Annotated in this window: 44 protein-coding genes and 8 pseudogenes (1 of these 52 running past the window's edge); 29 read left to right on the top strand and 23 right to left on the bottom strand. The window is 58.3% G+C overall.

The features are described 5' to 3' along the window. From YUO_RS0133695 to YUO_RS48190, 6 genes and pseudogenes are all read left to right on the top strand, one after another. Positions 1-22, top strand: the 3' end of a protein-coding gene (locus YUO_RS0133695; RefSeq protein ID WP_051379779.1) for a LacI family DNA-binding transcriptional regulator. It extends 1,055 nt beyond the left edge of the window; the window shows 22 of its 1,077 coding nt (coding positions 1,056-1,077); its start codon lies off the left edge, out of view; its stop codon occupies positions 20-22. Positions 23-110: 88 nt separating this feature from the next. Beyond that, the gene (locus YUO_RS0133690) at positions 111-893 is read left to right on the top strand and encodes an enoyl-CoA hydratase-related protein (RefSeq protein WP_156908882.1); all 783 of its coding nucleotides are present in this window, start codon (positions 111-113) and stop codon (positions 891-893) included. Positions 894-2,067: 1,174 nt separating this feature from the next. Next, on the top strand, positions 2,068-3,654 hold the full coding sequence (locus YUO_RS0133685) for an amidophosphoribosyltransferase (protein ID WP_235782918.1): 1,587 nt from the start codon (positions 2,068-2,070) through the stop codon (positions 3,652-3,654). A 7-nt stretch (positions 3,655-3,661) separates the two neighbouring features. Beyond that, complete coding sequence (locus YUO_RS0133680; protein WP_028351174.1) at positions 3,662-4,342, top strand: HAD family hydrolase; 681 nt, start codon at positions 3,662-3,664, stop codon at positions 4,340-4,342. A 195-nt stretch (positions 4,343-4,537) separates the two neighbouring features. After that, a complete protein-coding gene (locus YUO_RS49125; RefSeq protein ID WP_083754827.1) occupies positions 4,538-4,732 on the top strand; it encodes an NAD(P)-binding domain-containing protein in 195 nt (64 codons plus the stop codon). 42 nt (positions 4,733-4,774) lie between these two features. Further along, positions 4,775-5,009 (top strand): annotated as a pseudogene (locus YUO_RS48190) (glutamine amidotransferase-related protein); the annotation flags it as partial. Positions 5,010-5,236: 227 nt separating this feature from the next. Here the strand turns inward: YUO_RS48190 and YUO_RS0133675 are convergent. The 6 genes from YUO_RS0133675 to ald form a co-directional block, all read right to left on the bottom strand. Then, positions 5,237-5,791, bottom strand: coding sequence for a 3'-5' exonuclease (locus YUO_RS0133675; protein ID WP_028351173.1), 555 nt, complete (start codon positions 5,789-5,791; stop codon positions 5,237-5,239). After that, on the bottom strand, positions 5,788-6,954 hold the full coding sequence (locus YUO_RS0133670) for a hypothetical protein (RefSeq protein ID WP_028351172.1): 1,167 nt from the start codon (positions 6,952-6,954) through the stop codon (positions 5,788-5,790). The genes YUO_RS0133675 and YUO_RS0133670 overlap by 4 nt, the downstream gene beginning before the upstream one ends. Beyond that, entirely contained in the window at positions 6,954-7,850 is an 897-nt protein-coding gene (locus YUO_RS0133665) for an AAA family ATPase (protein WP_028351171.1), read from the bottom strand. Before YUO_RS0133665 ends, YUO_RS0133670 begins: the two co-directional genes overlap by 1 nt. Beyond that, positions 7,847-8,347, bottom strand: a complete 501-nt coding sequence (locus tag YUO_RS0133660) for an HORMA-1 domain-containing protein (RefSeq protein ID WP_028351170.1) — start codon at positions 8,345-8,347, stop codon at positions 7,847-7,849. The genes YUO_RS0133665 and YUO_RS0133660 overlap by 4 nt, the downstream gene beginning before the upstream one ends. Then, complete coding sequence (locus YUO_RS0133655; RefSeq protein WP_028351169.1) at positions 8,344-9,294, bottom strand: CBASS oligonucleotide cyclase; 951 nt, start codon at positions 9,292-9,294, stop codon at positions 8,344-8,346. The genes YUO_RS0133660 and YUO_RS0133655 overlap by 4 nt, the downstream gene beginning before the upstream one ends. Before the next feature lie 317 nt (positions 9,295-9,611). Further along, positions 9,612-10,724 carry an alanine dehydrogenase gene (gene ald / locus YUO_RS0133650; protein WP_028351168.1) on the bottom strand — a complete coding sequence of 371 codons (1,113 nt, stop codon included), beginning with the start codon at positions 10,722-10,724 and terminating at the stop codon, positions 9,612-9,614. An 810-nt stretch (positions 10,725-11,534) separates the two neighbouring features. On the opposite strand from ald, the gene YUO_RS47380 reads away from it, so the two are divergent. From YUO_RS47380 to YUO_RS0133625, 7 genes and pseudogenes are all read left to right on the top strand, one after another. Beyond that, complete coding sequence (locus tag YUO_RS47380) at positions 11,535-11,795, top strand: hypothetical protein (protein ID WP_198028145.1); 261 nt, start codon at positions 11,535-11,537, stop codon at positions 11,793-11,795. Then, positions 11,695-12,060 (top strand): GNAT family N-acetyltransferase, encoded by a 366-nt coding sequence (locus YUO_RS49120; protein ID WP_198028142.1) that lies wholly within the window; start codon positions 11,695-11,697, stop codon positions 12,058-12,060. The genes YUO_RS47380 and YUO_RS49120 overlap by 101 nt, the downstream gene beginning before the upstream one ends. A 316-nt stretch (positions 12,061-12,376) precedes the next feature. After that, a protein-coding gene (locus YUO_RS0133640; RefSeq protein ID WP_156908881.1) for an IS3 family transposase occupies positions 12,377-13,572 on the top strand; the annotation gives its coding sequence in 2 pieces (ribosomal slippage) (positions 12,377-12,626 and positions 12,626-13,572; 1,197 coding nt in all). Positions 13,573-14,472: 900 nt separating this feature from the next. Then, positions 14,473-14,991 carry a putative pterin-binding protein gene (locus YUO_RS0133635; RefSeq protein WP_051379778.1) on the top strand — a complete coding sequence of 173 codons (519 nt, stop codon included), beginning with the start codon at positions 14,473-14,475 and terminating at the stop codon, positions 14,989-14,991. A gap of 24 nt (positions 14,992-15,015) precedes the next feature. Beyond that, positions 15,016-16,386: pseudogene (locus YUO_RS48765) on the top strand (PAS-domain containing protein); the annotation flags it as partial. A 37-nt stretch (positions 16,387-16,423) separates the two neighbouring features. Next, positions 16,424-17,446: a putative bifunctional diguanylate cyclase/phosphodiesterase gene (locus YUO_RS45440; RefSeq protein ID WP_283806435.1), complete on the top strand. Its 1,023-nt coding sequence runs from the start codon at positions 16,424-16,426 to the stop codon at positions 17,444-17,446. Between the two features lie 170 nt (positions 17,447-17,616). Further along, positions 17,617-17,955, top strand: a complete 339-nt coding sequence (locus YUO_RS0133625; protein WP_156908879.1) for a hypothetical protein — start codon at positions 17,617-17,619, stop codon at positions 17,953-17,955. A 281-nt stretch (positions 17,956-18,236) separates the two neighbouring features. Here YUO_RS0133625 and YUO_RS0133620 read toward each other — a convergent pair whose 3' ends face one another. Together YUO_RS0133620 and folE are read right to left on the bottom strand one after the other, a co-directional pair. After that, positions 18,237-18,755: a 6-pyruvoyl trahydropterin synthase family protein gene (locus YUO_RS0133620; protein WP_083754826.1), complete on the bottom strand. Its 519-nt coding sequence runs from the start codon at positions 18,753-18,755 to the stop codon at positions 18,237-18,239. Between the two features lie 26 nt (positions 18,756-18,781). Continuing rightward, positions 18,782-19,600 (bottom strand): GTP cyclohydrolase I, encoded by an 819-nt coding sequence (gene folE / locus YUO_RS0133615; protein WP_083754825.1) that lies wholly within the window; start codon positions 19,598-19,600, stop codon positions 18,782-18,784. 640 nt (positions 19,601-20,240) lie between these two features. On the opposite strand from folE, the gene YUO_RS0133610 reads away from it, so the two are divergent. The 5 genes and pseudogenes from YUO_RS0133610 to YUO_RS48175 form a co-directional block, all read left to right on the top strand. Beyond that, positions 20,241-21,359 carry a branched-chain amino acid ABC transporter substrate-binding protein gene (locus YUO_RS0133610; RefSeq protein ID WP_028351161.1) on the top strand — a complete coding sequence of 373 codons (1,119 nt, stop codon included), beginning with the start codon at positions 20,241-20,243 and terminating at the stop codon, positions 21,357-21,359. 600 nt (positions 21,360-21,959) lie between these two features. Next, positions 21,960-22,544: a hypothetical protein gene (locus YUO_RS0133605; protein ID WP_028351160.1), complete on the top strand. Its 585-nt coding sequence runs from the start codon at positions 21,960-21,962 to the stop codon at positions 22,542-22,544. A 4-nt stretch (positions 22,545-22,548) separates the two neighbouring features. Continuing rightward, positions 22,549-23,751, top strand: coding sequence for a ThiF family adenylyltransferase (locus YUO_RS44100; protein WP_051379774.1), 1,203 nt, complete (start codon positions 22,549-22,551; stop codon positions 23,749-23,751). Positions 23,752-23,802: 51 nt separating this feature from the next. Next, a pseudogene (locus YUO_RS48760) lies at positions 23,803-24,111 on the top strand (Mov34/MPN/PAD-1 family protein); the annotation flags it as partial. Between the two features lie 276 nt (positions 24,112-24,387). Then, positions 24,388-24,676: pseudogene (locus YUO_RS48175) on the top strand (SOS response-associated peptidase); the annotation flags it as partial. A 36-nt stretch (positions 24,677-24,712) separates the two neighbouring features. Here the strand turns inward: YUO_RS48175 and YUO_RS48555 are convergent. Then, positions 24,713-27,019, bottom strand: a complete 2,307-nt coding sequence (locus YUO_RS48555) for a glycoside hydrolase family 113 (protein ID WP_028351158.1) — start codon at positions 27,017-27,019, stop codon at positions 24,713-24,715. Positions 27,020-28,201: 1,182 nt separating this feature from the next. Beyond that, positions 28,202-28,531, bottom strand: coding sequence for a hypothetical protein (locus tag YUO_RS0133580; protein WP_028351157.1), 330 nt, complete (start codon positions 28,529-28,531; stop codon positions 28,202-28,204). 131 nt (positions 28,532-28,662) lie between these two features. Here YUO_RS0133580 and YUO_RS0133575 point away from each other — a divergent pair, with 131 nt between their 5' ends. Continuing rightward, positions 28,663-29,100, top strand: a complete 438-nt coding sequence (locus tag YUO_RS0133575) for a MarR family winged helix-turn-helix transcriptional regulator (protein WP_312002359.1) — start codon at positions 28,663-28,665, stop codon at positions 29,098-29,100. Between the two features lie 1,261 nt (positions 29,101-30,361). Here the strand turns inward: YUO_RS0133575 and YUO_RS0133565 are convergent. From YUO_RS0133565 to YUO_RS42555, 4 genes and pseudogenes are all read right to left on the bottom strand, one after another. After that, positions 30,362-31,192 (bottom strand): Crp/Fnr family transcriptional regulator, encoded by an 831-nt coding sequence (locus YUO_RS0133565; RefSeq protein WP_028351155.1) that lies wholly within the window; start codon positions 31,190-31,192, stop codon positions 30,362-30,364. A gap of 839 nt (positions 31,193-32,031) precedes the next feature. Further along, positions 32,032-32,975, bottom strand: a pseudogene (locus YUO_RS45430) (IS630 family transposase). A 415-nt stretch (positions 32,976-33,390) separates the two neighbouring features. Next, a pseudogene (locus YUO_RS42560) lies at positions 33,391-34,570 on the bottom strand (IS91 family transposase). A 6-nt stretch (positions 34,571-34,576) separates the two neighbouring features. Beyond that, positions 34,577-35,438, bottom strand: a pseudogene (locus YUO_RS42555) (site-specific integrase). Between the two features lie 647 nt (positions 35,439-36,085). Here YUO_RS42555 and YUO_RS45425 point away from each other — a divergent pair. Together YUO_RS45425 and YUO_RS0133535 are read left to right on the top strand one after the other, a co-directional pair. Beyond that, positions 36,086-36,538 (top strand): acyl-CoA dehydrogenase family protein, encoded by a 453-nt coding sequence (locus tag YUO_RS45425; RefSeq protein WP_083754823.1) that lies wholly within the window; start codon positions 36,086-36,088, stop codon positions 36,536-36,538. Positions 36,539-37,713: 1,175 nt separating this feature from the next. Beyond that, positions 37,714-38,190, top strand: a complete 477-nt coding sequence (locus YUO_RS0133535) for an Lrp/AsnC family transcriptional regulator (protein WP_028351153.1) — start codon at positions 37,714-37,716, stop codon at positions 38,188-38,190. Positions 38,191-38,435: 245 nt separating this feature from the next. On the opposite strand, the gene YUO_RS49115 is transcribed toward YUO_RS0133535, so the two are convergent. The 3 genes from YUO_RS49115 to YUO_RS0133520 form a co-directional block, all read right to left on the bottom strand. Then, positions 38,436-38,606 (bottom strand): helix-turn-helix domain-containing protein, encoded by a 171-nt coding sequence (locus tag YUO_RS49115; RefSeq protein ID WP_083754822.1) that lies wholly within the window; start codon positions 38,604-38,606, stop codon positions 38,436-38,438. 512 nt (positions 38,607-39,118) lie between these two features. After that, the gene (locus YUO_RS45415; RefSeq protein WP_083754821.1) at positions 39,119-39,910 is read right to left on the bottom strand and encodes a 4'-phosphopantetheinyl transferase family protein; all 792 of its coding nucleotides are present in this window, start codon (positions 39,908-39,910) and stop codon (positions 39,119-39,121) included. 356 nt (positions 39,911-40,266) lie between these two features. Beyond that, positions 40,267-40,512 carry a hypothetical protein gene (locus YUO_RS0133520; protein WP_028351152.1) on the bottom strand — a complete coding sequence of 82 codons (246 nt, stop codon included), beginning with the start codon at positions 40,510-40,512 and terminating at the stop codon, positions 40,267-40,269. A gap of 890 nt (positions 40,513-41,402) precedes the next feature. On the opposite strand from YUO_RS0133520, the gene YUO_RS48160 reads away from it, so the two are divergent. Continuing rightward, positions 41,403-41,816 carry an antitoxin MazE-like protein gene (locus tag YUO_RS48160; protein WP_083754820.1) on the top strand — a complete coding sequence of 138 codons (414 nt, stop codon included), beginning with the start codon at positions 41,403-41,405 and terminating at the stop codon, positions 41,814-41,816. 352 nt (positions 41,817-42,168) lie between these two features. Here YUO_RS48160 and YUO_RS0133515 read toward each other — a convergent pair whose 3' ends face one another. Further along, positions 42,169-42,825 carry an FkbM family methyltransferase gene (locus tag YUO_RS0133515; protein ID WP_028351151.1) on the bottom strand — a complete coding sequence of 219 codons (657 nt, stop codon included), beginning with the start codon at positions 42,823-42,825 and terminating at the stop codon, positions 42,169-42,171. Positions 42,826-43,291: 466 nt separating this feature from the next. On the opposite strand from YUO_RS0133515, the gene gmd reads away from it, so the two are divergent. The 3 genes and pseudogenes from gmd (at position 43,292) to YUO_RS42540 (ending at position 46,438) form a co-directional block, all read left to right on the top strand. After that, positions 43,292-44,377, top strand: coding sequence for a GDP-mannose 4,6-dehydratase (gene gmd / locus YUO_RS0133510; protein WP_028351150.1), 1,086 nt, complete (start codon positions 43,292-43,294; stop codon positions 44,375-44,377). After that, the gene (gene fcl / locus YUO_RS0133505) at positions 44,358-45,311 is read left to right on the top strand and encodes a GDP-L-fucose synthase (RefSeq protein WP_028351149.1); all 954 of its coding nucleotides are present in this window, start codon (positions 44,358-44,360) and stop codon (positions 45,309-45,311) included. The genes gmd and fcl overlap by 20 nt, the downstream gene beginning before the upstream one ends. Before the next feature lie 147 nt (positions 45,312-45,458). After that, positions 45,459-46,438 (top strand): annotated as a pseudogene (locus YUO_RS42540) (tripartite tricarboxylate transporter substrate binding protein). A gap of 640 nt (positions 46,439-47,078) precedes the next feature. On the opposite strand, the gene YUO_RS0133490 reads toward YUO_RS42540, so the two are convergent. The 5 genes from YUO_RS0133490 to YUO_RS0133470 form a co-directional block, all read right to left on the bottom strand. Next, positions 47,079-48,443 carry a type II toxin-antitoxin system HipA family toxin gene (locus tag YUO_RS0133490; RefSeq protein ID WP_028351147.1) on the bottom strand — a complete coding sequence of 455 codons (1,365 nt, stop codon included), beginning with the start codon at positions 48,441-48,443 and terminating at the stop codon, positions 47,079-47,081. After that, the gene (locus YUO_RS42535; RefSeq protein WP_035728200.1) at positions 48,440-48,718 is read right to left on the bottom strand and encodes a helix-turn-helix transcriptional regulator; all 279 of its coding nucleotides are present in this window, start codon (positions 48,716-48,718) and stop codon (positions 48,440-48,442) included. Before YUO_RS42535 ends, YUO_RS0133490 begins: the two co-directional genes overlap by 4 nt. Positions 48,719-49,115: 397 nt before the next feature. Beyond that, the gene (locus YUO_RS42530; protein WP_063830339.1) at positions 49,116-50,429 is read right to left on the bottom strand and encodes an LLM class flavin-dependent oxidoreductase; all 1,314 of its coding nucleotides are present in this window, start codon (positions 50,427-50,429) and stop codon (positions 49,116-49,118) included. A gap of 711 nt (positions 50,430-51,140) precedes the next feature. Beyond that, positions 51,141-51,494, bottom strand: coding sequence for a hypothetical protein (locus YUO_RS0133475; protein ID WP_028351146.1), 354 nt, complete (start codon positions 51,492-51,494; stop codon positions 51,141-51,143). Beyond that, positions 51,491-52,072: a hypothetical protein gene (locus YUO_RS0133470; protein WP_028351145.1), complete on the bottom strand. Its 582-nt coding sequence runs from the start codon at positions 52,070-52,072 to the stop codon at positions 51,491-51,493. Before YUO_RS0133470 ends, YUO_RS0133475 begins: the two co-directional genes overlap by 4 nt. 775 nt (positions 52,073-52,847) lie before the next feature. Between YUO_RS0133470 and YUO_RS0133465 the strand changes: the two genes are divergently transcribed. The 4 genes from YUO_RS0133465 to YUO_RS0133450 all read left to right on the top strand — a co-directional run bounded on the left by YUO_RS0133465 (position 52,848) and on the right by YUO_RS0133450 (position 57,488). Continuing rightward, positions 52,848-53,597, top strand: a complete 750-nt coding sequence (locus tag YUO_RS0133465) for a P-loop NTPase family protein (protein WP_028351144.1) — start codon at positions 52,848-52,850, stop codon at positions 53,595-53,597. 61 nt (positions 53,598-53,658) lie between these two features. Next, the gene (locus tag YUO_RS0133460) at positions 53,659-54,330 is read left to right on the top strand and encodes a hypothetical protein (protein ID WP_028351143.1); all 672 of its coding nucleotides are present in this window, start codon (positions 53,659-53,661) and stop codon (positions 54,328-54,330) included. Positions 54,331-54,819: 489 nt separating this feature from the next. Next, positions 54,820-57,054, top strand: coding sequence for a hypothetical protein (locus YUO_RS47365; protein WP_235782916.1), 2,235 nt, complete (start codon positions 54,820-54,822; stop codon positions 57,052-57,054). Between the two features lie 146 nt (positions 57,055-57,200). Beyond that, on the top strand, positions 57,201-57,488 hold the full coding sequence (locus tag YUO_RS0133450; protein WP_028351141.1) for a DUF3363 domain-containing protein: 288 nt from the start codon (positions 57,201-57,203) through the stop codon (positions 57,486-57,488). Positions 57,489-57,671: the final 183 nt, after the last annotated feature.

The following is a 57,671-nucleotide window of genomic DNA, read 5'->3' as shown; positions in this document are numbered from 1 at the left end:
CCTGCCGAGGCGGCCACGATGACGGCTCGCAAACTGGCACGCAGGACGGCTGTTCGCGAAAACGGTTTCAGTGTATATGACGCCGATCCGAAACTTGCAAAGGTGCTACGTTGAACGCCGAGCCTGACCTCATTCTTTGCTCATCTCCTTTGCCCCATGTGGTTCTCTTGGCGTTGAATAGGGCGTCCAAACGAAACGCGCTGAGCAATGATTTGATCGCGGAGCTCGGGGCCTGCTTTCGCAAGGCCGCACTCGATGATGACGTCCGTTGCGTCGTCCTTACTGGCAGCGATGCATCCTTTTCCGCCGGCGCCGATATCAAGGAAATGCGGCAACGAGGGTTCGAAGCCATCGACAATTACGCGCGACGTTCTGCATGGCGGGACGTTGCCAATTTCCCTAAGCCACTTGTTGCCGCGGTTGAGGGGATTTGTTTTGGCGGCGGTCACGAGCTCGCGCTGCTGGCCGACATCGTGATCGCCGGTGAAGGCGCCAGATTCGGGCAACCGGAGATCAATATTGGGATATTGCCAGGCGATGGAGCAACCCAGCGATTGACGCGCGTGGCCGGCAAATCGCTTGCGATGCTCATGATCCTGACCGGAGAACCTATCCCTGCGCGCGCAGCCCTTCAGGCTGGGATTGTTGCCGAGGTCACGGCAGACGGCAAGGCGCAGAGCCGCGCCCTCGAAATTGCCGAAATTATTGCGCACAAGCCGCCGCGTTCCGCGGAACTGGCTAAAGCGGCTGTACTCGCCGCCTACCAAACGCCGCTTGATGTCGGTCTAGAGTTTGAACGACAATCCATCAGAAACGCATTCACGACGTCTGATCAGCAAGAGGGAATGAACGCCTTTTTTGAGAAGCGGTCGCCGAGCTATCGGGGGACTTAGAAGACACTAGATCATCCAAGCTCTACGCCGGCGGAAGCAACAATTGGACTCTCGTATTTCGAAATCGTGCTCCGGAGAACTTGCATCAACTCGCCGAACCACCGCGGAATGTCGTTGTACACCTCAAAGCCGGCGAATGACCGCGGAGGACATCCCACTTCGCTCGGCCAGCTGACCGACCAGTTCAGAATGCCCCCGGACGGCCCGCAGTTGCGTGCTGATGATCCCTGATGGACCATTGTGCCGGCCAGGAAGTTTGCCTTTGTGAACATCCCTCCGAATTCCCAGCATTCCCGAACGCTACCGCTCAGATTCCTGAGCGGCGCCGCCCTGCACCGGTACCGGCGGTAAGGGCCGTCTGGCTGTCGCAACCGATGTTCAAGGACGGCAGGCCCGCTCCGCCCCGACCGCATATTCTATGAGAGCTGTATCACGGTCTTCTTAGTGGAGTGATCCATGCATTCTTCTACAAAAGACTATTGTTCTTCGGGTAGAGACGCGGGTTTTGTACCAAGACACTCGGTTAATACCGACTCCTCAGTGTGGCGGTTGCGACATCGCGGTCGATGCCGAGCACCTCAACGGCACCATTTATCTGCAGCTCGCCTGCTCCTACCCCTACGATCCCATTGCTTCGAAACCGGAGCGGATGTTGCGCCCACCGGAAAGCGTTAGGTCGACCCAGCAACCCATCGTGGGATAAGCCGCGGAGCTTTCATGGTCAGGTGCATGTCCTTCTGATCGCGTGATCCGCACTCACGCGGACCGCATACGGTGCACCGGGCCGATGATCTTGTAACCAATCACCGCGACATCGCGGGCGATCGTGGACGATTTTCGCCTTGCTGCCGCTGCCGCTTCCGGACGTTCAATTCGTGACACCTATTTGGCAAAGCGTGTCGCGCCTCAGCTAACGTGTCGTAGATCCAACAGTTCGGACCGCGGCCGAATGATCAAAACGCTCGCATTCCAAAACTCGCAGCGAATATGCCCGCACGAGCACGCCGCCTAAGACACTGGCACGAGCCTTGCTAAAACGCGAGCAGAACGGCTTCCGTCGCGCGGCGCCGGCGGAATACATCTGCCTTAGGGATCGGACTCGGGACGCGGAGTCTTGGTTGAACCACGACACACGCAGTGTCGAATGAATTGTCGTCTTTGAGGGATAAATAGCATGTCCGGTGTGGCTGGCGCCTTTCTGTTGCCTTCAAGTCACTCCCAGCACACGCTTTATGATCGGCTCAAGCATATGGTTCCGAAACTTGGACTTCGTGGGCAGGCGGGTTTCGGTCTTGCCGCCTACATGCATGGAAAGCGCGTTCAATATATAAGGTCGTCTCAGTCGCCAAGCGAATTAGTAAACTTTGACTATAATGAACAGTATGCGAATTTCAGGCCTCACGCAGCGATTGCACACATTAGTAGTCCGTCTAGGAGGGAACAGCACGAGAGCGACGTGCAGCCTGTTAACAACGATAAAGCCGGTTTCCGCCATTTGGCTATTTCGCTAGACGGGGCCTTGGTCAACGCTGATGAACTTAGAGAAGAGTTGCTCGCCCAAGGGCATCGCTTTGACAGCGATACGGATGCCGAGCTCTTGCTCAAACTGATTGAGCGCACTTGTGAAAGTGATTATTGGCGACATGGTCTGCCGGTGAATCACGAAAGACTGTTTCGGGAGATCGATAACCGTATCGATGGCGCCGTCAGCGCACTCTTGTTGGATGGTGAAGGGAATCTCATTGCTTTTCGCAACCGATATGGTCTGCGACCCCTAGAATTCATGCAAACAGATGACGGCTTTTTGCTTTTTGCTTCGGAAAACTGTGCTTTTGTCGGACTCCAAGGCAAGGCAGAAGAAATTTTACCAGGCCACATCAAGTACGTGAACGGAAAAACGGGAGTATGTCTTGATCGCTCTCTGTGCGATGCTGGACATAACACCAGGCTGTGCGCCTATGAAACGCTTTACCTGGGAAGCCCAAACACGTCGAAACGCCAATCTCATCTCGAAACCCGTTACAATATCGGGGTTGCTCTTGGTAAAATTATTGCGCCAAGACTGGCAGCAGAAGTGGGGTCCGCCCATGTTATAGTTTCTTCTATGCCGCGAACCGGAGGGCCATATGCTGATGGTCTGTTTGCATCACTGGCCGAAAGCGGCGCCATCGTCCAACGTCACGAACTCATCGCAACACAGTTTTCTCAGCGGACGCTTATAGGTATCGTTGGCGAGCGCAAATCTCTTATTACCCAAAAATATCGTGTCGCAGAGAAAGACGTTACCGACAGCACCATAATCATGGCCGATGAAGCCCTCATTCGCGGCGATACAAGTCGGGCTGTCACGAATATGCTCCTTGCCGCCGGGGCCAAGGCTGTACATTGGGCAATCGGTTCACCGCCTATAGTGGCCCCAAATTACTACGGCATGGGTATCGATACCATGGATGAGTTGGCGTTCTGGCAAACGTGGAAGACCCTCCCACCCCAACAGCGCAAGCAAAGCCTGCGTTTTCATAACATCGAACCGCAAATGCTCAGGGTCATCGAAAGCACAATTGCCGCATCCATCAATGCTGCGGCTATCACCTATCTACCCTTCCAAGTTCTCGTATCCTTACTTCCGCAGGGGCATGATGGAATAGATTTGTCGCCGTTTACGTTTGAGATGCCAACCCCAGCGGGGCAAAAGCGCGCGAATAAGAATTTGAACAAGTTAATCGCCGATCTTCCCTTCCCGGAGTCGGCCGTTGCCTGAGGTTATCATGAAACCCACTCTAGTATTTGATTGGAACGGCACGCTGCTCGACGACGCCGATGCGTTGCTGAAAACGATCAATGCCATTCTAGGGCGCTTCGGTCGCCCTGATATCGATATGCCAACTTTTCGGGAACAGTGCGAGCTCCCGCTTTCTGTCCTTTACCGCAGTGTCGGAATGTCGGAGGGTGAAGCCGCAATCGTGGATAGCGATGGCAGCGCCATTTTTCACGACACCTACGAACCGCTGGCGAGCAAGGCCGATCTACGCAAAGGCGCGCGCTGCATTCTAGAAGCGGCACGTCAACAGGCGGTCTCAACGATCGTTCTCAGCAGCTATATAGTCGACCCTCTTCGTTCCCAAATCCGCAGGCTTGGACTCGACGATTGCGTCAACGAGGTTCTAGCCTTCGAAAGCCGCGCCACTCAATTCAAAAGCATGAGCAAAGGCGAACGGCTTCGCCTGTATATGCAAGCAAATAATCTGAAGCCCGACTCAACCTTTATCGTCGGCGACATGCCGGTTGAAACGGACATTGCACGCGACCTCGGGCTTATCAGCATATCGATTACCGGCGGATTTGTTTCCGAGTCGCGTTTGCGGGCTGCACAGCCGGATTACATCATTCATGACCATCATGAGCTGCTGCCAATTTTGCAAAGGCACGGCTTTTTTCGAAACGCATAGGACGATGACTGAAACTCCGCTAACAACCGCCCTCCTACGGCGGCGGGACAAAGGATCGGCCTTCGGCGCAGGACGCATGGGAACTGACATGGATTCGACATGGCAGCCTGTGAACGGGGTTTCGTTGCTGAATTGGCGACGCGCATGTAGATGCTTTCGTTTGGTCATCGCCTTCAAGCCGCGGGTTGAGGCAGTCTGCCTCGGGCAACACGGATCGTTCGCCCGTTTGCCCGACGAAGTTTGGTTCTTGACCGCACAACATCCTATCCTGCTTCGATGCACTCTCTGGCCGAACAGACCCAAAAGTACGGTTTAGACTTTATAGATGACCTCGTAACGGGAAGCCCGGAGCATGCAGAGCAAGGCTTTCTCAACGCCATTGTTGGATAGATTTCCGTGTGGCCGCCGGTGTTCTCGCTGCGTCAGAGATTTGTTGACCTCAAGCCGCTCGCAGTGGTGATCTCGCCTGGCCCCTGCACCCCAAGTGAGGCCAGGATACCTACGGCGATGTCCACGAACCTTCAGGTGCCTCCCCATTCTTGGCATCTGCCTCGGACACCAGTGTATTGGACGAGTTTTCGGCGGACGGGTGGCGCGTGCCCGTCGTCCCATGCACGGTCGGTCCTCGTGCATAACTCATGACGGCCGAGGGCTGCTCAACAAATTGGCTTTCCGGCTTGAAGAGCAACTGGGAAGGAATGAGCATTTTGGCAGTTCCGGGCACGCGACGAAGAGGCGGTCGGAAGAACCACACAGACAGCCAAGGCCGTAATCCGTGGCTCTGTGCCGTGATGGTAACGTAATGTAGTGGCACCGCGCGTAGAAGCGTAGCCACTCCGGAAGCATTCGCGATCGCAATTGAGTAATCGTGGGTAGCAGACTCAGACTGTGCTGTCAGCTCTTATTGATGAGCTCGGACCTAATCAGCCGAAAAATCTCAGCCTGGTACAACGCGTCGCGCAGCGCATCATGCGTCCCGGCCAAAGCTGGTTTGAGCTTTTCAGCTATCCTGCTCGAGCGCGTCTCACTCCAGCCGCAGCCCGTCGCGCCCATGTACAGCGCCTTGATATCGAGCGCCGTAAAGCCGAATGGATTGCTGCCGCTAAACCGATGGAAATAGTAGTTCACGAAGGACCAGTCGAACGGCGCGTTAAAACCGACGAATACGAGCGTTTCATTCCGACGCGCCAAGGTCAAAAGCCAGTGCGAAAAGGCTCGCATGGCATTGGAGGGCGTAAGTCCTGTTCGCGCGAGTTCGTCTAGAGAGAGCCCGCTCACCTCCAAAGCGTTGGCATCGAAGCTCCCGTTGATCGGCTTCAGCTCGCACGCGAATGTCTTCTCTGGCTCGTAGATGGAACAGGCACCGATCGACAACAGACTGAACTCGCCGGGGATCGGACCGGCGGTTTCCACGTCGACCGAGACGAAAACCTCGCGCTTGTCGCTCATGAGATCAACGGCTCCACTGGAACGAGTGAGGGGCGGTTGCGGATCGCCTGCCAGTGCTCCCGGAACGCCCGCTGCCTGTCGTCCACAGTGCCGGACGTTTTCCAATGAAGCCCAGAGAATGTCGTAATATCGAAAGGCAAGCAGGCGCCTTCACGCACCATTACCATCGTCGGCAAGCCGCGGCCGAGGGCGTACCCAAGTTCAAGAAAGCAGTTTGGCCGCGCGCCCGTGATGTCAACTAGCACCACGCTGCTGCGATGGAGCTTCGCGAATATCTCTTGGTCGATTCGGGAATACTCATAAGCTTGGCGGCCGTCGATGACGACGAGGTGATAGCCCAGCTCACCTTCGACCACGGGCTGAACCACCGTCTCGAAGAAATTCTGGACGTCAGCATAGTCGGGCAGATCAGGGTTCAGTAGTCGGACGGCGAAGGCTTTGGGTCTCTCAAGTGACTCAAGCAGCTCGACCAGGACAGAAACGCGATCCGCGATCGACTGCCGCTGCGGGAAGCGAATCCTGTTGACCCAGTCATGTGCATCACCGTCGTCGGCAATTTGAAACAGGCGGCGGGTCTGGCTGCTGGCCAGGCCGAAATTATAGAGGCGCCGCGCACCGGTCGTTTCGGGACAGAGGGCAAGGTTGAGCGGAATAATCGGCTTGCCGGCATCATGGTAGAGGTTCGCAAGATAGAGCACGCCCTCGGTGCCTCCCAGGGCAATGAGGATATCGCCAAACCGAGCCTGAGCCTCCATCCGCTTACTGTTCATGTTCCACTGCGCCGCGCTCTCGATTTTGATTAGCTGTGAGGCGCGCAGCTCGTCCCATAGACCTACATAGTCCTCCGGAATCTGATCTTCAGTCTTGTGATGTTGCACCGCGACCGCGAGTGGACTCGGCACGTTCGCCGGCCGCAGCGCCAAACTGTCCTTGATTGTCTTCCAGATCAGCCAATCGAAGCAGATCGGTAAAGCGTCAACCTTGCGCAGCGGCTCAGCATCCACAGGGACCACGAGGTTGGCGCCACGCTTGATCAGCTCTTTTACCAACCCAGCGATCAGCTCCCTCGCCCCATGGACCTCGCTTGCCGGCGCGACTGTCGTATCATCCACAACGCTCCCGGAAATGTGGATGCGCCGGCCGTAGAGAGGGGACCGCGGCATTACCTATCCTCCATCACCGGCGAGGAATGAAGCGCCGCGGCGACTGACTTTAAATGCTCAAACCGGAGCGGCTGCTGCGGATAGGCTTTCGCTAGGGCGGCGGGGTAAAGACGCGTGCGGATATCCGAATATGTCCAAGCCGGATTGCTGCCGCGGGCACCAGTGACCGCCACAAGATCAGAGATCTGCGTCGCCGGAAGGTTCAGACCAGCGAGATCCATCTGAAAGAGTTGGCGGCGTTCTTCGTCCGAGGGCCGCTTGAACTCCTCAATGATAGCTGCGCGCCGACGCAACGCGGCATCGAGCACCGAGAGTCGATTGGTGCAGAGGATGAGGATGATGCGGCCGCCATATTGCCGAAGATCGTCGATGCCCTGGATCAGAGTGTTCACGGCCACCTTATCCTCGTGATGGCTGTGGTCCTGCGCGCGGGAGGCGCCAAGGCTGTCTCCCTCGTCGATGATCAGGATGGCACGCCGGTTCTTGCCTGCCGACTGGATCAACTTGCGAAAGGCTTCCGCAATCAGCGTTCCCATCTCGCCGACCATGCCGCTGCCGCGCACGCGATTCGACAGCTTGAAAAGGATCGAGTCTTCGCTCCTCGCCTCGGCGACGAGCTTGTTGGCGATGCATTCGGCCATCGCCGTCTTGCCGGTCCCAACGTCGCCATGAAAGATCACGAGCGGGTACTGCTCGGCGACGAGATCGCAGATCGCGAGCTTGCCGCCATGGTGCTTGCGGTTCCATTCGCCGAGACCACCGACATTCAGCAGCAACCGAAGCTGGTCATGGATATGGGCATAACGCGCGGCAAATCCTAACAACGTCTTTTCCCGCTTGGCGAGCGCCTCGCTAGGCAATGGGGCTTCGCTATCGAAGATACTCGGCTGACTCACTTCACCCAATCCTTTCTCTGCATGCCATAGGCGTTGCTGACGTAGTTGCGGCCGCCTGAAGACGTCAAGTTAGCGTGACTGGTGTCCTCGTAGGACGTAACCCAGCCGATCTTCAGCTTTCCTTTCACCGCCTCGCGCGCCGCGCTCGTGTAAGCTTCGGTGTAGCTGAGGATGACACGGAGATATGCACCCGCGACCTTCGGCCAGCGCACTCCGCCAGGGCGGCTCGTGGTGAGCGAACCCGCTTCCGTGTCGACCTCAAACCTGACGGCTTTGACCTCGATGCCATTACTGAGAAGCGTGACGTCAACCCACGCGAGGTACCCTGCTTTTGCGAGGACCTCGATATCATGGGCATAGAGCGCCGCCTCTGCAGCAGTCCAGGCGCCCGTGCTGTCGGCGATCATGATGAGATCGGCCTTCACGCGGCGAACTACATTCTCGATGTCGACGACCGTGTAGGTGGCACTGCCAGTGGCGGTTCTGGTCTGGCTCATCTCAGTCCCTCCGTCTTGAAGCGAGGGCCGAAGATCTCCTTCCAGACCTCATTGTCATTTTCGGCCGATGCAAAATTCGCGGTCTCCCACGCCGCCTCCGCCGCTGCGACGACCTCCTTGCGCTCGGCTTCCGAAATCCGGCTTGTCACGTTGTTCAGGCTGTAAACAGGGTCGAGGATGACAACGGGATCGGTGAAGGTCCCGAATGGCGCCGTATTTTCGGGGAAGCTAATCTGCTCTTTCAGATCCGATTGGGCGATGTAGAGCAGGAAATTCCGGAAGCGCTGCTCGATGCTCCCGAAATTACCCTGCGTCGCCAGCATATGGGCCATGATGAGCTCGATCGCGAAGGATTTGAGCGGCTTGATCTCGGCATGGTTGCGCCACTTCTTCGCTAAGCGCACCAGCGTGCGGAAATCGCTGTCCTGGTTCTTGCGATCCCGGACGAACTCGATCTGGCAGGGAGCGCAGGTCTGGATTTTCGACCCGTCATGGATGTCAAACTGCCAGCCATAGTCTGGCCGGTTCTCGTCCTGGATCACGGGGACGATGTCGACGCTCAGCCCCGTGCCGACAAAGGTCACGGTCGCAGCCCTGCGCTGGATCTCGAAATCTTCGACCGATTTGTTGGGATACTGCTCGATCAGCAGGTCGTAGATGGTGTTGTTCAAACTATCGAGCGTCTCCTTCTCGGCATCACGCCCGGAAATATAGAACACCACGTCGACATCAACCGGATCGACGCTCGTCTTTCGTAAGATGGTATATTTGGCGAAGGAGCCAGCCTTTACTACCTTTGTGATCTTGATCTCGGTCTTGTCGCGGACGGTCTTGCACAGTTCGGCGATCAGGCGATCCACCTGTTCATGATATTCCTTCCGCTTGTCGTCAGGGAGGCGCAGGACATTGCTGTCGTAGTAGCGCAGTTCCGTGTTGCTCAACGCCATCACCCCTTCCTTTCTCGTTCGGCGTCTACCCACCGCCAATCCCGAATGGATGGAAGCCGCGGTAGCCGGTCTCCTTGGCGGTTCACAAAACCGGGAGGCGAGCGCTCAGACCGACGGCGCTTCTCCACCAGCCCCAAGCTTTCGTGTCGCCGGGCAGCTGAAAACGATGACTGGATGCTCTCTGGGAGAAGCTGCCCGACTTAATCTGCGAGAGGACAATCAAACTGCGTTGAGGGGAATCGTAGCCTCCGAAAAAATGGGCCAATCGAAGGAGTGGCCCAAGTCAGGGAGGAAACGCCCTTGAGGGGCCTCTGGGATCAGGCCGCAGCCTGTTCGATCGGTAAGAATGGCAGGCCGAGACTCTCGGCTACGGCCCTATAAGTGAGGCGGCCCCGATAGACATTGAGGCCTGCGCGCAGATGCGGATCTTCGAGCACGGCTGCAAATCCCTGCTTGGCGAGTGCCAAACCAAATGGCAGTGTGGCGTTATTTAGTGCTTGGCTCGAGGTGAGCGGGACAGCTCCGGGTATATTAGCGACGCAGTAATGAATGATGCCGTCCACCTCGTAAGTTGGATCAGCATGCGTCGTCGGACGCGATGTCTCAAAGCAGCCACCTTGATCGATGGCGACGTCAACGATCACCGAGCCTTTGCGCATCGAGCTCAACATGCCGCGGCTGACCAGTTTCGGCGCGCTCGCGCCGGGAACGAGCACCGCACCGACAACAACATCGGCCGCAAATACTTCCTCCTCAACGGCGTCAATTGTCGAAAACCTGGTACGAACGCGACCTTCGAACAGCTCATCTAGCTCACGAAGCCGACGTATCGACCGGTCGAGGATAGTGACCTCGGCACCCAAGCCCGCCGCCATCCGTGCCGCATGCGTACCGACAACGCCGCCTCCAATCACCACGATGCGGGCCGGCTGGACACCTGGCACGCCACCGATCAATAGCCCCCGCCCGCCGGCATACCGCTTCAGGGCGCTACCTGCCGCCTCGATCGCAAGCCGGCCCGCGACCTCGCTCATCGGCGCAAGCAGCGGAAGACCGCCATGCGCATCGGTGACAGTTTCGTAGGCGATTGCGGTGCACCCAGACGTTAGCAGGGCCTTAGCCTGCTCCGGGTCCGGCGCCAGATGCAGATACGTGAAGAGAATCTGGTTCTCTCTCAACTGCGCCCATTCAGAGGATTGGGGCTCCTTGACCTTTATGATCATCTCGCTCGATGCAAATACCTCGCGAGCGGAGTCCAGAATCGTTGCGCCGGCCTTGCGATATTCATCGTCTGTTGCGCCAATACCGGCACCGGCCTTGGTCTCGACCAGCACGCTGTGGCCGGCGGCCACATATTCGCGGACGGCTCCCGGCGTCAGACCGACGCGATATTCGTGGGTCTTGATTTCCTTGGGAACACCGACCTTCATTCGCATTCTCCTTAACGGAACCACCTATCTAATCGGAAGAGCGACTCAAACCGCAACGCAGATGTCCAAATGTTGAAGAAATCCGCCGATTTTTGGCGCCACAACGCAGGATTTGGGACAGATAGACGCCGACAAAATCGATCCACAATTCTTATCGTCCTCAGCATTAAACGCGACGAAATTTATGGCAACACCCTGCACTGCTATAGCGCGCCGCAGTCATTGGAAGACGAAGGACATCACAAATTATCGCGCCTACTTAGCCGTGAACCTAATCGGGCACGATGACGCTTTCAGAGCAACAAGATCGACTATCGATCTTGGTAGTTTCGAAGTTCGCCCGTCCATGTAGTCTGAGCCGTGCGCGCGGCTATTCAGAATCATGAGGAGGTCAAGAGAGCAGTCAATGGTCGCTCTGCTTGCCAATGCCCTTGAGCGAACTTCAAACATGGACCCATTATACTTGGCGCCGCGGAAAGCGATGTCCAATCTGGTAGCCATGTACTCATAAACGCGGTGATCTCATGCACCCAGTTTGATGTTCGCTCCGCTCCTAAAGCGATGCGGTCGCTGCCTCAGCAACTTGAAGCGAGGGACCAAAAAGATGTTTATGCAGCGCAGTGACTGTCGACGGCTGCTTGTGTTTGTCTGATGTCTTACTCGCCATAGTCCAGGATTTCTGTATCGGTTCGCGCGCGTTGCCGAGCAGATCGGGTGCAGTCCGGTTGCGTTCATCTGGGATCGCAAGTTGATTTCATTGTCGTTTTTTGCGGTAAGCTTTTGCGATAGTTTGCACGCGAAGAGAAGAGAATGCCGGAGATCGTTGTAACTGACGTAATCGCTTCTACAATCGTCAAGGCAATCGAGGGGCGTGACGATTTGATTGATATTACCACCGGAAACAGCAATGGCCGTCCCCTTGCTGTGGTCTTAAAGGCACCTCGAAAACCGGCGCGTTTTGGGCGGTGCGATGGGACTTTCATCGGCGGGATTGTTGTTCCTCGATTCATTTTTTCTACCACGGGAATTTCGCGGAAGGGGCTTGGGAATAAAGATTTTGAAGGAATTTGAAGACGAGGGTCGAAGGCGTGGCTGCCGGTCGGCTTTCCTCTACACGATCAGTTTTCCTGATTTCTACGCTCGAAAACGGATGGAAGGCCCTCGGCCGAATACCTTCCGACCCACCCGGAACATTCCGGGCTTTTATGACCAAGAACTTAGAAGCATCCTCATAGGTCTTCCTCTTCAACGGCGTCTTTTCGAATCATTGTATCCGCTCCTGATAATTGGAGTACGGCCGCGGGGGCGCGCGCCCCGACACCGTTTCGCCACTTAGTCGAGCCGCGCCAAGGGCTCCGCGTACGAAACCTTGCTCAAAACTGAGGCTTGCTGAGTAAGCGTCTTAACCGTCTCAGGACTGGCCTTCCGCTGCTATGAGGTCACCCGCCGCGACGAGATCGTGGCACAATGCGCGCTTGCTTCCGATTCGGACGGGCTCTAACGCTCGGAGTTACGCATATGCCAACGCTTCTGATTCATCCGGTTGTACGTACTTTCCCCACGATGGACGACGCTCTCTATGTCATCTGACCTTGCCCCACGGGCTTAATCCAGTTTGAAGTTCGCTCTGGCACCACAACAAGGACCAGAGCATGAAGCGCAGCCGCTTTTCGGAAGAGCAGATCATCGGGATTTTGAAGGAGCATGAGGCCGGGGTTTCGGTTGCCGATCTGTGCCGCAAGCATGGCGTCAGCGACGCCAGCATCTACAATTGGAAGGCCAAGTTCGGTGGGATGGAGGTGTCGGAGGCCAAACGGCTGAAGACGCTGGAGGACGAGAACACACGGCTGAAGCGGCTCTTGGCCGACGCCATGCTGGACAATGCGGCCTTGAAGGACCTGGTGGGAAAGAAATGGTGACGCCCGCGGCCAAGCGGAAAGCTGTCGCCCATCTCCAAGGCGCCTTCGGGATGAGCGAACGGCGGGCGTGTAAAGCCATCGGCTGCTGCCGCATGACCATGAGATACCAAACGACCCGGGCGGACGAAGCCGGCCTTCGCCAGCGCATGCGGGCAATCGCCCAGGAACGTCGTCGTTTCGGCTATCGACGCCTGCATGTGCTGCTCAAGCGGGAGGGCTATCTGGTCAACCACAAGAAGCTCTTCCGGCTGTACCGGGAAGAGAGGCTCGCGGTGCGCCGCCGTGGCGGCCGCAAGCGGGCGATCGGGACCCGGGCGCCGATGACGGTGGCGATGGCGCCGAACGACCGCTGGTCGCTCGACTTCGTGTCGGATCAGCCGACCTGCGGCCGCCGCTTCCGTATCCTGACCGTCGTCGATGACTGCACCCGCGAGTGTCTGGCGCTGGTAGCCGACACCTCGCTCTCCGGCGCCCGGGTGGCGCGGGAACTGGACCGGCTGGTGATCGAGCGCGGCAAGCCGAAGATGGTGGTCAGCGACAACGGCAGCGAGCTGACCAGCAACGCCATCCTGACATGGGCTGATCAGAGCCGGGTCGCCTGGCACTACATTGCGCCGGGCAAGCCCATGCAGAATGCCTTCATCGAGAGCTTCAACGGTCGGCTGCGGGACGAATTGCTGAACGAGACGCTGTTCACGTCGCTGGCCCAGGCTCGCGTCGCGCTCGGATGCTGGCGGGCCGATTACAACGATGCACGCCCACACTCGCGGCTCGGATGGAAGACGCCATCCGAGTTCGCCTTCACTTGCCATCCGCGCCGGGACCTGGCGCTGCGCTATGCCGAAGGCTCCGCGCCAGCTCCCGTCGCTACCACTGCCCAACCGGGCAAATCCAAATCCAACAGCCGGGGCGAACTCAGGTCTGGATAAAACTTGGGGGCAAGGTCACATCCTAAAGCAGGACATGGGCGCGCGGTCAGCGGCTCCCGATCGTTCTGTTCGAAGGACTGCGGTCTCACATAATACCGCTTTGAAGATGACGGCGAGTGTCGGCCATTGCCACGTGCGACACGCATCGCTTGTTTGCTGGCCCATCGAACCCTCAAGAGATTCTACTAGAAATTAGGAGCCACGCCCGAAGACAAGAGCGGGGCCGCTCCCCTGCCCCAGGGAGTCGCGCTGCGGAGTACAGCGCGCAACTGTCCAGCGCTCGTTTTCCGCCGACTTGCGATTCGGCAGGCCGCTGAAAGGCTCACGTCCGTTCCGATTTTTTCGGCCATCGGCGCCTTCTACGAAGTTGCGTAGGACACCTTCAGAAAGCTGCACAACCAGCTGTTTGAGATACGCAATTTCTTGCTTGCACCGCTCCAGCTCCGCTGTTCGTCTGTCATTACAATTCTTCATTGCGATTCCCATCGGCATGACTCATGTTGAACCTTTGTCCGACCAGGTGAGCGCGAATGACGAATTCGACGCGCTCCCCCACACAGAACCCACACAGACATTAATGGCAAACTGGGGGCTTTGCGCCGGCAAGTACCGTACGAAACGAACGAATGATCTCGCTCCTCACCCTAGCGCGTTGTCCCGACAGATCGGATCGGTTCGTACAAAGCCCCCCTGTCACTCGCTTTGAATTTTAAGCTCTGCGCAGCAGCCCCTGCTGGTTATTCCGAAGCGGCAGTTATGCGGCTTTGCCGATTTCGCGTTAGCAAAATGGTTACCGTCAAGTGCAACAGCCGGGCCCGCGAGCGGCAGCGTTAGCAGTTCGAACAGAGGCGCAGTGTTAGTTCATCGCTTCATTCAATCAGCCGCTCCGGGAGATTCCGCATGTCTATTCAGACGCGCCGCGTCGCACTCATAACGTACGTTGTTACGGCCTGCCTGGCGTTCGCCTTCACCTGCCTGCCTGAGGCCGGCATAGCGCAGGAACACCCGATCCTGATCATCAGCGGCAGGATCAATGCCTCCGACGCCGAAGCCGGCCTCACCTTCCGCCGTTCCGACCTAGAAGCGATGGGAATGGTGAGCTTCGAAACCAGCACACCCTGGTACAAGCATCCCGTCAAGTTCGAGGGCGTTCCGCTCGACAAGTTGATGAAGAACGTCGGCGCCACTGGTCAGCGTGTAGTCGCCATGGCGCTGAACGACTACAGCACCGAGATTCCCGTCGAGGACTTTGCGAAATACAACGCCATCCTCGCAATCAAACGCGATGGCGAATATATGCCGATCCGCGACAAGGGGCCGCTGTTCATCGTCTATCCCTACGATACGGACCCGGAGCTGCGAAGCCAGAAGTTCTACAGTCGCTCGGCGTGGCAGGTGAACCGCCTGATCGTGAAGTAACGGGCAAACCAGCGTTGTCGCTCGATGATGGCCGCCATGTCGAACCTTCGCCCAATCAAAATTTTGCTCGCGCTGGTCATCGGCATGTTCGTTGCCGCCACCGCTTACATCTCCGCAGTGGTGATGGAGCGCCAAAGCGCGCTCGAGCGGGTCTCGCGTTACAACGTCGCCTGGTTGGTTGGTCAGGCGACATCAGAGTACACGCGTCTCGAGCAACGGGTAAGCGCGTTCGGTCTCCCGGACAGCAAGATCAGCGCGGACGAGGTGCGCCTGCGCTTTGACATCATTGTCAACCGACTTTCACTCCTGCGTACCGCCGAGGTCGAGGAGTTCGTGAAAGCAGATGCGGAATACGCCGCGACCATCGACGCGCTCGCGCGAGCCCTTGACGCCGTCCAACCGTACCTCGAGGATCTGAAGCCGGCGCATGTTCCGAGATTGCTGCAGATCCTGCTGCCGGTGGATGCCCGTCTCGCCCAGCTCGCCGCCGCCGCCAATCGCGTCGGCGGCGACCGCGTCGCGGACGATCAGCGCCAGCTGATCCGCCTACACTGGACCTTCTCGGTAATGGCGGCGGGGCTGATCGTATGCGGCATCGCACTGATCGTCTTGCTTGCCTGGCACAATCGCCTGCTGCAGAGAGCCCACAACGAGATGAAGGTGCTCACCAATGACCTGCGGGTCACATCCGAAAACCTGGCGGAAGCTCATCAGGAGGTGCAGTTCGCCAACGCCGAGCTGGAGCGGCAGAACGAGACGCTTGTCCGACGTGATCGTGACCTGCGCACGCAAAACGAAAGGTTCGAGGCCGCTCTCGGCAATATGTCGCAGGCGCTTTGCCTGGTGGACGCACAGCAGCGACTGGTCATCTGCAACCAGCGCTATCAGGCGATGTTCGGTTTCGACAAGAACCTGTTGAAGGCCGGCACGCCGATGCCTCACCTTGCGGAATTCCTTTCCGCGAGCAGCGACGAGGGCGCCAGCCTGTACCAGGTTTATGCCAATCAACAGATTCTGGTCCGTGAGAACCAGGCCCGGACCTACTTCGAGGAACTGAACGACGGGCGCACCGTGGGCGTATCACATCAGCCGCTCAGTGAGGGAGGTTGGGTGGCAACATATGAGGATCTGACGGAACGGAGGCGTGCCGAGGCGCGGATCGCGCACATGGCACACCATGATGCGTTGACCGGTCTGCCAAACCGCACGTTGTTTCATGAGCGCATGATCGCAGCGCTCGAGCGTGCAGAAGATGGCGGAGGGTTTGCACTCATGCTGCTTGACCTCGACCGCTTCAAGACCGTGAACGATACGCTCGGCCATCCGGTCGGGGATGCGCTGCTGAAATCTGTGGCAGAACGCCTGAGCGCGGCCGTGCGGCCCGGCGATCTGGTTGCAAGGCCTCGGCGGAGACGAATTCGCCGTGCTGGCGATGGATGCATCCAATCACGACATCTCCCAGTTTGCCGACCGAATACTTCGGGCCATCGCCGAACCATTCGAGACCGGTGGACACCACATCAACATCGGAACGAGCATCGGCGTCGCGCTCGCGCTGGCGGACGGCCATGCTCCTGATGAGCTGCTCAAGAACGCAGACCTCGCCTTATACCAGGCAAAAGCGGCGGGCCGGGCGACCTTCTGCTTTTTCAAAGCGGAAATGAATCTGGAACTGCAGGCGCGGCGGCAGATCGAATTGGACTTGCGAGTTGCGCTGGCGGAAGGTGAATTTCACCTCCTGTACCAGCCGCAGGTTAATCTGACCTCGGGCCGGATAATCGGGTGCGAGGCGCTGCTTCGGTGGAATCACCCGGTGCGGGGGCCTGTGCCGCCGTCCGAATTCATCCCCATCGCCGAAGAGGCCGGACTCATTCCTGCGATCGGTGATTGGGCGCTGCGTCGGGCCTGCCATGAAGCAGCAGGCTGGCGATCCGATGTCAAGATCGCGGTCAACATGTCGCCGGCGCAGTTCAAGAATCCCAACCTTCCGCACAACGTGGTGCTGGCGCTGGCGGCCTCAGGCCTCCCAGCCGAACGGCTAGAGCTCGAGATCACCGAATCGCTACTGCTGCAGGACAACGACACCACCATGGCTACGTTGCATCGGATGCGCGAACTCGGGGTCGGGATCGCGCTCGATGACTTTGGAACAGGATACTCGTCGCTCAGCTATCTTCGGCGCTTTCCGTTCGACAAGATCAAGATCGACCAAACGTTCGTCCGCGAGATGACCACCGATGCCGATTGCATGTCGATCATCCAGTCGGTCATCGATCTCGCGCACACGCTCCGCATGAAGACAACTGGCGAGGGAGTGGAAACAGTGCAACAGAAGGACAGCCTGCAGGTCGCCGGCTGCACCGATGCGCAGGGATTTTACTTCTTCCGGCCCATGTCGGGCAAACAGATCGCCGATTTACTGGCGCCTGGTGCGAACCGGGAGACGGCGGCCTAGGCGGAAGTTATCAGGCCGGCGCTTTGCCCCGTCGCGTTGCACGGTCACTTCGAGCCTCGTCCGCTCGAGGTTATATTCTTGAAGGCATGCACTTCACCAAACGCCCCGGTACCTGACGTGTAAACGGAGAAAAGACGGGTGTTTCCCCGGCCTGTCTCGCGGGCACTGATGTGCTGACGCTTGATACGGCCGTTCGCGAATCTCTGAAGGGCGTCGCTCGAATTATTCGACGCCTCGAAGCTGTGTTTCGGCACGGCCATTCCCGAGGCAAGCCTAGCCTTATGCGCGTCGGCAGGAGTATCAATTTTCATTTTGAATATTCGCCACGGCAGAGTTTTGCAGCGACCCCGGTTTCTGTGGGCCCGACATTGAAACAACACGAAGCTTCGGTAGAGACCGTCATCGAACTCGACGATTCCGGCGCTCTGTTTGCGCCCGGCGAGCGTGTTACGTTTGGCCTGCAAAGCTTTCTGATGTTCCAGCGATCGCCGTTCCAAAGGGGGCAGTAGTCGCCTGTGATGGACGGGCGGCTGGAGTTCGGCTGGCCAAAGGGCAGATCGACATTCGAATCGCGGGAGGCCAGTTCGGCATGGTCAAAGACCATTATATCGAAGTCGTCGCAGTCAAGATTGCCTTTAGCGACGGCGTTAGTCGCTCGTTTTTATCGCTGCCTTCGTCCGCTCGCGACGGTAGCCGTGCGCCCTCTCGGGACTTCAGTCGGCGCGAAGCGCCGTCCACGCAGTCACGCGAGGATGTCGTGACTGTCCTGAACGTTGCATCGGTGTGGACATCAGGCTCCGGCCGGATTGCAGTAGATCGCGGAGTTGCCGCTGTGTTCGCGGACTTCCACGCTTTCAAGCCACACCCTGGCCCCGGTTTTCTTCGCCACATAATCCGATACGTGATCGAAGGCGTGCCTTGCAACCGCTTCGCACCCCACTGCCGGCAACACGCGAAGCTCTGCCAGCCCCGTCCGCTGCAATGATTCAAAGACGGGCAGGTGCGGATCGTCCGCCGCGACCAGCGTCGTGTGATCGAACATGTGATGCAGCCACGCCTTGACCTCCTTCAGGTCTCCGAAATCGAAGCACCAGTTGCATTCGTCGAGCTCGCGTGTGCCAAAGACAAAGGCGAAGGACAGAGCGTAACCATGCAGCAGGTTGCAATGCGAGTGCGTCGCGCGCCACTGCCGAAAGCAGCATGACAAGCCTTCGCTGTGACCGTACGTCTTGGTCGAACGGTAGATCGGACCGGCCGCGGCGGGCGCAATCGGCGGCGAGGAAGGTTGAGACAGCAGGCCGGTTGCCATGCGAGACTTATTTTCTTGACGAACGTTCATGCGCCGATGCGCCGTTCCAGCGCCAGAGCCTCGTGCAGGAATTCGTTCTTAAGATCCTGGTTGTGCAGCATCTCACCGAAGAAGGCGCTGTTGATCATCCGGCTCTGCTCGCTCGCGCGGACCCCGCGGTGGGTCCTGCACATGTGAACTGCGCTAATCCGAATGGCGAGCCCCTTCGGCGCAGTCGCGTCGACGATGTAGTTGCCGATCTGGGAGACGAGCTCCTCCTGGATCTGCAGTCGCGCGCAGAAGTACTCGACGATGCGGTCGTATTTCGACAGGCCGATGATCTTGCCCTTGGGCGATGGAAGCACGCCGATGTAGGCTTGTCCGTGGATCGGCATGAGGTGATGCGCACAAGTCGAGCGCACGTCGATCGGTCCGGTGACAATCAGACGATCACAGCGCTCGACGTTTTCGAATTCGGTGATTTTGGGCGCCGCGTCGTAACGGCCGCGCAGCACTTCCTCAACGAACATCTTGGCGACCCGCCGCGGCGTATCGCGGGTGTTATGATCGTTGACGTGATCGATACGCAGAACGTCGAATAGCTCCTCTAATTTCTGCGACGCTTCCGCGATCATCGCGGCTTTCGCCGCTCGATCGGCAAATCCCTCAATGGCTTCGTTGCAAAGTGCGGCGCCACGCGGCGGCAGCCGCAATTTCTTGGCACTGTTATTCATGCTATCCCCTGCTGCGTTCCGTCCCATCCCCGGCTGGCGAGGAATGTCGCTCGCGTAATCTGGCCGAACCCGCTTACGGTTCAGTTTACGACGCATCGGTTGATTCGGCGCGAGCGAGCCGGCGGGCGCCACTAAGGCTCGGGACCTTACCGGCTATTTGTTAAAGCTAGCAGAATCTCATTCGAGATTTCGTTGTTATAGGCGTGGAAACTTTGTACGGAGCGGACCGATGCTCGCCGGAGCAAGCAGATAAAGCAGCTGGTACGCTTCGGACGAGAGTGGAGTATCACAATTAAAGGAGCGTTCTGTACGTTACGGACAGACCTATTGCTTTCATACCCACCTGATTCGGCTAATGTTCATGTTGGCAACTTCATGCGTTGACATTGCGCGGCGGTATGAGATCGATAGTGCTCTACAAAGGTGAGACGGGGGGAACGCATTGTAAGTTACGATCGCTTGCTCGGACGAACTTCCCTTTGCGTATGCCCGCCCGATTCCCTGTCCTGCTGGCCCGACGCCGGCAGATACTTACCATCCTCTTTCGGGCGACGAGCTTTCTGCAGACACTTCCCGACTAGAAGCTCGTGCTTTCGGCAGAGGCGGGTTGTTTTCTCATCGAGCTAAGGCGGGACTACTCCTCTCTTTTGCGACGCAATCGACGGTGTTTCATGCGCGATCATGACCTTGTCTCAAACGGCTTCGTGGCACTGACGCGACGGGGCTCGTGCTGCTCTGCTCTCGCCTTCCTTCACGTTGTGAGGACCATTCCATGAAATCACTCAGGCTCTTCGGCTTGGCACTTGGTGCATCCCTCACGTTCTCCACAGCGGCATTCGCGGAGGACATCACCATCGCTGTCGCGGGACCGATAACCGGCGGCGAATCCGCATTCGGCCGGCAGATGAAGAACGGCGCCGAACAGGCGGTGGCCGATATCAACGCCGCCGGCGGCGTGCTCGGCAAGAAACTCGCGCTGCAGGTCGGCGACGATGCCTGCGATCCCAAGCAGGCGCGCTCGGTGGCTGAAAAGTTCGCCAGCGCGAAGATCCCGTTCGTTGCCGGTCACTTCTGCTCGTCGTCCTCGATCCCGGCGTCGGAAGCCTATGCCGACGGCAACGTGCTGCAGATCACGCCGGCCTCGACCAACCCGCTGTTTACCGAGCGCAAGTTGTGGAACGTGGCGCGCGTCTGCGGCCGTGACGACCAGCAGGGTCTGGTCGCCGCCGACTACATCGTCAAGAACTACAAGGGCAAGAACGTCGCCATCCTCAACGACAAGACCACCTACGGCAAGGGCCTTGCCGACGAGACCAAGAAGGCGCTCAACAAGGCTGGCTTCACCGAGAAGATGTTCGAGTCCTACAACAAGGGCAACAAGGACTTTAACTCGATCGTGTCGCGCCTGAAGCGTGACAATATCGATCTCGTGTTCGTCGGCGGCTACCATCAGGAAGCCGGCCTGATCCTGCGCCAAATGCGCGACCAGGGCCTAAAGACCGTGCTGATGTCGGGTGACGCGTTGGCCGACAGGGAATATGCCTCGATCACCGGCGCCGCCGGCGCAGGCACGCTCTTCACCTTCGGACCCGACCCACGCAAGAAGCCGACGGCGGCTGCAATCGTCGAAAAGTTCAGGGGCAAGAACATCGACCCCGAAGGCTACACCCTCTACACCTACGCTGCGGTACAGGTGTGGGCGCAGGCTGTGGCCAAAGCCGGCACCACGGATCCGAAGAAGGTGATGGATACGATCAAAGCGGGCTCCTGGGAGACTGCGATCGGCAAGCTGGAATATGACGCCAAGGGCGACATCACGCAGATCGACTATGTCGTTTATAAATGGGACGACAAGGGCGGCTATGCCGAGGTGAACGAAAAGGGTTCCTGACGCATCTCAATCCGATATAAGAAAGCCCTGACGATCGCTGGAGCGTTTTCTTTTCAGAGCCCGCCATTTGGTGGCTCGGCGGGGGGTTAGGGCGGAGATCATCAGTCGATTGCTCCAGGGCAGCAAACTAGAACTGAAAGAAATTGAGCGTTTGAACTCGGCCTACAGATAGGCCCTGCTCTCGCTTTGCTTCGTTGATCTTCCGGGCTCCGGCAATAAGCGAGAATCGAAACCTCCTTGGCTGCGCTTCCCGCGGGCACGCAATTTTTCCCGTGGATTGCGGAGGCATTTGCTTGAATTGTGACAATCGCGGATCCACAAGCGGGTCGTCTCGATTTTGCCGACTGGCGTGAGGTTGCGGCGACGGGCAAAGTACGTCCCCCACAAGTGTGTCTCCTAATCGGGGCAAAGTAGGTCCCCTACTCGGCGCCACGGCGCCGAGCGTGACAGCAAGCAGAGAAGGAATTCACGAATGGCTAAACCGCCCCATCCAACACATCCGGAGCATCCCGACGTGCCGCCTGGCCCGCCCAGCGAGACACCGGGCAAAGGCCCGCCGCGCCCGAGTTCGCCGCCCGGACATCGTCCTGTAGGCTAAGCTTGGCTAAGCACAGCGAGCCCCGCGCCGACGAGGATTGGTGGACGATTTGGCCCGAGGTTCTTGATGCCGAGCTGGCGGAGTTCGCACGGCTCGGCATTGCGCCCCGAACTATTCACAAGGGAAACGGGATCCTGATCCTGGAAGCGGACTGGCCGGTGGATGGACAGTCCGTCCCCATGCTGTTGCGCATCGGGTATTCTCCGCTGCACCCCTTTTGTCGCCCCGCGGTGGCTGCGCCGAACGAGAGCTTCGAGCGGCATCAAAACCCCCTCAGCCGCGAGCTGTGCCTGCTGACGCAGGAATCGGGACAGTGGGACTCCAACCAGCTCGTCGCGGCCTTTGTCCAGGAGCGCTTGAACCATCTCCTGCGCGCCCTCGCCGCAAGAAAGGAGGGTCGCTGGGACGATGCAGCTAAGCTCGAGGAGCAGGCCGCCGATCCGTTAATGCCGTACTTCGCGGGAGCCTCCGAGGAGGATTCGGTCATCCTATTCGACGGTCATGCTCCGTTGCCGCCGGCGCCGCATGGGCTGCTGGAGGTGGTCTGCTCGGGTCGCTTTCAGCAACACGAACCAGGCCGCGTTTGAAGGCATGCTGCGGCAACTGAAGACCAGCAGCGGCGCGGCCATCGGAAAACGGTTCGGATTTCCGACGGAGCCACGCGACGCTCAGGTGCTCACCGGTCGATGGGTCAAGTTCACTCCGCCCGCGACCACCGATGCGCGCGAGTTGCTCCGGCTTGCCGAAGCAGAACTTGCGCGCCAGGCGGTGATGCAGCCGGCCAGCGTGCGCAAAGTCAACGAGGCGGCGCGTGGCCCCCTCTCGACCACCGGCATCGCGTTTCCGGAGGAGGTCAAGTACGGCCCTAAGAAGAACGGCGCGGGATGGCTGTTCCTGGTCACCCGGCCTGCACTTGCGGACGGAAGGACTGCCGGTGCGCCGCGGCTGGTGCTCGGCGAGCGCGCCGGAAAGGACGACGTCTTTTCACGACTGCCCATCGCCAAATCGCTTCTGACAAAGAAGGCCGTCGTCGTCGGGGCCGGCGCGATCGGAAGCTTCTCCGGCCTAGAACTGGCGCGCGCCGGCGTCGGAGAAGTCACCTTTCTTGATTTCGACGTGGTCCAACCGGGCAACAGCCTGCGCTGGCCGCTGGGTCGCTCGGCCTGGGGAAGAGGCAAGGCCGCGGCTCTCGCGAACTTCATCGCCGAGAACTATCCATGGACGAAAGCGTGCTTCATTCCCGGGCGTCTCGGCGAGGCAACCACCAATGCCGCCGCGATCCCGCCTGACCCCGGCAACGTGCTGGCGCCGGTCTTCCAGGCGCTGCGCGGCGCGGATGTGGTGGTCGACGCTTCCGCATCGGAAGAAGTACAGCTTGCCCTGTCACACTACTGCAAGCGGTTCGGTGTACCTTACGTGGTCGGTCACGCGACACATGGGGTTGCAGGCGGCCTGGTCGCGCGTTTTCTGCCAGACGCCGAAGGCTGCTTCGTCTGCCTCAACGAGCACTGGAAGGACAAGCGCATACCCGAGCCACGGGTCGACAACGCCGGCATGGTGATTCCGGTCGGCTGCAATGCCCCGACATTCACCGGCGGCGGCTTCGACCTACAGGAGATCTCGCTCGAAATCGTTCGTACGGCGGTCGGACTGCTCTCGGAGGGAAACTACGATCCCGGCGGTTGGACCGTTGCCGTACTGACGCTCAAGAACGAAGACAGATCGAGGACCCTGCCCCGTTGGGAGGCACACCCCTGCCCACCTCACCCAAAATGCTGCGGAGCCAGTCGATGATCGTGTGGCTGTCCTCGCGCGTGATGCAATCGATGGTCGAATGCGCGCGGGATTTGTCGCCCCTGGAGAACGGAGGGATCCTTCTGGGCTGGCGTTCAGGCGAGGATCGTATCATCGTCGATCTGCGCGGCCCCCGGCCCCCTCGCCCTTCACGGTCGCCATTGTTTCCTGCCGGATCACAACTGGCAGGTGGCGGAAATCAACCACGCCTTCGAGGCAAGCGGCGGCGATTTGGATTATCTCGGCGACTGGCACTCCCATCCCGACGGCGTCGCCGAGATGAGCGATCTCGATTCGGCGACGCTCTTGCGGATAGCCCGACGGGTGAGTGAGCCGTTGATGCTCATCGTCGCCGGGAGCGGAACGGACTGGTCGCCGCGTTGCTGGAAGGGACAGCTCGTCCGTTCATTGCTTCGGCGGCGACTGTTGGCGACGCCGCAGGAGCTCAAGATTTTCGATCCTTCTTCGGTCTGGCCGCGGCAGACTGCAGTCTTATCGACGTCGTTGAAGACTCCGGCGCTAAGCTCGCCTTCGATCCGGTCGCAATCGGAACCAGAACGGCCGCGAACGATCAGTGGATTGGGGTTAGACGGCCGTTCTGCAGTAGAGATGAATCGATCAATGACGATCGGCCGCTTGACCCGCTTTGCCGGGATATGGATCGAGTTCAAAAGCGATCTCGGCACGAAATCGAAGCCGATTCCCGGGCCTCATCTGGTCTCCGGATTTCTTACGAGTGACCGAACGCAATCGTCGATCCTATCCACCCAAAGGCAATGCCGGTCATCTCGACGACTGACGAAGAGCGCGACATTGGATGCACGCCACGTGGGATGAAGCCAGGGCGCTCCAGCGGCCTCTGCCTGACGACGCTTTGAAGATCGTCATGCGCGGCGTAGGCAATGAAGACAATGTCCTTGCATGATTAAGAAGGGTCTCTTCCATCTTTCGGGGTCAGTTATCAGATGACCCAGAAATCGCTCGCGTGGAGCTGATCCACGGTCGTATTCTTGATCTCAATCGTGTTGTTAGCGTCTAAGGTGATCACGACGCTGGTGCCGCTCTCGATCATGTGCGATTGCACGGCATTGAAATCGGCAAGCACCGTCTTGTCGATTTGAATGAGGTCCTGGACACCATCGGTGTTCTGAAAGTCGGCGACTGTGTCCTTGCCGAAGCCGGCAGCAAAAACGAACGTATCATTGCCGGACCCGCCGGCCAGATAATCGTTGCCGCCGCCACCGGTCAGGCGGTCGTTGCCGCTGCCGCCATACAGGAACTCGTTGCCCGTACCGCCCTGCAGGCTGTCATTGCCGTCATCGCCAGACATTTGCGTTGCCGCGGTGCCGCCTTTCAGCTGGTCATCGCCGGCGTCGCCGTGCATGGTATCGAGTCCGCCGCTACCGGAGAGATAATCGTTTCCATCACCGCCATTCATGACATTGGCTGCCCAACTGCCATAGAGCTGGTCCTTGCCGGCGCCGCCGTCGAGCATGGCGCCGGTGTCGCCGGTCGAGGCTTTGATGATGTCGCTGCCGTCATCGCCGTAAAGTTGATCCGTCGCGGTGGTGATGCCGGCGCCGCTGTTGATCGTGTCGGCGTCCGCGCCGCCGTGGATCACATCCGCGCCCGGACCACCGTTGATGGTGTCGTTGCCCGCACCGCCCTGGATCATGTCCGTCCCGGCGCCGCCGTTGATCACATCCTTGCCGGCTCCTCCGTCAAGGTTGTCATTGTCCGTCGATGAGCCGAAGAACAGGTCCTGGTGCGCGGTCATGTCGTAGTGGATGGATTTGTTCTGATAGAGATTCCACGTTCTCGGCGAGCTCGGATTGACGGCGTCGGCGGCGGAAAGATGCTCGCCGTTGACCGTAATGTCCTTGATGTAAAGGTTGCGGTCACCATTGGCGTTGGCGATATCGTTGATGAACGCGAGATCGAGACTGGAGACTGTCGCCGGGTTGGCGAAGGTGAATGTGAAGGTCTGGAAGCCTGATGCGTCGGTCGCGCCGCGGAACTCGACGGTGTTGCCGACCTGCTGCCCGTTGATCAGGAGCTGCATTTTGGCGCCGACGCCGTCGACGACGGAGCCGTAGCCCGTCACGGTGACGGTGGTCTGCGTGAGCTTCGGAATTGCATCGGGGCCGCCGGTAATGATGTCGTCGCCGCCGCCTGACTTGATTGTGTCGTTGCCGACCCCACCCGACAGCACGTCATTGCCGCCGCCGACATCCATCAGATCCGCGGAGGGAGAACCCGTCAGATTCTGGCCGGGCGGCTGGTGCTGTCCTCCGTACCATTCAGTAATCAACTGCTGCGCAGGCTTGCCTTGCGGTGAGTAGCCGATCGGCGAGTATTTGTTGTTCGTGTCCCAGTTCCAGATCGACGCGCCCCTGAACCAGCTTCCGCCTTCCGATCCCCACACCTGAAAGAAGGCGTTGAAGGCATCGTATTGCTCTTGGACGTCCTGCGTCGTGCCTTCGGCCCAGCCGCCCGGACTGATATTGGTTCCGTCGACGCTGCGATAGCCGGTTTCAGTGAAGAACACCTGCTTGTCATACTGCAGGGCAAGGGAGTGGAAGAAGTCGACCGGCGACATGTGGTTCATCACCTTCGCCCAGTAGTCGTCCGTGGACATGCTGTTCCACGCATTGACCATCTCCTCGACGGTCGGGTCCGTTTTCGTCGTCAGCGGCGGATAAGCATTGATTCCGATGACATCAACCTTGTCCCAAAAGCTGACATTGATGGCTTCGTCGGTTGCGGCGGCATAAGTGATCTCGCCGTGGAACACAGCGCGTACTGAATCAATGAGGTCGACCCAATAACTTAGGTATTCTGGGCCGGAGAGCTTGCCCAGCTCATTGCCGATCACAAGCATGCTGACGCCTGCTTGTTCGGCGATTCCAGCCATACGAACCAGGTGGTTCTTGTAGGAAGCAAAGAAAGCGGCGGGATCACTCGGATTGAGCACGTATGCAAGCGAGCCATCGAGGGCCGAGACCATAGGCTTCAGCGTGACCGAAAGGCCGAGCGCCTGCGCATTTGCAATGGCCTGCAGAATATTGGCGTCGCTCTCGGTCTTGTTGGGATCGGCGAAGACGTCACTCGACGTCCTGGTTTGCATAAACAGCCGCGGAGCGAGTTCGATCGAGTTTGCATTGGTGCCCGCGATCGCCTGCATGGCAGCCTGCGCGGAACTCGCGACGAATGCGCCATTGTAGTTTGAGAGGAATCCAAATCCTTGAACAGGAAATACGCCGGCCATCTACAGCTCCTCTTTCTTTCTTCGCAGTTTCTCTTGCTGCCTGGTGGCTCGGTTGCTTGCGCAGAGGCACCGGTCTGCGTGTTCAGCGTATTCAACGCAGCAGAGCATTCCACTCGCGCGCAGCGATGCAGCACGCCGCAGATACGCGTTCAACGTGGGCGTGTTGTGACAGAATTAAGTTGATCTTGCGATTGCTGCTGTGCGTCGTTGCAATGTGAAGTGGATTCAAACTAAAACTCGAAACGAGCTTACTCAAAAATTCGAACCCCTTCACGCGACACCAATGTTTATGCCCCCGGCGCAGTGGTTAGCGCGTCCGACCGGGGGGCTTATACATATTGAGCTAACGAGAGTTGACCTGCTTCGTTCGGTCGATAACGACCGGCAAATCAATTTTAGACTGATTTCGAAATCCTGAACTCGCAGGCTAGGAGCACGCGCGATTACCCGAACGCAATCTGCGTTGTTTAGATTCCGATTAACGGGACATCAATTTGCGGCCGATGTAGCGCAAACTGTCATATCGTACGATGCTTTCGAGGGATAGCTGCGATCAGTTGGTCATTTTTGCGCGAAAGATGCAAAACATGAGCGAGATTCTCCGCCAAGCGACGCCAGAAAATCGTTATGCGATCATTCGTTTCTGGAGCTCTGGTTCAGAGGCCCATGGGGCGTTTCCTCCCTGACTGGCCGTGTGTAAAGTTCGCGCGGGCTTTTTTTTGCATTCAGCAAAATCGCGGGCATTCATACGTGTAAAGCGTAAAAGAGCTAGCAAGGGGCGGCCAAGCGAATTGATCGTTCGCCGTTGGTTGAATCGCAATGCGGTCAGGCAAAGTACTTCGTGCTGAGCCGCTTCGGCGGCCGTGCAGCCTGCTCCTCCGCGTTTGGGCGCGCAGCCAGCTTCCCCGCTGGAGCCAAAGCACTCGAAGTGGCTGGCCACACTCGAATTGTAGATCTTCCGGACCGACAAAAATATGAAGCGTGGCGAAGTCGTCAGCCTTCGGTATGCGTCGGGGAATTCCTCTCGTGCCTTCTCCAGCGGCATAGGTTGTCGATACGCTCGATTGAAACGCGCGCCCAGTTCAGGGCTTCCATCCGCCGACATGACGCTGGGGCTGGAAATGCGCCCTGCGATCGCATCTGCGGCGTGCCGCGGTAGGAGTACCTAGCCATGTCCCACTCCTATGCCGTTTCGCAGATTGAGATGGGTTTGACCGCGCGATTGTATTTGCCGACACCAAAAACAGTCGGGCTCGTGAAACAGGGGTTACGCTTGGCCGTGCACAGTAACGAGATATCGATATTGATTAATGCAATGCGTCCGGCGTCGGCGAATAAATTCTGCGCTTCCGCGCTTTTCTCGACCGATTTCACCACACCGAATTGCCTACTTTGCTCGCGGCAACCCCGCCCCCGGTTTTCGATTGCAGTGACGCCAAGGTGATCCGGAAGTTCGCCGAGTGCCCGAACGATCTGGGCGCGCTGTGGGTTCGCGCGGACAGCATTGTCCATATTCTTAATCTGCGCTAGGGGGAACGAACCAACGGATGAACTGCTGACATATGATGCCTCAGGATATGCCTAGCCTAGCAAGAGCGGTCGACAGTGGCTCTGCTGAGAGTCAGGAGGTGGTCCGGCGATTCATGTGGGAAATAAGGTCGATCAATTTATGTCTGGAGGAACTTCGCCAATTCCGGGCCGATGTACTTGGCATTACTGGACCACAGTGGATGATCTTGATGGCCTTGGCGGAGTTGGACAGAGAAAACGGTGTTCCGGTCAACGTGGTATCGAAATTTATGCACGTCGACCCTTCATTCGTCACGACCCAATCAAAGCTGCTGGAGAAGAAGGGCTTCCTGCGGCGTAGGACCTCCACAAGCGATGCCCGGGTCGTCCAGATGTCACTGACGGACAAGACTTACAAGCATCTCGCTAGCGTCGCTGCACAACAGGAAGTCCTCGATGAGTTTGTTTTTGGTGATTTCGGTCTTCACGAACTGAGTGAGTTCGCTAATAGGCTCACTGCACTCAGGCATCGTCTAGAGAAAGCTCGCTTGAAAGTCGCTCTGGAGTCCTAAGGACCAATAATCCTTATGGCGTATCTGAACGAATTCGGAGCTCGGCCTGCCGGATAGCTCGCGTCGCCTCGACATCGACCATGAGCGCGGAATCTCGGCATTCGAGCATCGCGAGCGCGAGTTTCTCAAACGGGATCGTGACGAGCGGATAAGACAGCTACTGCGCAGCATGCCAAAGAGCGAGAAGCGTCAATAGCACGGCCGTAATCAATAGTCAGAGACAAGCGCTAAAGTCTACCAACCATCCCGTGATGGGACATCAAAAGGTAACTTTAGGCCGTCCTACAGCGCCCTTTTTGTTGGACCTCGATTAATGACCCGCCTAAGCAGATCGACTGTCACGTAAGCTTGACCTGGAGGCCCGCGAGACGTCCTGATCGCGGACCTCAATTGTCATCCGAGCCCTTTGGGGCTGTCGCTCGGGCTGGCTCGGCTTCTTGTATCTGCACATCGAACCAGCCAAGGTCCCTTAGCTCGCGCGCTTTCTTTTCGGCTCCGTCCCGACTATCTCGCTTCAATACAATGCGGCTTGCACCATCGCGGGCAAAGATCAAATAGGCCATTCTTCAGTTCATATTTGGTCTGAGTCCGAGCGAAAAGAGATCGCAGGCATTCTCGCGCTGCGACCTTCGGGCTTAAACAATCCATTATAAAAACGCTCGATCCGCCTGCCCGATATTTCGGATACTGATCTCCGCAATTATGACTGTGGAGTCATATTTTGCTGTTCCTAATGAGGAACAGAACGGTTGTTGCAGCACCGAGACACGTTAATGCAGAGCCCGTTACCGTTTGGCTTATTTAAGTGGCGTTCGGGAATGGTCATCGATCAGATGACTTTTAACACGATCATTCCAGCAACTGTACCGATGCGTGCGAGGTCGGCCCAATGGCGACGCCCTTGTAACGTGCGACCGATCGCCAGATGCCGACCGTTACGATAGGTACTGCAAGTGCGTAGCCGACACAAAGGCCGCTACACTACGATCGCCCATGATCAGTGCCAGGAAGAAAATTGACGCGAGCACGTTGACCGCAATTCCGCCCGGCCACCGCTCAATTCCAGAACGCCTGCCGCAGCGGCAAGTCCCCTTTCCAAGGCGACGCAGGACGTTCATGTGGACCAATCCGGTATGGGACGATAATGCCTCGAAGCCGAAAACGGCATGACGGTGTATCTGCGCATGTTAATGCGACCGGGCAGACAACACTGCCGCCGGCAACGCGTCTGCAAGATGCACTGAACGCCTGGGCGATTTTGCTAACCGCCTGCTCTTTTGCTGAGGGACTCAGAAAGGGCATAAGCGCCTGAAAGAAGCTTGTAACAGCCACATGCCTTTTGCTCGAGACCCTTGCGTTCATGGATCTGCAAGACACCACGCATCTTGCGAATTAACCTTTGTTCTTCGAATCGGATTAGCGTCTCGGTTACACCAGCGCGGCGCAACCCCAACGCGAACGAAAGGTAGTCATGGGTAATTGGAAGCACGTGAGTGCCCAGAGCATCACTCGCCAAACAGAGCCAGCTCGCGAGCCGCTGCTCGCGATCGTGCCGAACCCCGCACAATCCCGTCTGAGCGCAATGCAAGGTCAGCGCTTGAACGTACCGAAAAAGATGTTCTCGGATTTCAGGACGCTCCTTCGTCACCCGACGCAAATCCTCGACACGGATCCTGTGCGCACTTCCGGGAAAGAGCACAACAGATTGGTGCGTCGAAATATGCCCTACCACTAAGAGCGAAGCGCCGACCGCACCCCAATGTCCTATCACCGCCGATTCAAGGATGCTTTCCGCCGCGACAATTCTCAGCGAGACGAGGCCCGACTCGATAAAATAGACGTAATCAAGATGCTTTTTCGGCTCCTGCAGGATCATGCGTTCTTTCAGCACCATCGGCTCAAGGAACTCGCCTATTGCCGCGAGGTCTTGCAGAGAAAGACTGGCGAGGATCGCATTTTTCACAAAGGAGCGCGTACGAGGACGGATCTTAACAGGCCGGTCGAGCATCGGCTGTTTGCCGGAGGCCTTCGTGAGCGCTGCATCTCTTGAGCCGTCAAGCGCTTCGCGGACGGTGGACACATGGTCGGTCATAATGCGGCCCCCTCTCCCGACATGCGGCGGTCACCTCGCTGACACGTAACGAAAATTTGATTGGGACTGTAAGGACACTTTCATCCTGATTAATGCAATGAGCCTGGCGTTGAAGCTCAAATCCCGCGTTCGAGCGCCCTTCTTCGACGGATTCAATACCTTCCCTGTCGAACTGCTTCTCAAGTGCGGTGTCCGCCAGGGCGCCTCAGCCCGCCAACGCGAGCGTTGCGCGAGCCACCGCTCGATAGATTCCACGAGCGGTTGGCTGTTGCCGAACGAGACGGCGCCTCGGGGCTACAGCAACGGGTGTCCTTCTCGATGGCATAGAACTCGGCAATGTGCTTGAGCGCCTCGCCCGCAATGGGCGAAGGACCAGGAGTGGCAAGTTCGCAGAAGTTACGCCGCGCGCCGATCGGCAGAATTGAGAGCAAAGGCTGAGTGTCGATGAAACAGCGTCGGCCAGCATGATCAAATTGAACCGAAGATTGAGTCCGACCATCATTGGTGAAGCGCACGCCACCATCAACTCGTCGTTGGGCCGATGCCCTTCGTCCTCTAAGCTGGGTGACACCTTCCCGTCAGTTCGTCGTCAGCTTGCCTAAGTATCATTCGCAGCAGGGCGTAAGCAGCCCGAACTCACTGCGACGAAACGTACGCCGAAGGGACCCGCGAATCGTCATGTACAATCGAATCAGTGGCTTATCCACACACGCTACCTGAGGTGACGAGCTGAGTCAGTCGGTGGACAGCGACAGCTTTACCCGCCGTTATCAACCGTATTCTATGGCGGTAGCTCCAGACTGATCGCGTAAAAAGCGAATAACTAGAGCACGCTGTTTTTATACGGAAACATACCCAGAGTTTCTGAGATAGTTTGCGCACTCCTCGCTTGAGAAGAGATCGAGGAGTTCGCCGACTTTTCGCCAGGTTTGCTCGACGTCGTGTGGCTCAGCGGCTCGGACCAAATGTTTGAGTTTGGCGAGGACCTGCTCGATCGGGTTGAGGTCGGGGCTCTAGGGCGGCAGGAAGAGCAGATGCGCTCCCCGTGGCGCGGATGGCGTTGCGGGCCGGCTTGCCTTTGTGGCTGCCGAGGTTATCGAGGATGACGACCTCGCCCTTTGCCAGAGTTGGCGCCAACACCTTCTCGACATAAAGGGTGAAAAGCTCACCGTTGATGGGGCCATCGATGATCCACGGCTCGCTGATCCGGTCGTAGCGGAGCGCCGCGATGAAGGTCATGGTCTTCCAATGGCCGAAAGGCGCCGTCGCTTCGAGGCGCTGCCCACAGGGTCCCCAGCCGCGTAGCGGCGCCATGTTGGTTTTGACCCACGTCTCGTCGATAAAGATCAGGCGTGATGCATCGATCCTGCCCTGATGGGCCTTCCAGCGCGCCCGTTTACGGGCGATGTCGGGACGATCTTGCTCGGTCGGCAGAAGCGTTTTTTTTGAAGCTCAGCCCCTCGGCGTGAACAAAGGTCCACACCGCCCGCACGTCTGTCTTGATCCCGCGCGCGGCCAGCTCCCTCGTCAGCTTACGCAAGGTGAATGGCCCTGAGCGAATGCGCTTGCGCAGCCAGTCGGCATTGGCGCCGGATAAAACCGGCTTCTTGTGACCGCCGATCTTGCCGGGCGAGAGGCCGCCGGTCTCCCGCCTCAGGTTCTTCCACTTCGTCACACAGCAAGGACTGATCTGAAGTGCTTCGGCAATCGAACGAACGGTCTCGCCTGCATCAGCCCGCGCAAGAGCACGTCCGCGGATGTCTTCCGAGTAGGGTCGTGTCATCCATGCTGACTCCCGCTCCCAGCATGGAGTTTGAATCAGAAATCCTCCCGTCTGGGAATCTTGAGGGTTCTGTGAGGTCGCGGGGCAAAGGCCAGCCGCGCGCTCTGTCGTAACGTGCGACCTCATAGAAGCCGGATTGAACGAAGCCGCGGAGTTGCGGGGCGCTATGGCGATAGTGCAGCCGGTGCAACTGCGAAGAAGGCGCGCCTGTGGTCGCCGCGCGTCGGCGAGATATTGATCGGACATGAGCGGCGCCATTGCTCGGGCCGAGAGCGCGATGCCGCGAGCGATTTGCTGTGCTGGGACGCGCGGCCGAATGACTGACGGGGTGAACGGTGACGAGCGCGGCCACGGCGACGTCGGACGTTGCCACCGAGAAGGTGATCATCGAGGGGATGGATGGTGCAGGCGATGGTCATGACGTGTCACAACGGAACGGCTGGTCGCGCGCGCAGGCTCGCGGGACGACGTCGATCCGCCGCATGGTGCCGCCGCAATGTGGGCAGGCGGGAATCTCACATTTGGCGAAGGGATCGGTGCCGGCTTCGCGATCTGGCGGGAGATGGCGAACAGCGAGGAGCTGACTGCAAAGGGCGAGTCGGTCGTTGCGTCCGCCATTGGCGAGGAAGCCATAGTGGCGGATGCGATGGAAGCCGTCCGGCAGGGTGTGCAGGAGAAAGCGCCGCATGAACTCACCTGCATCGAGCGTCATCAGCTTGGTCTTGCTGTGCTGGCGATAGTCCTTCCAGGCGAAGCGGACCTTGCCGTCGGAGAGCGAGACCAGCCGGCTGTTGGCGATGGCGACGCGATGGGTATAGCGGCCGAGATAAGCCAGCACCTGTTCGGGCCCGCCGAATGGCGGCTTGGCGCAGACGACCCAGTCGGTCCGTCGGAGCTGATCGAGCCGCTGGGTGAACGCGGCGGGATCGGCGAGGTGGGCGAGATCGCTAAAGAAGCGCAACTGGCCGGCCGCGAAGGCAGCTTGCAGCTCTTGCAGAAACAGGCGGCGAAACAGCCGGGAGAGGACGCGCACTGGTAGGAAGAAGCCGGGCCGGCAAGCGACCCAGCGTGTGCCGTCGAGCGAAGGTCCACCGCCGGGCACGACGCAGTGGACATGCGGATGGTGTTGCAGGGTCTGGCCCCAGGTATGGAGGACGGCGGTCACGCCGAGCTGGGCACCGAGATGCTTGGGATCGGCCGCGATGGTGGTTAGTGTCTCCGCCGCGCAGCGGAAAAGGATGGCATAGACCACCGCCTTGTTCTGGAAAGCAATCTCTCTGGCCGGCGCCGGCAAGGTGAAGACCACGTGGAAATACGGCACGGGAAGGAGTTCGGCTTGCCGCTCGGCAAGCCATTGCGCGCGCCGCGCCCTGGCACTTCGGACAGTGCCGATTGCGACAGGAGTTGTAGGCTATGCGGGTCGCACCGCAGTCGTCGCATTGCTCGATATGGCCACCGAGCACGGCCGTCCGACACGCGGTGATGGCGCCCATCAGGCGTCGCTCGACGCGGCCGAGGTGACCGGCATGCGCCTGTCGAAAAGCTTCGCCGTGGCGGCGGAATATGTCCGCCACCTCCAAAGCTGGACCCACGATGCCCGATCAGCCGGGCGGAACGATCTCTAATCGCAGCCGGTCAAGCGGACTCGGGGTCTGGCTGATCGTTTTGGTGGCAACCTGGGCGTAGCGTGCCGTGCTTTGCAGGCTGGCATGGCCGAGCAGCACCTGGATGACACGAATGTCGGCGCCGTTCTCCAGAAGATGGGTCGCAAAACTGTGCCGTAGTGTGTGCACCGTCACGCGCTTGTTCAGACCGGCTGCGATGTGGGCCGAGCGGCACGCCGCGTGCAGCACGGTCGCATCAAGCGGCCGCTCACTGTCGCGGCCGGGAAATAGCCAGCGTGTCGGTTGGGTTAGCCGCCAATAGGCCCTTAGAATCTTCAGAAGCTGCGGCGAGAGCATGACGTAACGGTCTCTGCCGCCTTTGCCTTGTTCGACCCGGATCACCATCCGCTGGCTGTCGATATCCGCGACCTTGAGGAAAACCACCTCCGACACGCGTAATCCGGTGGCATAGACTGTCGTCAACGCTATGCGGCTCTTTAGGCTCGGGATCGCCTCCAGAAAGCTCACCACCTCGTCGGCACTCAGCACTACCGGCAGCTTGCGTGGCTCCCGCGCGTAAGCAATGCGTTCCGGGATCGTGCTGTGGCCGAGCGTCACCCCGTAGAAGAATCGCAAACGCACAGACGATCTGGTTGAGTGCAGGCCACGATATCCCCGTCGCCACCAGATGAACCTGGAACGCGTGAACGTCCTCCAAGCCCAAATGGTCAGGCGATCGGCCAAAATACCGGCTGAACTTCGATACCGCGTTGAGATATGATCGTTGCGTCGCCGGCGACAAATTGCCGACCGTCATGTCCTCGATCATGCGTCGGCGGAGAGGGCTCACCTGGGCCATCGGAAAACCTCCTGTCTGAAGGGTTGGGCTCTGAAAACCCTCGATCCTCTCAGACAGGAGGCGGCCGTTACCACCTCTCCTCAAATGCCGCGCCAGCGGCTTCGTTCAATCGAAAAGCAAAATTGCAAGGTTCGGGGCCCTCAAGCCCCAAATCCTTGCAATCTCAATTGCACTGTATCCGAAAAACCGACTCCCGCTCAATCGCTTGGAAGCTTGTTCACGGACGACTCTATAGCGGCCCTCTCGATCAACCTCAGGACGAACTTTCAGCAGGCGGTCTATCGCTGGCTCTATAAGCCGTGATTTCGTTTTGCTTCCGCTAAAGTCAGCCCCAGCTCACCATCCTGTACCACGTAACGTTCGAGGCTATCGCTTTCATAAGATCGTGATTCAGAAGCCGCTGTCCATAATGACCCAACATCAATCGCCTCACGCACGGCAGGCTCCCTCCTTCTTTTCGCGTCGTCAAGCGCATCTGAACATGCCGAATACCAACGTCATCGGAAGGCTCGCCATCCGAGGCGAAACCAAAACCTGAATAGAATCCCTGCTGCAAGCAGCACTTATTATGACGTCGCATTTGTGCCCTGCCAGCCGTGCAGCAAAAACCGTGTGCCGCGTTCCTCAGATAGACCAAGGATTACGGCATGCTTCAGGCAAGCATGCACATCAATTCCAATCTGATATTGATCCCTCCGCGATTGGTATTGGCCTCGCCGGGGGCGGTTCGCTTAACCTCGTCCAAAATCGGAACGAGGCGTCAAGGGAATTCGGCGCGTCGGGGGGGAGGGAAGCGCCATGGCATTGACGAGACAGGAACTTCTTCGGATGGCGCCTTATGTCTGCGTCATGGAGCAGGGTCGGTCACGGCGGCCGGTCCCACCTCCGAGCTCGCAGCCAGCCGCAACGTTTATCTCGGCATCGGCCGTTCGGGGTCAGTGGTCAATTTCGAACGCATCCCCGAGCACGACGCGCTGCGCGACAGCGTGCGCAGTTTCTTCGATCGTCAGCTTCAGGAACCGAAGATCCGCGAGATGGATCGCGCGCGGCGCATCCCGCGCGAGCTCTGGAAGCGGCGAAGACGCATGATGAAACGGTGAAGACAATGTAGGGAGGCTATATACGGAATGCCCGGCTAGAGGCGAACATCGCAAAGCTTCCATTTTGGCTCGATTGAGAGCCTATGATCTGTGGTGGCCCCGAGATAGCGCGCGAGGCTTGCATCTACGATGCTACCTCGGTGACATGGATGCCACTGTCGGCCTGATCTTCCGGTCACCCCCAAACACACCTGAAAATTCGTGATGACGCTACGGTGCGCGGCTTCGCCAAAGGATGACGCTGTTGACAAGTTTTCAAGGGTTAGTTCCACACTGTGCCACATCTATGAGTAGTTCGATTGATGATAGCTTAAGTGAGATGAAATCAGTGCGGAACGACATTTGGCGTTGTCGTAGGTTGCTGCAAACGAGTTGCCTGATGAGCAGCGAAAAATCATCGAGCAACGCCTGGTTGAACAGTGTTCTGCTTTCGATCAGCTCTTAGCGACCACATTTCCTTTCACGTTGAGGCTCAGGTCAACTTCAGTGCCTGTGCCGCTCAACACCTAATTAAACCTAACCAGCATGAGCACCTATCCTCCATATCCTTCGGCTCCCCTGCGATCCAGCCCATTGAGTTGATCAATGGAAGTGAAATGGCGGCAAATGCGATGCATGATACCAGGCAGGACGCTGATTCCTATCATTGCATCGAGGTGATGGCCCCGGAGCGCCGGCGGCGACGACGATGGATAGGCGAGGAGAATGCCCGCATCGTGGAGCAACGTTTTTCAGAATCGTGTGAACATTGTACGCGGTCTTTGGCGCAATCGCATTGCCAGCGGAAGGCCGAGATCGGCCGCCAGCTTGGAGCAAATCCGTCAGCAAGTCAGAGCCGAGGGGCCGGAATCTCCGGAACCCAAAAGCCTCGCAAGAGAAAGCAGAGCCAGCTTTGAAATTTGAGCATAGGCCCTCCTCTAGAACGAACGATCTTTGGCAAAGGTGGGGAGCAGCAGGTGATCGCACGAACGCCTCATACCATTCACACGTCGACGTTAACGTTCACTGGCTGCTCTTCATCCGGCAGGATGATCGGCTCCTGGCGGAGCAGACTCACTACCAGCGGCCAAGCCGGTGCGATCGCCCACGCGGTTATTTGTTGAAATCATCGCATGCGTTTGAAGTATTTGGACGGTTTTCGGGATGAAATTCACCTCAAGGCCGGGGAGCCGATTATGCAATACGATCGGATAGACGCCCGCATCCTCGAGATTGTGCAAAAGAACAACCGCCTAACTTCCGAGGTGATCGGCGCACGAGCAGGGCTTTCTGCTACCGCCTGTCAACGACGACTGAAGAGGCTCCGTTCGGAGGGCATTATCGAGGCCGATGTTTCAATCGTTTCGCCGAAAGCGGTGGGCAGACCTATTCAAATGCTGGTGCTGGTGACCATGGAGCGAGCGCGTTCAGATATAATCGATAGATTCAAGAAAGCCATCAGATCGTCCGTTGAGGTCGTCAACGGCTTCTACGTCACCGGCGACGCGGATTTTATCCTATACGTTACCGCGCCCACCATGGAAGATTATGAGGAGTTCACTCGGCGGTTCTTTTATGTGATCCCGGACATCAAGAGCTTCAAGACGATGGTCGTATTGGATCGCGTAAAGGCGGGCTGTGCTGTTCCCATTGAAGCACCATCCGAGAACTGACAACACGCTGATGCAGGCGTTTACGCCGCGGATCGACGCGTTTGCGCGCTTTTCGTCGCGTAACGCGGACAGAAACCGCGGATGACTATGGCTCTGCTTGTATGTTGATGAGGAAGGGTTCGAAAAGCTTCCGTGCTCCTTTTCGGTGCGACAGCAAGCGACAGGTGTGGCGTACCTGGCACCTGAGCGGACGACCTTCTCTTGATCAGAGCCTAAATGAGTTGAGCCTCTCCCGTCGTTCAACTTCACGGAAAAAAGTCGAGGTCTTTACCTAATCTCGCGCAAATAGCTTCAAGCAGCGCAATGCTGACGGCCGATTGCCGCGTTTCGAACCGACTGAGCATCCGGATTGAAGTACATGCTGCCGATGCACCATCGCCAAGCGTAAGCCCGCTCTCGAGCCGGGCACGCCGAATGGCAGCACCCCTCCTCTAATCGATCGCCGCGTTTGCTTCAGGACGGAAGCGTGCGCAGGCCAACGCGAACCGCGACTCGGCAAACCGTCACCCACCAGTTGATCATCTCTGGCCTGGCTGTTGCTTGAAGCTCGCCTGCCTCGCTCTCACGAGACCGATGTTGCGCATCCCGCAGTTACATAGGAGTTCGATGTTGGCCCTAATGGCAATCGCTATTGCGACCGTGGGCATCATCGCGCGAAACCCGGATAACGGCAGCCAGTTATGGCCAGGCGATACTTGGTTTCCTGATTGAGAACCCACATGATTGACCGGCATCTCAGGTCGCATTCGACCAGAAAGGGCTAGTTGGAGGACCTTGTCTAGTCGATCAGGGGAACCGGGCGCTACGGACTCACTTATCGGAATCAACGCCCGGCCTCACTTGCTTCCTAGAACAGAAGATTTTTCAATTGCAAGGCACACTCGATGAGGTCTCCTGTGGCCTTCCAGCATTTAGCAGACGAGATGCATCACGCGCCTCGAAATCGCACGGCTAGTGCTAGAATTCCTCCGACAAATGGGCGATAGATTCCTTTTATGGTTCGACTGCCAAAACTAGTAGGCTTTTCTGGGTTGACAATCTCGGCCTCGAAGACCCCGCACTGGTCATTCGTTCTGACACTGACATCTTGAAAATCCAAGAATTCACCAGTTGCCGGCGCATATGATTTGTATACGGCTTCCTTTATTGCGAACAACAATTTCGGGCCGAAGCGACTGCTGGACCACTCCTTGCGCTCGATTTCCTCGCAGGTGCATACGAACGGCAAAAGGTCCGCTTCGAGCGGTTCTTGATCTTCAATGTCCAATCCCAGAGCGAGCACATTCTTGGAAATTCCGACAACAGCTCCGCAATCAGATGAAGAGTGTGAAATGCTCCCGACGACTCCCGAAGGCCAAAGAGGAGCCCGATCCACTCTCGACAAAATCGGAACAGGAGCGAAACCCAATTTACGCAGGGCCTCATGAGCGTGATGCCGTCCCCAGGCGAACTCACGCCGACGACGAAGCGAGACGTTCCCCAACATGTCGTCCTCAGCCGGAAATGGGAGGGGAAACGGGTCATATATTGATCCGCCAGAAAAGCTGATGTCGTGTGCCAAAGCTGCGCCGATAGCAGCCCCCAACGTCGTGAGCGTTTTCATAGATTGGGCGAACCTTTGTTCTGGAAAAGTGTGAAGCTGCAAATCTGCACTTGCTTTACGATAGCTAACCTGAGACCGCAGGCCACTCAAGGCCCGCAGCGTCAGAGACGAGGTCATGCTCTGCGACGCTCGATATTTCCACGGCAGGATCGGACCGATCGAGCGTGCATCGGACGAGCTCTGCGCTGACGCGACCCGCTTTCGAGATCGACAGCCCTCGCGCCACACCTGGCTGGCCGAATTGCATCACCATTGTCGGGGCTGTCGCAGAATGCTCAGAGTGGACGGGTACGGCTTTGAACAAACGGTGAGGCAGAGATCGGGGGCGGCTTGGTACTCTGCTTGTGGACCTCGAGCAGAATTATGTAGTCTATGTGTAATCCAACGTGTGGGGCCGACCCTCCATTATGATGTCGAACCCACGAGGGCGACTTTGTGCTGCGCGCACGTGCAACGAGCTCCATTCCGTTCGCTCACTGCATTTGATCCGTGCCGCGACCGATGAACTCGAGCACCGACTGCGCCTTGTGGATCTCACGTGCGAGGCAATTGAAGATCCGGGTCGCAGATTCAAGTGTGACGACAATTCCAACCCTCTCGCATGCTAGCTCAAAATGGTGCGCAACCTGTTCGTTGGTGGGTGCAATGCCACTTTGCAGCGAGCTCATCGCTAATGATGCGAGCATGTGCTCGACCACGTCTTTTTCGGCCTGAGTCAAGAAATGCTTCCTTCTGAATGTCGGCTCGCCTGTTATCGACGTTGTGGTCGCCGTCGAAGGTCCGGCCAAAGCCGCTCCGCTTCCGCGCCTGTGTTGCCACGAGGGTCACATCATGCGGGCTTACGAAACTTGGCGCGAGACAGCTTCCGTCGACCTCCAGGATCTACTTCTGGGGCTGCGGTAAGCAGAGCAAGGCTCAAAGACGACCTTGCGCATACGATGTCGAAGGTTCGAGACATTTGCCAGATTCGCAGCCTCACCGATTGGGCGCTTCGCCGCGACAAAACGGCGGCGTCGAATTCTGCAGGCACCCCGGGGTCCGCAATTACACGAACATGGTGACCACGCCGGCGCAACAGCCGGGCCGCGGTGAGCAGCGGACTGAGATTTCCCAACGTTCCCCGCGAAACGAGAAGATAGCGCAAGACATCACAGAGGACAGCTCCTTCGCAGTGGTACCGCGCTTCCTAAGAATTCGGCACGCTCTCGCCACGTGCTACAAAGATCGGCTACGCGTGCGCGCCTAAGAAGACCGTAACGTGCCACGCGGCTCAGCCAGTGCGGCGCACGCCTCACCCACATGGGGGACTCTGTCTTACGGGGAGGCCGGCCGCCCCAACCGCTTGCACGGACTGATTTACCTTCCACGTCGCACCACTACGAGCCCTCTTACGAGCCCTCTTGGATTTGTAGATTTCGATCCTTGACTCCGATCAGTTTCGAACTGCTATCACGCGAAGTCACTCAGCCTCTCAAAACCCACACTGACTGAAAGCGTCACGAGGATGCTCGCGAACACAGGAATCTATCAATGCTAACGTTGCGTGGCACTCAAATTTGAGTTGCTAATGATGGGCTTTGGTCAACAAAAGCCTACAACCTGACGCAACGTGAGATTCAAGCTGTTTTTGTTGGGCTTGCGGCCTTTCGGGATTGTGGTACCCGATGTGCGGTCTCCATTCTTCCGCAAGCAGGCCCATCGTCAGTCACTTGCTGTTGAGCCAGCAGCCAAGCCCGCAAGGAGCAGGCTTTCATCGACGACGTGTCCGACCTGGACGGACGAGACGCGGCGAGATCTGGACCGTCGCTTGCGGCAAGAATTATGCAGGCAAGCCGCGTCCGTGTTCCGGCTCATCATCGAGCCGAATGGGTGCAACGGCTGGTCGCGACATCAGACTGATGGTAGACAAATCACAACCGTTCGCAACGTCAAGATCGGCAGGCGTGTTGGTCGTCCCGGCGACGGGATATCGTACGGCTCAATCAGCGAAGATGGTGTTCCTCGGCATGGCCGTATCACCTAGGAACAAAAAATGAAGCCGTGGCCGCTGCCAAACCGCCGATCTGCGCACAACGATAGCCATTTTCCAGAGGGACGGAGACCTCAACACGAAATTCGGTTAGCCACTCTTACCTGGCATTGATGTTCATGCCTCGTGCCAGTCAACCTAGTTTGCGCTAGCGTTTCAAACATGGTTCTAAGAAATCATCTCAGGAAATAAGTGCGATGGAGGGATTCACTATCAGGTCTGTTCATCCTCTTCGTCGTGACCCTGCTCGCCGACCGAGCTGCAGGTAAGTACGGTCAGCGTCCGCCCATATTGGCCGAGGCCGACTATCTCTTCGGAGGCCTTGTACACGCACTCACAGCTCCTTCTACAGGCTCGTGTTCCTAAGCAAGACATCGCCCTCGACTCCATGGGGATACTGCTTCACGACTTCGAACGATGGTAACAAGTCAAGAATGGCTTGCAGGGACTGCTGCCCTTCATAGAGCTCCTGGTCGCTGTATTCCGTATAGATAAAGCGCGTGTTGCTCAAGCTATGTCTGCCGCCAGCGATCACATCGGACTCGGCTCCCTGCACGTCCATCCAAATGAAATCGATGCGTTTTAAGTTCGCCTCATTACACCAGTCATCCAACCGTCGAGTTTCAACTGAGATGGGATGATCAAACCGAACCCAGTCATATTCCAGGAGGTGATTCTTGGGTCGGCGTATTGAGCCAGAGAGATCCCAGTCCTTGGCATCTCCATTTCCATTGCTTGGATGGAAATCGATCCTGCCATTTCGGTCACTGACCGCGATCTCAAATAACTTCACATTGTCGAGATATCGATCCATGTTTTTCTTGAAGCGAGCAGCCGCTCGGGGATCTGGCTCAAAGCAATAGAGCTGAGCCTGCGGGCAAAGCTCGAGAAACTTTCGCGTATCTGTTCCGTCGTTGCAGCCGATGTCCAAGATAACGGGATCCGGCTTTTGAAGAAAAGAAACAATCTGCTGATGTACTGTTAAGCAAGATGTCGGTTCCATGGGAATATGCGGTCTCTTAGAGAAGGCCTGCCGAAGCCCAGCAGTCCTGTCGAGAACTTTTGGAGCGCTCGGCAGATGCCCACGTACAGGGGCCCTTGAACGTTGTTCTTGAATTCTCGATTACACGCACGCCCCTCCTGCGCAATGTATATCAATGTATATATAGTGCATGTGCCGGCGTGACGATAAGCGGATGGATTATGTGCGCCCCTCGATCAACTCGTGCCTTTTTAGAATGCGTCGCCGGCGTATCGCGGGCTCTTCAACACGCGCGTTGTACCATGTCATTGCTGCCGAAATCAAAGTAGCTCGTCACAATCGGATCACAGCACAAGGCAAAAGGTGGGCTCCAGCATTCATTGCCCGGTCGATGCTGACTCTGCGACCTACCCGCCTGATTTGAATCAAACTTTCAGTTAGACTTCGCAAATGACGGCCCTCCCTTGCGCGTAACCGGAGAGAGAGAATGACGGCTTTGGAGTCAAAGCGGCGCGTGGCGCTGATCACCGGCGTTACTGGGCAGGACGGCGCGTATCTTGCCGAATATCTGCTCGGGCTCGGCTATACCGTCCACGGCGTCAAGCGGCGGTCGTCCTCGTTCAACACCGCGCGGATCGATCACCTCTACCAGGACCCGCATTCCAACAACGTGCCGTTCCTGCTGCACTACGGCGACATGACCGACTCGACCAACCTGGTCCGGCTGATGCAGCAGATCAGGCCGACCGAGATCTATAACCTCGCCGCCCAGAGCCATGTCGGCGTCAGCTTCGAAAGCCCGGAATATACCGCCAACGCCGACGCGATCGGCGTGCTGCGGCTGCTCGAAGCGATCCGGATCCTTGGCATGGAGAAGGAGACGCGGTTCTATCAGGCTTCGACTTCGGAACTCTATGGCTTGGTGCAGGAGGTGCCGCAAAAGGAGACCACGCCGTTCTACCCGCGCTCGCCCTACGGCGTCGCCAAGCTCTACGGCTACTGGATCACGGTGAACTACCGCGAGGCCTATGGCATGTTTGCCTCGAACGGCATCCTGTTCAACCATGAGAGCCCGATCCGCGGCGAGACGTTTGTCACCCGCAAGATCACCCGCGGCGTCGCCCGCATCGAGGTCGGCCTCGACGAGGCGCTCTATCTCGGCAATCTCGAGGCCAAGCGCGACTGGGGCCATGCGCGGGATTATGTTGAGGGCATGCACATGATCCTGCAGGCCGACAAGCCCGACGATTTCGTGCTCGCCACCGGCGAGACGCGCTCGGTGCGCGAACTGATCGAAGTCGCCTTTGCCGAAATCGGCCGCAGCATCGAATGGCGCGGCAAGGGCGTCGATGAAACCGGCGTCGACAAGAAGTCCGGCAAGACCGTGATCAGGATCGATCCGGAGTATTTCCGGCCCACGGAAGTCGACCTTCTGATCGGCGATGCCAGCAAGGTGCGGGAGAAGTTGGGCTGGAAGCCCAAGACCTCCTTTGCCCAGATGGTCAAGGAGATGGTCGCGAGCGACCTCGAAGACGCGCGGCGGGAGGCGGCGGGTGGCAAGCATACCGTTTGAGCTGAAAGGCAAGACGGTCTACGTCGCCGGCCATCGCGGCATGGTCGGTTCCGCGCTGGTGCGCCGGCTAGCGCGGGAAGACGTCGAACTGCTGACAACGACCCGCAACGAGGTCGATCTGCGCGATCAGGCCGCCGTCGACCACTGGTTCGCCGCCACGCGTCCGCAGGTGGTATTTCTGGCCGCCGCCAAGGTCGGCGGCATCGCCGCCAACAACACGCTGCGCGCCGAATTCCTGTACGACAATCTGGCGATCGCGACGAATGTGATCCACGCGGCGCATGTCCATGGCGCCGAGAAGCTGATGTTCCTTGGGTCGTCCTGCATCTATCCCAGGCTGGCGCCGCAGCCACTGCGCGAGGACTCCATGCTGACCGGCCCGCTGGAGCCGACCAATGAGCCTTATGCGATTGCGAAGATCGCCGGCATCAAGATGGTGGAGGCCTATCGCAACCAGTATGGCGCCGACTTCATCAATGTCATGCCGACCAATCTCTACGGCCGCGGCGACAATTATCATCGCGAATACAGCCACGTCGTCGCGGCGCTGATCCGCCGCTTCCATGAGGCGAAGCAATCCGGCGCCAAGGAGGTCGCGGTCTGGGGCACCGGCACGCCGCGGCGCGAATTCCTCTATGTCGACGACCTCGCGGATGCCTGCATCCATTTGATGAAGACCTATTCAGATAGCGAGCTGGTCAATATCGGCACCGGCGAGGACATCACGATCGCCGAATTCGCCCGTGTCGTGGCGGCAACCGTCGGCTACACCGGCGAGATCAGTTTTGACACCTCGCGCCCGGATGGCACGCCGCGCAAGCTGCTCGACGTCAGCCGGCTGGCCAAGCTCGGCTGGCGGGCCAGCACCAAGCTCGAAGATGGCATCAGGCTCGCATATCAGGCTTTCCTCAGTGAGCACGCGGTGAACGCCTAGCGTCCCGGGTCAGAGGCCTGTTAGGCCACGTCACCGCGGCAACGTTTCGCGCTTCTCCCGGCGAAAACCGGTATCCGTTTTTCTCGATCATGCTCTAGGATACTAACGCCGAGCGGCCGCAGGAGCCGCCGGCGCAGTGGAGGAAGCATGATGCAATATCGCCGTCGCCAATTCCTACAGCTCATGGCCGCTGCGTCTGCACTTCCGGCCGCATCAAGCATCGCCAGCGCGCAGGCCTATCCCTCGCGCCCCGTTCGCCTCGTGATCGGCTACACGCCCGCGGGTCGGCTGATCTCACGTCGCGCCTGATGAGGCAGTGGTTGTCGGAAAGGCTCGGACAATCCTTCGTCATTGAAAACCGTCCGGGCGGCGGCACCAACATCGCGACCGGGCAGGTGCTGCGCGCCATGCCTGATGGCTATACGCTGCTGCTGGTCGCGCCGGCGAACGTCATCAATGCCACGCTCTATGACAAGCTGCCCTTCGATTTCCTGCGCGAGATGGAGCCGACCGCGGGCATCATCCGCTTTTCCAATGTCGTGGTGGTGCATCCGTCGTTGCCGATCAAGTCGATCCCCGAACTGATCGCCTATGCCAAGGCCAATCCGGGCAAGCTCAACATGGCCTCATCAGGCAACGGCTCGACCATCCACATGTCGGGCGAACTGTTCAAGATGCTGACCGGCACCAACATGCAGCATGTGCCATACCGCGGCGGTGCGCCGGCGCTGACCGATATGCTGTCCGGCCAGATGCATGTGATGTTCGACAACCTGCCGACCTGCGCCGAGCACGTCAAATCCGGCAAGCTGCGCGGGCTCGCGGTCACCAGCACGACGCGTTCGGACGTGTTGCCCGATCTGCCGCTGGTCGCCGACTACTTGCCGGGCTACGAGGCCAGCGCCTGGTATGGCCTCGCCGCACCAAAGGGCACGCCGGCGGAAATCGTCAACACGCTGAACAAGGCGGTGAACGAAATCCTCGCCGACCCCAAGGCAAAGGTGCGATTTGCCGAGATCGGTGCGATCCTGCTGCCGGGCTCGCCCAGCGATTTCGGCAAGCTGGTGGCAGACGAAACCGAGAAATGGGACAAGGTTGTAAAATTCGCCGGCGCCAAGGTGGACTAGTGGCGGTGAAACTGCCCGGCGGGCAGCTCGCCCTCCATAGGCTCTCCGGAGCGACGACGTGCCCTCGATTCGGCAGCGCCAGGCGGATCATCGACGCGCACCGCCCCTCGTAGGGCCAAAGATCGAAGTTTAGGCGCGTTCCTAGGCCCTCGGTTACGTCGCGGCGCGCGCTTCGTTCGGCGAGCCTGCCGTTGCGGCGACAACGGGGTCACCGGGGCCGTGCTCGAAGTGGCTTCGACCAGCTCGGGTTCCTCCGGCTCTTCCGCTTGCGGATGTTCTAGCGCCTCCAGAATCGTTCGACCGTCGTCCATGATGGCTACTCTTCAGCTTGGCGGACATCCAAACGCTGACTGAAGGTGTCGAGATCTGGCGCGAGAGCAGTCAGACGCTTAATGCGTGCGACCCAATCCGATCCGCTCGTGTGGAAGATCTCGAGATATTGCTTTACGACCAGGATCGTGGCGTGCCCCTCGTGCTGCCGGCTAATATCTTCAGACGAATAATTGAAAACTCAGGCGCCGCTCAGCATGAGATGAGCGTGCACATTAGCCCTTCCTGACCTGCGGCGCGCGACCTATGTGCAATCAACGTCGAAGAGTAAGCTTAACCTCACCCCCGCGACGCATTTCTGCAAAAATGTTCAAGAGAATCCTGGGGGACGCGTGGTGGCCTCGGGATCAGGGTCCTTTTCGGGCTCGTCCTCGACATCGCTTTTCAGATTCCGCAGCATGTCGCGGCAAGAGCCGGCGACGTAGTCCGAGATTTGCTGGTAGACCGGAGACTTCTTCAGCGCGTTCAACTCTTCGACGACAGACGGCAGTGCATCGAGGACAGCCTGAGACAATTCGCCGACGCGGCGCCTCACCTGCGCGCCGGAAAGCTGGTTTTCCTCCGCCATCCGATCCCAATGTCGGGCGTAGATGTAGTGACCGCGGTTCTTGCCGGCGATCTTCATCGCCAGGTTTCGCGTGACGTCCGGATAGATGTCGCCGTTCATGACGTCGTAGAGCGGCGCCATGGAGACGCCGCCGCTCGGCTGCAGCAGCAGCGAATAGTTCTTCGAATGCGCATCGACGTTTCCGCAGAGAACGTTGAAGACAAAGAAATCGACGAAACGGGCGGCGTTGAAGGCGCCTGCCTGCGTGTTCCGCAGAACGTCAAAGCAGTCTTTCAGGGTTGGTCCACGCAGCTTGGTCGCCGGATTGGATTCGTATTTGGTCGACGGGATGTGCCCCGTGGCCTGGCAGAAATCCTCCTGATGGATTCTGCGGAGGCTTCGCCCGTGAGGCTCGCGGTCGTAGCGCTTCACCAGCAGGTAGTCGAGATCCTCCGCCTTTCCGATCGTACATTCGGCGACGGGCAGCTTGACCTTGGCCGCCAAGCGAAGACAGAAGGCCTCGTTCTCGACGGCGTTGCTGAAGTGCTTGTTGGCCGGCTTGAGGATATGCGTCGTCGGCGCGCCATCGAGCGCGAGGCCGACGCCGCCGTCCGGATACTGGACTACAGGAAGCTTGTCCTGCGCGCCGGCCAAAGACATGTGGATGCCCTCCTCGCCGACGAGAAGCGGCTTCTCCGGAAGGCGCCGAATGGCGGCGGCGAGTTCCGCTTCGGTGAGCCGCTTATAACGCGGCGTCCGCTTCGGTCGCTGGTCGGCGGGCCGGTAGACTTCGAGTGCGCCCGGAAGATCCTCTCCCAACTCCTCAAGGAGCGCGAACACGTTCGCCTCCGGAATCTTGAGGATGGTGCCCACCGTCCTCAGCGTCCGGCCTTCTGGCAGTAGGTTCAAAAACCATCGGTACACGACGTCCGGCTCGTGAACGCGCTGAGCGAGCGGCATGCGGATCGAGACGGCGAACGCCTGAGGATCCTTCACCCACGCTTCATCGTAGACGAACTCGATGTCCTGAATTTGCTCCGAGCGCCGGCGCAGCAGCCCGACGAGCTTGTCGCCGCACCGGACTTCCAGGGTCTCGCCGGCGCCGCCCGCTTTCGGCTTGCTCGTCATGACGGCGTGAAGTTATCAGGGTCGAAGGTTTCGGATTCCTCGCTGGCCGACCGAGCCGCCGGCACAGGGCTCATTTCCGCCGCCAACCGGATGCCGAGCGCGTGCAGCAGGCGGAGGACCAGACCGACCTGGCTTGTCTCCTTGCCATTCTCGATGTCGACGATAAACCGGACGCCGACGTTCGCTGCCAAGGCGAGGTCCTGCTGCCGAAGACCTAAGGAGGTCCGCCGGTTCCGGATCGTCTCGCCGAGTTCTGAGGTGGTCGTGATGGTCATGTCATTTTCCCGAGCGGGAATATTAGCCCCGAAAGGGCATTCCAGCAAGCCTGAATTTACCGATCGGGAAAACTAACGCTTAAATGGGGTTCCACACAGCGAAATTTTCCCGAGCGGGAAAATATCTGCTCAGAACCGCCTGCGACACGATCCAATTTACCGATCGGGAAATCCGACCCAAGTCTATCCGGCGGCTAAACGTGAGAACCACGGGTGATCGCGCTTCGCGCGTGCTGATCTTGATCGCAGTTCCGCGGCAATCATGCCTCACCAAAACGGCGTGGTGCGGGCCAGCACACAGGCTTCTTCGGACTGTGAGCGAGGCGTGGCCGATTTCCTCAGTGGCTGCCGGCCACTAACCCACCCGCGCATTCGGGCAGATCCCATCGTGGTGCTATCAGTCGACATTGGTCGACTTAGCGAAGGACTCGCGTGAGGCCATCGGAATGGCGCCTCCGCGGGTCGGGTCCGCGAACGTGCCACCCGCCGCGGCGTAGTCCTTACCTGTACAACGCTCGAGCACGATGCCTATCGCCTCGACATTCGGGATGTCCGACTCGCTCAGCTCGGGCATCGATGGCTTGCGGGCAAGTGCCGCCTCTACGTAGGGAGCCAGCTCCTCTTCTTTACGTCGGACGCGCTCGTCTTCCCGTTCTTTCAGAGCAGGCATGACCTCTTTGGCGAACAGCTCGAGTGCCTCACAAATATGCTCGTGCTTATTCGTGCCGCACTGCTGGATAAAGATCATCTGGTCGATACCGACATCAGCATACCCCATGAGATGCTCGCGAACGCTCCTGGGCTGTCCGATGCTGCCTGAGCCTGGCGTCTCCTTCATCTCGTCCTTGATCGATTGGAAGCGCCGCCACAAATTCGTGCGCCCAGGACGGTGTTCGCCATATACCGCATAATGCGCGATCGAATAGCCGAAGAACTTGAAACCATCGAGTCCTCGGCGCATAGCTTCTTCGGCGTTCTCATGAACCATCATACCGTTGAGAGCGGCGATGTTGGCGTTTACCGAATGCCCAATGGGCACGCACTCATCGGACTTGATTATTTGATAATATTCGTCACGCCAAACTTTCGCTTGCGACGCCTCCACAAATCCAAAAACCAGCGCCCCTACCCCGTGACGCGCGGCACGCAAAATACTTTCGCGCCGGGAACACGCCATCCAGATCGGTGGGTGCGGCTTCTGGACCGGCTTTGGCACGATGTTACGGGTCGGCATTGTGAAGAATTGCCCATCGTACCCGGGATATGGCCGCATCGTCATCATATTGGCGGTCTGCTCGACCCCTTCCCGCCACATGGCATTTTTCTGCTCGGGCTCTATCCCAAAGCCATGCATCTCGATCAGCGATGCGGATTCTCCGGTCCCCCACTCAGCGCGCCCCCCAGAGATCAGATCGAGCGTCGCCAGGCGCTCCGCCACCCGCGCCGGATGGTTGTAATTCGGGGAGGAGAGGCAAATGCCGTGACCAATGCGAATAGTCTTTGTACGCTGGGAGACGGCCCCCAGAAATACTTCCGGTGCGGATGAGTGGGAGTATTCCTCGAGGAAATGATGCTCAACCTCCCACATGTAATTGAATCCGAGCCGATCGGCCAGTTCGATCTGCTCCAGCGCATCACTGAACAATTTTCGCTCGCTGCCGTCCTCCCAAGGCTGCGGCAACTGGTGTTCATAAAACAGTCCAAACTTCATCCGCTTTCTCCCGGTGCACGACGGTCATAAACCCGCTTCAAATTTTCTGGCCACGGCGCAGCATCACGCTGTGACAGTTGGCTGGGCACCATGTACTCCGTTCTCTTCGTTGAAAAATCTTGCGCGCCGATCGGAGCTCTCCGTCTCACTCGACCCGCCCGATCTGCTGGAACGGCTTGCCGCGCCCTGCGAAGGTAGCGCGCAGCGCCTCATACGCGACTATTCCGGACAAGGCCGACTGAAAGGCAGGCTCGCCAGCGCGCCGCGAAACCGAAGCCCCACCTGGATGTGCCTCTCTGCCGACGATCAGACACGATTGAGGGACAATGCCGCTGCTGGCCGAATGACAGCGGCACCACGAAGGACGTTGATTCAATTGTCGTGACCGCACTCAAAAATGCAGCATTTATGGCATTGATTTGGATCAACTGAGCAAGTCTCATCTAAACTCCCGGGCCGGTGCTACGATATCGCCATTGTCGTAGCGGATTCTTTACCGGCGCGGAGCAATCGGCGTGCCACAAGACCTTCGGTGCGAGCCGCTCGAATAGGACAACGATGTGCTTCGCCGACGGACTACTACCTGCTCAGTGTCGGGCTCTGGAAAATTGACGTCTTCAACCGGACACGGCCGAACACGACAACACGTGCGTCAAACGAAGACCGTTGGTCCTGTGACGAGCTCGAATGCCTGCTCGAGGATCATGTTCCTTATAGCGACTTCACGACCGGGGCGCTTGTCATCTCAGCATGCAGTAGGCGACGTGGTGGTCTCGGGCATTCTGGGCTCGGCAGCTCGCAGCCGGCAGGGTGTGCTTGCGCTACGTGCAATACCCTTTCGGCTCCCCAGTGGCGGATGTCCTTGGCGGTGTGCAACCTCTTGCTGATCTTTCGCAGGCGCTGCTCGAACTCCTCGGCGTTCGCTTGATCCAGCGTATCTCTGCTCCCTTGCTGCGACTCTTTGTGGGAATCGTGATTGGAAATCTGGCCTTGTAGCTCTCTGGCGATATCCGCCATCGCACGGTGGCACACCACCTCTTCCGGCCATGTAATGAAACCGTTCACCAGGTTCGCCAGTCCCCGCGGGGTAAATCAGAGAGCCGGGCATGGCGGTCTGCACGGCGAAACACCTCACCCGCGAGTGCGATCGCGGCTTGGCGAGAGGCCGTCTCTTCTGGCCACTTGCTGAAACCGTTCACCAGCAGTCCTAGACTTTGGCTGTTCAACTCCTGAAGCGCTCGGCTTTCATCGTGACAACATTCGGCGATTCTGATCGTTGCACTACGGCATTCCCCCACTCTTGAGTGTCGACCGAATGATGATGCGAACAACGAAAGGGCTCTGAGCCCGACTTCCTTAATCAGAGCCTTATCAAGCCGCGACACACATGCAGCTATGCACTCGCACGCTTGGATACCTGCCTGACCTCCGGCCTGCCGGCTCACCGCGTTGCGTGTCGTAGCGTACCCCAACGATTTCCCAGCGCGAATGTCTTCTTCGAAGCATGCCACAAATCGAAATTGGAAATCCGCGGCGGCCTTTTGCAGAAAGGTTGCGTGGTCCACCATCCGCAGCTGCTTGTCGTGCTTCAGCACTGCAGCCGAGAATTCACCGATCTCGCTTAGCGCTTCACTAAGTTTCATCAGAACGTACACAACGTCATTACGAGATCGCACCAGGGGTGCTCTGCGCGGCTACACCGTCGCAGCGCCGCTTTCTCCGGGCCGGAACCCCGGCCGGACAAAGATTGTCCTTTGCAGTGGAAGCGCGTCTGTTCGCGAGCTTCTGATAAGTTGATCGCGGCTGGCAGCATGCGACCTGCGCAATTGCAGCTTACATTACCAAGCATTCAGCATCGTAATCATCCGACACTCCCCAGGCCACATCGCGACTTTGCTCTCTTTCAGTGTCATTCCAACAACCGGCGAAAGCGCCTCCCATCCTGGCACAAGCTGCACCTGAATAATCGATCATCATCCGCAAGCGAGACGGTCGACTCCGCAAGCCATACCGCTCGAATTGATTTCTCAAATGAGCCATAGAGGCCTGCGTGGTTAGCCTTGGTCATCGTTCTTCCAAGCCTACAACCTGACGCTACGTGAGATTCAAGCCGTTTGATGCTCATCGATATAACGGCGATGTACTGCTGATGATGGTCGCGGTGATCATCGCCGCAGTCGACGTTTTTCGACGGAGTCGATCGCAGTTTACAAACCTGACGTGGAACACCGTTCACAGCAACTAGTCGTCTGTATTCCAACGTCACTGATGGCTCGCATTAAAAATTCCCCACCAATCACGTTGGTGACTCGTCAAAGATTCCACTATCCCTTGTTTCTGCCATGTTCGCATCCAAAGCAGAGATTTGCCGATTGCACACGTCGCGGTCGGCGGTAGCGAGTGCTTTAGGGGGATTCCATGACAAAGCCGGTTGTGATTGTGGTGGGTGCGGACAAGGGTGGGGTCGGCAAGACGACCGTATCCCGAACGCTTCTGGACTATTTCAATACCAATAACGTGCAGACACGCGCATTCGATACTGAGTCGCCGCGAGGAACGTTGAAGCGATTCCACCCCGAGATCACCGAGATCGTCGACATGACCACGACTGCGGATCAGATGAAGATCTTCGACACACTGAACTCAGGGCTATCCGTCACGGTGATCGACGCCCGCGCAGGCTTGCTGTCCCCGGCGCTGGCATCCTTGCGCGACATCGGTTTTCTGGATGCCGCGCGGTCCGGCCAGATCACCTTTGCCGTATTCCACATCTTGGGATCATCCATCGCTTCCCTGGACGAGATCGCCGAGACGTCCAGTTTCATGACTGGTGCAAAGTATTTTCTGGTCAAGAACTTCATCAACGACACTCAATTCTTCCAGTGGGACGAGTCGACCTACAACTCCTATTTCCACCGAATCAAGAACGCTACCGAGCTGACGATCCCCAAGCTCAACGAGATGGCCTATGAGCAGGTCGAAGTTGCTTCCGTCCCGTTCGTCAACTTTGTAGCCAATAAAGGTCGGAACGAGGATGCCGCGAACCACTCCTTCGTGTTGCGCGGCTACGTTCGGCACTGGCTCGCGAATGTCTGGCGCGAATATGATCGCATTAACTTGACCGACTTGGCCGGCGCCAAGTCAGTGACCCGTGGTGGTGAAAAATAGTCGATCGTTCGGCGATCGAACGGGCTGAGCCATGTAAGAAGTTCGCTTAATATTACTGCCAATGTTAGCTACGCCCGTTTACATCATCTGCTCGCCTAGCCCGCAGGTCGGTAAGACCCTCGTCTCTCGCCTCATTAGCGAGTTCTTGCTGCTGAAGAATGGCACTGCGCTCTCCTTCGACATCAACCTGAAGGAGCCGTCACTGGTCGATTACCTCCCTAACATCACTGAGACGGCGGATGTGATCGACACATACGGCAAGATGCAGCTGATGGACCGGCTTATCCTGGACGATCGGGTGGCCAAGGTAATCGATCTTGGCTTCCATGCCTTTGATGAATTCTTCAAGATGTGCGAGGAGATCGGATTCATCAGGGAGGCGCTCCGCTGCCGTGTTGCCCCCGTCGTCCTGTTCGTGGCCGGCACCGACCGCATCTCCTCGCGCAGCTATGAGATGCTGAGGTGGCGGATTCCGCCAGGAGCGCTAATCACCGTCCACAATGAATTCATGCTGCGCGGCGAGTTACCTGAAGCCATGGATGGCGCGCGTGTACTCCGCTTTTCGGCGCTACCAGTATTTCTAAAGACCTACGTCGACCGACTGAGCTTTTCATTCACAGGATATCTGCGCAACGAGAAGGATTCGTCCAGCGAGTTGCATCAGTGGATCTGGCGCAACTACGTCATGTTCCGCGATCTCGAATCAAGGGCGATGCTACAGCCGTCGTCTTGAGTCGGATTCCGCATGTGGAGAATTCCCGCGCTATAAGTGTTCTTCAGTTTGGTCGTATCGCTCGCAGACATAACGTCCGAGCGGTTGGCGATGCCGTTTGCCCGCTTCGTTTCGGGAGGGCCTCGTGCGTGGCTTGGGCCAAAAATCACGTGGCGAGTACGCCGCAGCTTCTGGAGAAAATCAACGCGGTCGCCGTTGGCTCATTATAAACTTCTGAGACTCGTCAGCTTCTCAACAGGTAACTCTTCTAGCATGAGAACGTCGATATCTAGACGGCGACGTCATCCGTCATAAAGGAAATGAACACCCGATTGCTTGATTTCGGAAATCGGAGGGGCGTGGCGGCGGTCTCGGTTGCTACAAATGATTGTTGATTGTCGGTTGGCTTCAGGCTTCGACAGTCGGAATCTCGGCTGAAGGCTCCACCGCTTCCACTCAATCAGCCTACCGTGCGCCAGATACGAGCTTTGCTGTGGGATGTGAGGTGCCATGGAGCGAACGAATAACAATTTTAACCTGTTTGATTTTGATGTGGAAGGATTCGCACGAGCGTACTATCAACAGTCGCGCGCGGGGCAGCAATCGGGCAATACGAGCGAGCAAGCTAGCTTTGAGCAGCAGATGGGCGAGTTGCAACTCAATTCGCCTGATGAGAGCTCCGCAACCTCCAGTTCACCTGATGAAAGTCCAAAGAAGGGCGGTGGAGGAATCCGGCGCACTGACCTCGGCGGTTCGATGAGGATGCCGCCACACTCCCCGCTGATTGACAACTCGTTCAGCAGCACGCGCCACAGCATAGACATCCCCCGAACTCACTTTCGAGATTCGGCTCAATTACCGTCGCAGTCCAGTTTGCGGGATGATCTGTTCAGCAGTGCGCGCTACACTTTGCCACCTGAGGAGCAGCCCGCGATTCAGACGAAGAATAGCAAGAGTCGCGGACTGTGGTCGCGTATCAAGTCAGGTGTCGGAAAGGCGTTTGGGACTAGTCGCAGCGAAGAGCCGTCGGGCTCCACGGCTCAGCAAGAGGTCTTTTCAACGAAGTTTCGCGTAGATTACGCCAAGCAGCCCGGCCGAACACGCGGGGTCCCTCAGGAGGACGAGGAGCTGTTTGAGGACTTCAAAAGCAGAGCCAAGCTCACCCGGGACGACGGCACCGGCAAAGCACTGGGCGACGGCACTGTCCGAAATGCGATAGCCGATCTGCGAAATTTCAGCGCCTGGCTTAGCGAGAACGGGAGGCCATCAATCGCAGACCGTATTGGCAACCCGGAGTTAGAAGCTGGGTTGGATGCCGATGTAGAGGCCTACGCGAGGGATTCCAAGAAGGATCCTAAGCTTACGAGGAGGCGCACCAACGCGGCCTTGAAAAAACTCCGCGACGTCGGCGCCGGAAACGCCTTGTCCGCCGATATCCGCCGCCTGGCTCCTTATGCCACAGACGCGACCCTCATCGACATGTTGGCCAAGGCAGAAAAGGCGACAGCCAGGGTTGAGCCGGAGACGGTTGATAGACGGGCGCGCCGTCTTTACAGGCTGGGTGATTGGCTGAAAACGCGGGAAAAAGGCGCCATGGCTGGCCGACTGAACGACGATGGGCTGGCCCAAGATGTTAAGGAGTATAGGAATCAAACCGGGGACTCCAAAATTGACGCCGATTTGCTCAGGCTTCGGCGTTACGAGCAAGTCCTCGAGGCGAACAGAGCGCTGGGGCTGGCTCCTCCTGAGAGCGAGCCTCCGCTCGCCGGGGAAGGCGCTCGGCAGCCCGGATCGCCGCAGGAGCTTCCCGCAACGCCAGCTACTCCGAGCGAGGGAGCTTGGGATTGGTTCAGGAATCAGATGCAAGACCCCGCGTCGTCCTCATTCACGCCGCACCATGATCCGCAGCCGAGCTCGCTTCAGGAGCTTCCGGCAACGCCAAACACTCCAAGCGCGGGAGCTTGGGACTGGTTTAGGGAGCAAATGCAAGAACCTGCGTCATCCTCGTTCACACCGCACCGCGGCCCGCAGCTGAGCTCGCTTCAGGAGATTCCGGCAACGCCAGCCACCCCGAGCGCGGGCGCTTGGAATTGGTTTAGAGAGCAGATGCAAGAACCCGCTTCACCATCATCTGCGAGGCGTCCCTCGTCAGACGTCTACGGCGGTCTTGGGCCGCTGCTTAATTTGAATCCGCCCACACCGTATGAATTGCGTGACGACGCTCACTCTGTGCCGGCGCCTGACCTCGTCACACCACCGTCGTTCGTTGGGCCATCAGGGGCCCCTCAGGAGCTACTGGATATCGGATCTATCGTTGGCGAAGGCTGGCGCCACGGCTCTCAATCGGCCTCGGACGTCCTGATCGATGTACTGAGCAACATCAATCTCATGCCGAACCAGTTTGGCCCAAGCCAGTTCGCGATCAACGGTGAGCATTATTCGGCCACTCTTGGGCCGGGAGGGCGCAGGGACGTTCGTCTCATCCATCATCCTCGCGCGAGGCCGATGAATGAAGCCGGGCCATCGCGTCAGCCAATAGCGGATCTTGGGTTTCTTATCCGCGGGGGATGGCAGCACCGCGAACGCTGGCTTCCGCCTTACCTTGTCCGTGTACTAGAGGGGGAGCACCTCATGCCGCAAGCCGGGCGCCCGACACATATCAACATCCGCGGCGTGCCTTACAGGGCCGAGTTGCTGGAAACCGACGGCGGCTCACGCGTTCGTATTTATCCCGAAGCTGGTTGAAGAACGCGCTTGGGCTGCAACCTCGAGGGTCAGTGGGGCGGCGCACCGGGAGACGTTTTACCCGGGAGCAAGCGGCATAGGCTTGCTCGCAGCAGGGCACCAAGGGGAAACGCCCTGGGCGTGCATGAGCGTTTGGATAAAAGGAAATGGCAAACGCGAAATTCAAGTTAGTTGGTGCCGAGGTCCGCGCGGCACTCGAGCGGTTGATCGATGTGCTGGCAGACCTGGGGCTTGCCTACCGTCAAGGCGACAAGGTCAAGCTTGGCCGCAACCTGATCGAGAGCCTGCAGCGTGAGCTTGACACCATCGGAAGAGGCCTCGCCGAGGAAATGGGGCTTGCGCATTACCCGCTGATGCAGGTGAGTAGACTGCGGGGATCTATTGCCGATAGGCTGTCGCACGTCTCGTTGCGCTTGGGCATGATCGACCATTGATCTCGGTTTCAGCTCGTGCCCTGGTTCTCATCGCTCCAGTGCGAATTGAGCAACTAGGTGAGCGGCGTCGCCGGCCAGTCAGCGTTGACTAGAGCGGGATGGGTCTAGTTTGAATCGATTGAGGATTCCCAAATCAGCTTGGTTCTGATTCAACATGCTGGCTGGAAGGAGGCCAGCATGGAT

This window comes from Bradyrhizobium murdochi (assembly GCF_000472965.1).
Lineage (GTDB): Bacteria > Pseudomonadota > Alphaproteobacteria > Rhizobiales > Xanthobacteraceae > Bradyrhizobium > Bradyrhizobium murdochi.
This window is presented reverse-complemented; position numbering and strand designations above follow the sequence as displayed.

What these genes read in the sequence shown, in the direction of transcription:
- YUO_RS42530 (WP_063830339.1), bottom strand. Translation starts at nt 50,429, where the DNA reads ATGAAGTTTGGACTGTTTTATGAACACCAGTTGCCGCAGCCTTGGGAG.
- YUO_RS0133610 (WP_028351161.1), top strand. Translation starts at nt 20,241, where the DNA reads ATGAAATCACTCAGGCTCTTCGGCTTGGCACTTGGTGCATCCCTCACG.
- YUO_RS0133675 (WP_028351173.1), bottom strand. Translation starts at nt 5,791, where the DNA reads ATGAGCGACAAGCGCGAGGTTTTCGTCTCGGTCGACGTGGAAACCGCC.
- YUO_RS0133670 (WP_028351172.1), bottom strand. Translation starts at nt 6,954, where the DNA reads ATGCCGCGGTCCCCTCTCTACGGCCGGCGCATCCACATTTCCGGGAGC.
- YUO_RS0133635 (WP_051379778.1), top strand. Translation starts at nt 14,473, where the DNA reads ATGTCTATTCAGACGCGCCGCGTCGCACTCATAACGTACGTTGTTACG.
- YUO_RS45415 (WP_083754821.1), bottom strand. Translation starts at nt 39,910, where the DNA reads ATGACCTCGTCTCTGACGCTGCGGGCCTTGAGTGGCCTGCGGTCTCAG.
- YUO_RS0133575 (WP_312002359.1), top strand. Translation starts at nt 28,663, where the DNA reads ATGTGGGAAATAAGGTCGATCAATTTATGTCTGGAGGAACTTCGCCAA.
- YUO_RS0133580 (WP_028351157.1), bottom strand. Translation starts at nt 28,531, where the DNA reads ATGGACAATGCTGTCCGCGCGAACCCACAGCGCGCCCAGATCGTTCGG.
- YUO_RS0133465 (WP_028351144.1), top strand. Translation starts at nt 52,848, where the DNA reads ATGACAAAGCCGGTTGTGATTGTGGTGGGTGCGGACAAGGGTGGGGTC.
- YUO_RS0133535 (WP_028351153.1), top strand. Translation starts at nt 37,714, where the DNA reads ATGCAATACGATCGGATAGACGCCCGCATCCTCGAGATTGTGCAAAAG.
- YUO_RS47380 (WP_198028145.1), top strand. Translation starts at nt 11,535, where the DNA reads ATGCCGGAGATCGTTGTAACTGACGTAATCGCTTCTACAATCGTCAAG.
- gmd (WP_028351150.1), top strand. Translation starts at nt 43,292, where the DNA reads ATGACGGCTTTGGAGTCAAAGCGGCGCGTGGCGCTGATCACCGGCGTT.
- YUO_RS0133680 (WP_028351174.1), top strand. Translation starts at nt 3,662, where the DNA reads ATGAAACCCACTCTAGTATTTGATTGGAACGGCACGCTGCTCGACGAC.
- YUO_RS0133450 (WP_028351141.1), top strand. Translation starts at nt 57,201, where the DNA reads ATGGCAAACGCGAAATTCAAGTTAGTTGGTGCCGAGGTCCGCGCGGCA.
- YUO_RS0133460 (WP_028351143.1), top strand. Translation starts at nt 53,659, where the DNA reads ATGTTAGCTACGCCCGTTTACATCATCTGCTCGCCTAGCCCGCAGGTC.
- YUO_RS0133490 (WP_028351147.1), bottom strand. Translation starts at nt 48,443, where the DNA reads ATGACGAGCAAGCCGAAAGCGGGCGGCGCCGGCGAGACCCTGGAAGTC.
- YUO_RS48555 (WP_028351158.1), bottom strand. Translation starts at nt 27,019, where the DNA reads ATGGCCGGCGTATTTCCTGTTCAAGGATTTGGATTCCTCTCAAACTAC.
- YUO_RS0133685 (WP_235782918.1), top strand. Translation starts at nt 2,068, where the DNA reads ATGTCCGGTGTGGCTGGCGCCTTTCTGTTGCCTTCAAGTCACTCCCAG.
- YUO_RS47365 (WP_235782916.1), top strand. Translation starts at nt 54,820, where the DNA reads ATGGAGCGAACGAATAACAATTTTAACCTGTTTGATTTTGATGTGGAA.
- YUO_RS0133515 (WP_028351151.1), bottom strand. Translation starts at nt 42,825, where the DNA reads ATGGAACCGACATCTTGCTTAACAGTACATCAGCAGATTGTTTCTTTT.
- YUO_RS42535 (WP_035728200.1), bottom strand. Translation starts at nt 48,718, where the DNA reads ATGACCATCACGACCACCTCAGAACTCGGCGAGACGATCCGGAACCGG.
- YUO_RS44100 (WP_051379774.1), top strand. Translation starts at nt 22,549, where the DNA reads ATGCTGCGGCAACTGAAGACCAGCAGCGGCGCGGCCATCGGAAAACGG.
- YUO_RS49120 (WP_198028142.1), top strand. Translation starts at nt 11,695, where the DNA reads ATGGGACTTTCATCGGCGGGATTGTTGTTCCTCGATTCATTTTTTCTA.
- YUO_RS0133620 (WP_083754826.1), bottom strand. Translation starts at nt 18,755, where the DNA reads ATGGCAACCGGCCTGCTGTCTCAACCTTCCTCGCCGCCGATTGCGCCC.
- YUO_RS45425 (WP_083754823.1), top strand. Translation starts at nt 36,086, where the DNA reads ATGCTTCAGGCAAGCATGCACATCAATTCCAATCTGATATTGATCCCT.
- ald (WP_028351168.1), bottom strand. Translation starts at nt 10,724, where the DNA reads ATGAAGGTCGGTGTTCCCAAGGAAATCAAGACCCACGAATATCGCGTC.
- YUO_RS0133655 (WP_028351169.1), bottom strand. Translation starts at nt 9,294, where the DNA reads ATGGCGTTGAGCAACACGGAACTGCGCTACTACGACAGCAATGTCCTG.
- YUO_RS45440 (WP_283806435.1), top strand. Translation starts at nt 16,424, where the DNA reads ATGGATGCATCCAATCACGACATCTCCCAGTTTGCCGACCGAATACTT.
- YUO_RS0133470 (WP_028351145.1), bottom strand. Translation starts at nt 52,072, where the DNA reads ATGAAACTTAGTGAAGCGCTAAGCGAGATCGGTGAATTCTCGGCTGCA.
- YUO_RS0133565 (WP_028351155.1), bottom strand. Translation starts at nt 31,192, where the DNA reads ATGACCGACCATGTGTCCACCGTCCGCGAAGCGCTTGACGGCTCAAGA.
- YUO_RS0133660 (WP_028351170.1), bottom strand. Translation starts at nt 8,347, where the DNA reads ATGAGCCAGACCAGAACCGCCACTGGCAGTGCCACCTACACGGTCGTC.